General features: G+C 63.8%; 46 protein-coding genes and 1 rRNA gene (1 of these 47 running past the window's edge). 19 read left to right on the plus strand and 28 right to left on the minus strand.

The window, feature by feature from the left end; genetic code table 11:
• The 3 genes from E3T39_RS04400 to E3T39_RS04410 form a co-directional block, all read right to left on the minus strand.
• A 16S ribosomal RNA gene (locus tag E3T39_RS04400) occupies window positions 1-96 on the minus strand; the annotation flags it as partial.
• Window positions 97-938: 842 nt separating this feature from the next.
• Entirely contained in the window at window positions 939-2,426 is a 1,488-nt protein-coding gene (ahcY, locus tag E3T39_RS04405; protein ID WP_134513530.1) for an adenosylhomocysteinase, read from the minus strand.
• Between the two features lie 102 nt (window positions 2,427-2,528).
• Window positions 2,529-2,765 carry a DUF3499 family protein gene (locus E3T39_RS04410; protein WP_134513531.1) on the minus strand — a complete coding sequence of 79 codons (237 nt, stop codon included), beginning with the start codon at window positions 2,763-2,765 and terminating at the stop codon, window positions 2,529-2,531.
• 44 nt (window positions 2,766-2,809) lie between these two features.
• Between E3T39_RS04410 and E3T39_RS04415 the strand changes: the two genes are divergently transcribed.
• Window positions 2,810-3,256 carry a metallopeptidase family protein gene (locus tag E3T39_RS04415; RefSeq protein WP_134513532.1) on the plus strand — a complete coding sequence of 149 codons (447 nt, stop codon included), beginning with the start codon at window positions 2,810-2,812 and terminating at the stop codon, window positions 3,254-3,256.
• 318 nt (window positions 3,257-3,574) lie between these two features.
• Complete coding sequence (locus E3T39_RS04420; RefSeq protein ID WP_134513533.1) at window positions 3,575-4,261, plus strand: hypothetical protein; 687 nt, start codon at window positions 3,575-3,577, stop codon at window positions 4,259-4,261.
• A gap of 207 nt (window positions 4,262-4,468) precedes the next feature.
• Here E3T39_RS04420 and E3T39_RS04425 read toward each other — a convergent pair whose 3' ends face one another.
• Window positions 4,469-5,494 (minus strand): glycerophosphodiester phosphodiesterase family protein, encoded by a 1,026-nt coding sequence (locus tag E3T39_RS04425; protein WP_134513534.1) that lies wholly within the window; start codon window positions 5,492-5,494, stop codon window positions 4,469-4,471.
• Between the two features lie 198 nt (window positions 5,495-5,692).
• Here E3T39_RS04425 and E3T39_RS04430 point away from each other — a divergent pair, with 198 nt between their 5' ends.
• The 3 genes from E3T39_RS04430 (at window position 5,693) to E3T39_RS04440 (ending at window position 8,955) form a co-directional block, all read left to right on the plus strand.
• Window positions 5,693-6,676, plus strand: a complete 984-nt coding sequence (locus E3T39_RS04430; protein WP_134513535.1) for a carbohydrate ABC transporter permease — start codon at window positions 5,693-5,695, stop codon at window positions 6,674-6,676.
• The gene (locus E3T39_RS04435) at window positions 6,676-7,524 is read left to right on the plus strand and encodes a carbohydrate ABC transporter permease (protein ID WP_134513536.1); all 849 of its coding nucleotides are present in this window, start codon (window positions 6,676-6,678) and stop codon (window positions 7,522-7,524) included. Before E3T39_RS04430 ends, E3T39_RS04435 begins: the two co-directional genes overlap by 1 nt.
• Before the next feature lie 78 nt (window positions 7,525-7,602).
• Window positions 7,603-8,955 (plus strand): ABC transporter substrate-binding protein, encoded by a 1,353-nt coding sequence (locus tag E3T39_RS04440; protein WP_134513537.1) that lies wholly within the window; start codon window positions 7,603-7,605, stop codon window positions 8,953-8,955.
• Between the two features lie 321 nt (window positions 8,956-9,276).
• Here E3T39_RS04440 and E3T39_RS04445 read toward each other — a convergent pair whose 3' ends face one another.
• Together E3T39_RS04445 and E3T39_RS04450 are read right to left on the minus strand one after the other, a co-directional pair.
• On the minus strand, window positions 9,277-10,326 hold the full coding sequence (locus tag E3T39_RS04445) for a glycerophosphodiester phosphodiesterase family protein (RefSeq protein WP_134513538.1): 1,050 nt from the start codon (window positions 10,324-10,326) through the stop codon (window positions 9,277-9,279).
• Window positions 10,327-10,547: 221 nt separating this feature from the next.
• Entirely contained in the window at window positions 10,548-11,930 is a 1,383-nt protein-coding gene (locus E3T39_RS04450; RefSeq protein ID WP_134513539.1) for a glycosyltransferase family 87 protein, read from the minus strand.
• 162 nt (window positions 11,931-12,092) lie between these two features.
• Between E3T39_RS04450 and E3T39_RS04455 the strand changes: the two genes are divergently transcribed.
• Complete coding sequence (locus E3T39_RS04455; RefSeq protein WP_134513540.1) at window positions 12,093-13,346, plus strand: molybdopterin-dependent oxidoreductase; 1,254 nt, start codon at window positions 12,093-12,095, stop codon at window positions 13,344-13,346.
• Window positions 13,346-13,864: a hypothetical protein gene (locus tag E3T39_RS04460; protein WP_134513541.1), complete on the plus strand. Its 519-nt coding sequence runs from the start codon at window positions 13,346-13,348 to the stop codon at window positions 13,862-13,864. The genes E3T39_RS04455 and E3T39_RS04460 overlap by 1 nt, the downstream gene beginning before the upstream one ends.
• A gap of 136 nt (window positions 13,865-14,000) precedes the next feature.
• Here the strand turns inward: E3T39_RS04460 and E3T39_RS04465 are convergent, their stop codons facing one another.
• The 3 genes from E3T39_RS04465 to E3T39_RS04475 are packed head-to-tail and all read right to left on the minus strand — an operon-like array spanning window position 14,001 to window position 16,152.
• Window positions 14,001-14,762, minus strand: a complete 762-nt coding sequence (locus tag E3T39_RS04465) for a class I SAM-dependent methyltransferase (RefSeq protein WP_241979515.1) — start codon at window positions 14,760-14,762, stop codon at window positions 14,001-14,003.
• On the minus strand, window positions 14,759-15,433 hold the full coding sequence (locus tag E3T39_RS04470) for a TIGR04282 family arsenosugar biosynthesis glycosyltransferase (RefSeq protein WP_134513542.1): 675 nt from the start codon (window positions 15,431-15,433) through the stop codon (window positions 14,759-14,761). Before E3T39_RS04470 ends, E3T39_RS04465 begins: the two co-directional genes overlap by 4 nt.
• Complete coding sequence (locus E3T39_RS04475; RefSeq protein WP_134513543.1) at window positions 15,430-16,152, minus strand: glycosyltransferase family 2 protein; 723 nt, start codon at window positions 16,150-16,152, stop codon at window positions 15,430-15,432. The genes E3T39_RS04470 and E3T39_RS04475 overlap by 4 nt, the downstream gene beginning before the upstream one ends.
• A 234-nt stretch (window positions 16,153-16,386) precedes the next feature.
• Between E3T39_RS04475 and E3T39_RS04480 the strand changes: the two genes are divergently transcribed.
• Window positions 16,387-17,157, plus strand: a complete 771-nt coding sequence (locus tag E3T39_RS04480; protein ID WP_134513544.1) for a response regulator transcription factor — start codon at window positions 16,387-16,389, stop codon at window positions 17,155-17,157.
• Window positions 17,154-18,305, plus strand: coding sequence for a sensor histidine kinase (locus E3T39_RS04485; protein WP_134513545.1), 1,152 nt, complete (start codon window positions 17,154-17,156; stop codon window positions 18,303-18,305). Before E3T39_RS04480 ends, E3T39_RS04485 begins: the two co-directional genes overlap by 4 nt.
• A 105-nt stretch (window positions 18,306-18,410) precedes the next feature.
• On the opposite strand, the gene E3T39_RS04490 is transcribed toward E3T39_RS04485, so the two are convergent.
• From E3T39_RS04490 to E3T39_RS16535, 7 genes are all read right to left on the minus strand, one after another.
• Complete coding sequence (locus E3T39_RS04490; RefSeq protein WP_134513546.1) at window positions 18,411-19,598, minus strand: NAD-dependent epimerase/dehydratase family protein; 1,188 nt, start codon at window positions 19,596-19,598, stop codon at window positions 18,411-18,413.
• A complete protein-coding gene (locus E3T39_RS04495) occupies window positions 19,595-20,590 on the minus strand; it encodes an MTAP family purine nucleoside phosphorylase (RefSeq protein ID WP_338145260.1) in 996 nt (331 codons plus the stop codon). Before E3T39_RS04495 ends, E3T39_RS04490 begins: the two co-directional genes overlap by 4 nt.
• Window positions 20,591-20,773: 183 nt before the next feature.
• On the minus strand, window positions 20,774-22,231 hold the full coding sequence (locus E3T39_RS04500) for a DUF5719 family protein (protein ID WP_134513547.1): 1,458 nt from the start codon (window positions 22,229-22,231) through the stop codon (window positions 20,774-20,776).
• On the minus strand, window positions 22,221-25,235 hold the full coding sequence (locus tag E3T39_RS04505) for a glycosyltransferase family 2 protein (protein WP_134513548.1): 3,015 nt from the start codon (window positions 25,233-25,235) through the stop codon (window positions 22,221-22,223). Before E3T39_RS04505 ends, E3T39_RS04500 begins: the two co-directional genes overlap by 11 nt.
• A gap of 177 nt (window positions 25,236-25,412) precedes the next feature.
• Entirely contained in the window at window positions 25,413-25,730 is a 318-nt protein-coding gene (locus E3T39_RS04510) for a WhiB family transcriptional regulator (protein ID WP_134513549.1), read from the minus strand.
• 216 nt (window positions 25,731-25,946) lie between these two features.
• Window positions 25,947-26,912 (minus strand): UDP-glucose 4-epimerase GalE, encoded by a 966-nt coding sequence (gene galE, locus E3T39_RS04515; protein WP_134513550.1) that lies wholly within the window; start codon window positions 26,910-26,912, stop codon window positions 25,947-25,949.
• A 52-nt stretch (window positions 26,913-26,964) separates the two neighbouring features.
• On the minus strand, window positions 26,965-27,099 hold the full coding sequence (locus E3T39_RS16535; protein ID WP_255455915.1) for a hypothetical protein: 135 nt from the start codon (window positions 27,097-27,099) through the stop codon (window positions 26,965-26,967).
• A 92-nt stretch (window positions 27,100-27,191) separates the two neighbouring features.
• Here E3T39_RS16535 and E3T39_RS04520 point away from each other — a divergent pair, with 92 nt between their 5' ends.
• Window positions 27,192-28,148 carry a GlxA family transcriptional regulator gene (locus tag E3T39_RS04520; protein ID WP_134513551.1) on the plus strand — a complete coding sequence of 319 codons (957 nt, stop codon included), beginning with the start codon at window positions 27,192-27,194 and terminating at the stop codon, window positions 28,146-28,148.
• 295 nt (window positions 28,149-28,443) lie between these two features.
• Here E3T39_RS04520 and E3T39_RS04525 read toward each other — a convergent pair whose 3' ends face one another.
• Both E3T39_RS04525 and manA read right to left on the minus strand, forming a co-directional pair.
• The gene (locus tag E3T39_RS04525) at window positions 28,444-29,499 is read right to left on the minus strand and encodes an FUSC family protein (protein WP_241979516.1); all 1,056 of its coding nucleotides are present in this window, start codon (window positions 29,497-29,499) and stop codon (window positions 28,444-28,446) included.
• 167 nt (window positions 29,500-29,666) lie between these two features.
• On the minus strand, window positions 29,667-30,959 hold the full coding sequence (gene manA, locus E3T39_RS04530; RefSeq protein WP_134513553.1) for a mannose-6-phosphate isomerase, class I: 1,293 nt from the start codon (window positions 30,957-30,959) through the stop codon (window positions 29,667-29,669).
• Window positions 30,960-31,083: 124 nt separating this feature from the next.
• Between manA and E3T39_RS04535 the strand changes: the two genes are divergently transcribed.
• From E3T39_RS04535 to E3T39_RS04560, 6 genes are all read left to right on the plus strand, one after another.
• The gene (locus E3T39_RS04535; protein ID WP_134513554.1) at window positions 31,084-32,262 is read left to right on the plus strand and encodes an acyl-CoA dehydrogenase family protein; all 1,179 of its coding nucleotides are present in this window, start codon (window positions 31,084-31,086) and stop codon (window positions 32,260-32,262) included.
• A gap of 236 nt (window positions 32,263-32,498) precedes the next feature.
• Window positions 32,499-33,974, plus strand: a complete 1,476-nt coding sequence (locus tag E3T39_RS04540) for a phytoene desaturase family protein (RefSeq protein WP_134513555.1) — start codon at window positions 32,499-32,501, stop codon at window positions 33,972-33,974.
• Window positions 33,965-34,402, plus strand: a complete 438-nt coding sequence (locus E3T39_RS04545) for an SRPBCC family protein (RefSeq protein ID WP_134513556.1) — start codon at window positions 33,965-33,967, stop codon at window positions 34,400-34,402. The genes E3T39_RS04540 and E3T39_RS04545 overlap by 10 nt, the downstream gene beginning before the upstream one ends.
• A 40-nt stretch (window positions 34,403-34,442) precedes the next feature.
• Window positions 34,443-35,864, plus strand: coding sequence for an O-antigen ligase family protein (locus tag E3T39_RS04550; RefSeq protein ID WP_134513557.1), 1,422 nt, complete (start codon window positions 34,443-34,445; stop codon window positions 35,862-35,864).
• A gap of 22 nt (window positions 35,865-35,886) precedes the next feature.
• A complete protein-coding gene (locus E3T39_RS04555) occupies window positions 35,887-37,170 on the plus strand; it encodes an O-antigen ligase family protein (RefSeq protein WP_134513558.1) in 1,284 nt (427 codons plus the stop codon).
• Window positions 37,171-38,061: 891 nt separating this feature from the next.
• Complete coding sequence (locus E3T39_RS04560) at window positions 38,062-40,158, plus strand: acyltransferase family protein (protein WP_166784039.1); 2,097 nt, start codon at window positions 38,062-38,064, stop codon at window positions 40,156-40,158.
• Here the strand turns inward: E3T39_RS04560 and E3T39_RS04565 are convergent, their stop codons facing one another.
• The 4 genes from E3T39_RS04565 to E3T39_RS04580 all read right to left on the minus strand — a co-directional run bounded on the left by E3T39_RS04565 (window position 40,159) and on the right by E3T39_RS04580 (window position 43,297).
• Window positions 40,159-41,133 carry a glycosyltransferase family 2 protein gene (locus E3T39_RS04565; RefSeq protein WP_134513560.1) on the minus strand — a complete coding sequence of 325 codons (975 nt, stop codon included), beginning with the start codon at window positions 41,131-41,133 and terminating at the stop codon, window positions 40,159-40,161.
• Between the two features lie 6 nt (window positions 41,134-41,139).
• On the minus strand, window positions 41,140-42,111 hold the full coding sequence (galE, locus tag E3T39_RS04570) for a UDP-glucose 4-epimerase GalE (RefSeq protein WP_134513561.1): 972 nt from the start codon (window positions 42,109-42,111) through the stop codon (window positions 41,140-41,142).
• Window positions 42,112-42,173: 62 nt separating this feature from the next.
• On the minus strand, window positions 42,174-42,563 hold the full coding sequence (locus tag E3T39_RS04575) for a DUF2304 domain-containing protein (protein ID WP_134513562.1): 390 nt from the start codon (window positions 42,561-42,563) through the stop codon (window positions 42,174-42,176).
• Window positions 42,560-43,297, minus strand: coding sequence for a glycosyltransferase family 2 protein (locus E3T39_RS04580; RefSeq protein WP_134513563.1), 738 nt, complete (start codon window positions 43,295-43,297; stop codon window positions 42,560-42,562). Before E3T39_RS04580 ends, E3T39_RS04575 begins: the two co-directional genes overlap by 4 nt.
• A gap of 229 nt (window positions 43,298-43,526) precedes the next feature.
• Here E3T39_RS04580 and E3T39_RS04585 point away from each other — a divergent pair, with 229 nt between their 5' ends.
• On the plus strand, window positions 43,527-45,089 hold the full coding sequence (locus E3T39_RS04585; protein ID WP_166784040.1) for a DUF2142 domain-containing protein: 1,563 nt from the start codon (window positions 43,527-43,529) through the stop codon (window positions 45,087-45,089).
• Here E3T39_RS04585 and E3T39_RS04590 read toward each other — a convergent pair.
• Window positions 45,053-46,321 (minus strand): lipopolysaccharide biosynthesis protein, encoded by a 1,269-nt coding sequence (locus tag E3T39_RS04590; protein ID WP_166784041.1) that lies wholly within the window; start codon window positions 46,319-46,321, stop codon window positions 45,053-45,055. The two genes, E3T39_RS04585 and E3T39_RS04590, sit on opposite strands and share 37 nt — an antisense overlap.
• Window positions 46,322-46,587: 266 nt before the next feature.
• On the opposite strand from E3T39_RS04590, the gene gmd reads away from it, so the two are divergent.
• Window positions 46,588-47,619, plus strand: coding sequence for a GDP-mannose 4,6-dehydratase (gene gmd, locus E3T39_RS04595; RefSeq protein ID WP_134513566.1), 1,032 nt, complete (start codon window positions 46,588-46,590; stop codon window positions 47,617-47,619).
• An 81-nt stretch (window positions 47,620-47,700) separates the two neighbouring features.
• On the opposite strand, the gene E3T39_RS04600 is transcribed toward gmd, so the two are convergent.
• Both E3T39_RS04600 and E3T39_RS04605 read right to left on the minus strand, forming a co-directional pair.
• Window positions 47,701-48,615, minus strand: coding sequence for an alpha-1,2-fucosyltransferase (locus E3T39_RS04600; RefSeq protein WP_134513567.1), 915 nt, complete (start codon window positions 48,613-48,615; stop codon window positions 47,701-47,703).
• A gap of 42 nt (window positions 48,616-48,657) precedes the next feature.
• Entirely contained in the window at window positions 48,658-49,443 is a 786-nt protein-coding gene (locus E3T39_RS04605) for a glycosyltransferase (RefSeq protein WP_134513568.1), read from the minus strand.
• Window positions 49,444-49,622: 179 nt separating this feature from the next.
• Between E3T39_RS04605 and E3T39_RS04610 the strand changes: the two genes are divergently transcribed.
• Window positions 49,623-50,750: a glycosyltransferase family 4 protein gene (locus tag E3T39_RS04610; RefSeq protein ID WP_134513569.1), complete on the plus strand. Its 1,128-nt coding sequence runs from the start codon at window positions 49,623-49,625 to the stop codon at window positions 50,748-50,750.
• A 63-nt stretch (window positions 50,751-50,813) separates the two neighbouring features.
• Here the strand turns inward: E3T39_RS04610 and E3T39_RS04615 are convergent, their stop codons facing one another.
• From E3T39_RS04615 to E3T39_RS04625, 3 genes are all read right to left on the minus strand, one after another.
• On the minus strand, window positions 50,814-53,216 hold the full coding sequence (locus E3T39_RS04615) for a hypothetical protein (protein WP_134513570.1): 2,403 nt from the start codon (window positions 53,214-53,216) through the stop codon (window positions 50,814-50,816).
• Between the two features lie 177 nt (window positions 53,217-53,393).
• On the minus strand, window positions 53,394-54,944 hold the full coding sequence (locus E3T39_RS04620; protein ID WP_134513571.1) for a glycosyltransferase family 2 protein: 1,551 nt from the start codon (window positions 54,942-54,944) through the stop codon (window positions 53,394-53,396).
• 364 nt (window positions 54,945-55,308) lie between these two features.
• Window positions 55,309-57,671, minus strand: partial view of a glycosyltransferase gene (locus E3T39_RS04625; protein WP_134513572.1) — the 3' portion only. It continues 151 nt past the right edge of the window; only the last 2,363 of its 2,514 coding nucleotides appear in the window; its start codon lies off the right edge, out of view; it ends in the stop codon at window positions 55,309-55,311.

Genomic DNA, 57,671 nt, shown 5'->3' on the forward strand with positions numbered 1-57,671 from the left:
CTGATCCAAGGAGCAAGCTCCTCTTCACCGTTCGACTTGCATGTGTTAAGCACGCCGCCAGCGTTCGTCCTGAGCCAGGATCAAACTCTCCGTAAATGTTTGAATAGCTCCCGAATAAATCCGGTGCCCATCTAGTGCACCCACCAACCGGAATAGGCTGAGAAGATGCAAGTTTGAAACTGACAGAACAAATCATTACTGACTTGCTTTGTATAGTTGCCTAGTCCGAAGACCAGGACTTGTTCAATATTATTTCCAAAGGAATCTCTTAGCTGTACCCCGCTAGAAACGGGCCACAACCACGAGGTTTTTGGCATTTGACATTGTGCACGCTGTTGAGTTCTCAAGGATCGGACGCACCCGACTTCAGGCCCTACTGGGCTGTCGCTCCGGGGCAACTTGTCTAACTTACCCACCCAGCCAGTCGCTGTCAAATCAGCCATTCCCAGCAGATCCCGGCACGCCGAAGCGCACCAAAACACTCGAAAAAACCCGACTCAACCAGTGACACACACTTGATGGGAGGCTTACTATCCTAGCCCAACTCACACACTCTTGAAACAAGAACGACGAGTTATATTGACTAGAAGATGGTCCCACGTGAGGCCGAAAAGCACTGCGGCTTTCCGCACCTTTGGGGTACGTATAGATACATTACGGTCCGCGAGACCACCCGTCAAAACGCCCCCCACCCGGGCGTGTCGCACGGCTGGCATCCGCTCCCCCAGCACATGGACGTCCACTGGGCCCACCTTATGAACGTGGGCCCAGTCTATAAACCGGGCCCAAGGACGGGGCCCGGGCCCCGTCCCAGAACTGTGTGCTCGGCATCCGCTTGCCCGCACCTCTCCGAGTACTGGGCCCACCTTATGAACGTGGGCCCAGTTTATAAACTGGGCCCACGGACGGGGCCCGGGCCCCGTCCCAGAGAGGAGGGGCTAGTAGCGGTAGTGGTCTACTTTGTAGGGGCCTTCTACGGGGATACCGAGGTAGCTAGCCTGCTCGGGGGTCAGCACGGTCAGCTCGACACCGAGAGCGTCGAGGTGGAGGCGCGCGACCTTCTCGTCGAGCAGCTTGGGTAGCACGTACACGCCAACGGGGTACTTCTCCGGCGAAACGTACAGCTCGATCTGCGCGAGCACCTGGTTGGTGAAGGAGTTACTCATCACGAACGAGGGGTGGCCGGTGGCGTTGCCGAGGTTCATCAGGCGGCCCTCCGACAACACGAGCACACTGCGTCCGCTCGGCATGCGCCATTCGTCGACCTGCGGCTTGATCTGCACCTTGACCGCCCCCGGCAGCGACTCGAGCGCGGCCATGTCGATCTCGTTGTCGAAGTGGCCAACGTTGGCGACGATGGCGAGGTGCTTCATGCGCAGCATGTGCTCGACACCGATGACGTTGAAGTTTCCGGTTCCGCTGACGAAGATGTCAACCTGTTCGACGACGGAATCGAGGCGAGCGACCTGAAAACCGTCCATCGCGGCCTGTAGCGCGTTGATCGGGTCGATCTCGCTCACGATCACCCGGGCGCCCTGGCCGCGCAGTGCCTCGGCGGCGCCCTTGCCGACATCACCGTAGCCGGCGACGAAGACGACCTTGCCGCCGATCAGCACGTCCGTGGCGCGGTTGAGCCCGTCGGGCAGTGAGTGGCGAATGCCGTACTTGTTGTCGAACTTGCTCTTGGTGACCGAGTCATTCACGTTGATGGCCGGAAAGAGCAGTTCCTTGCTCGCGGCGAGCTCGTAGAGGCGGTGCACCCCGGTGGTGGTTTCTTCGGTGACGCCCATGAGGTCGGCGGCGACCAGGGTCCAGCGGTCGGTCGATTCGGCGAGCGAGCGGCGGAGGGCGGCGAGGATGACGCCGTACTCGTGGCTGTCACCGGCAGCATCCGCTGGTACGGCGCCGGCCAGTTCGAACTCGCGACCCTTGTGCACGAGCATCGTGGCGTCGCCACCGTCGTCGAGGATCAGGTTCGGGCCGGTCCACGCCGCTCCGGCCGCAGCCGCTTCGGCGCTCCAGTCGAAGATCTGCGAGGTGCACCACCAGTAGTCCTCGAGGGTCTCGCCCTTCCAGGCGAACACGGGAATGCCGGCCGGGGCATCCGCTGTGCCGGTAGGACCCACGGCGATCGCGGCAGCCGCGTCGTCTTGCGTGGAGAAAATGTTGCAGCTAGCCCAGCGCACTTGGGCACCGAGTGCAACGAGGGTCTCGATCAGCACGGCGGTCTGCACGGTCATGTGGAGGGAACCGGCGATGCGGGCGCCGGCGAGCGGCTTCGTCTCACCGAACTCGGTGCGCAGGGCCATGAGGCCGGGCATCTCATTCTCGGCCAGGCGCAGCTGGTGGCGCCCAGCCTCGGCCAGCGACACGTCGGCGATCTTGTAGGTAAAGGTGGATGGCACGGTGGGTGCGGCGACAGTCATGCTGCTATCTTGCCATTTCTCTCTGCACGGCCCCCACATTATTCGGCTGGTGCGCGGGCAGGGCTCCCGGCGCAGCGGATGCCGCCCTCCAGCGAGAACGGGTCACGGCAGCGTCGGGCTGTCAATGTCGGAGTCGTCGGCCAGGAGCCGGTAACGCATGAGGTTCCAGCCTTGGGGGGCGCTTGTGCGCTTCGCGTGGCGAGTGCACAGGTCGAAGCTGTGCGGTTCCGCGCGAACGGAGAGCGGGCCGAGTACGGCCAGGGACTCCCCATAGTCAAAGGTGAGCGTGGCCATCGAGGGTTCGAGGCAGGCGACACGAGAACACGGGCGGAATGTCATTGTCTGTAAGGCTAGCCGCTTCCGGGCCGCCGTAGGATGGCAGCATGTCTCGATCCCGTCGTTCAGCAGCGCCCGATCCGACCGTGCGCGGTCGCGGGCGGGACCGGCACGGCCGCGGCATCCGTAGTTCGGTGACCGGCCCATTCCTGCCGCCGCTGCGCACCCGCATCGACCTGTTCGACATGACGATCGCCAGCACAATCGAATATTTGCGCGGCGTCTGGCCCGAAGAACTGGGCAAGTCCGTATTCGAGGTCGCCTCCGGACCGCCCTCAGTCATACCCGGTGTCGGCGTGGAACGCTGGATGGTGACGCCGGAGACGAACCGCGTCGTGTTCTACCGCCTGCCGATCCAGCGCTTGTCACGTTTGCACGAAAACGATGAAATGCACCAGCGCATGATGATCGAGACGTGCGTCTTTCGCGGCGTCGCCGAACTGCTCGGCAAAGATCCCTGGGACCTCGCGCCGGATCGCTTCCGCCACTTCTAGGTATCGGCACACGGGTCGGCGATCATCGGCGCACGTGTGCGAGATGGTCGCACGTGGTCTCCCCGTGCCACTTCCCAACGCCTGCCGCGAGCGGAAATCCGGTGCGGCTCGCATCCGCTTTGCGGACCGATCCTTGCTAGGACTGGGATCGCGGCCTTTCGGTGCGGTCGGTCGGCGCGTTCGCGTGTCTGGACGTTTGCTGTATTTAGTAACAGAACGGTAACAGATCGGGGCAATTCCAAACCATTTCGGGGATGGGGCCGAACACCATGCAGACCCCAACACCACCTGCTCGAACTACAGAAAAGGATTCATCCCATGCGTACATTCACCAAGGCCACCATCGGTTTCGCCTCTGCTGGAATTCTCATCGCCGGCCTCGCCGGCTGCACGTCGGACGCCGGCACCACGACCCCGGCGCCCGCTTCGAGCTCAAGCTCGTCCAGCTCGGCCTCCGCTGACCCGACGCCCCTCGCCTCGATCCCCAGCCTCTCCGGTGTCGACACCGCAGTGCTGCTCGACGCCGACTTCGGCGCCGCGCTCACGAGCCTCGGCCTGACCGCCGGCACCGTTGGAACGGCCACCCTCGAAGAGGGCAGCCTGCACTTCCCGATCACGGGCGGCAACGTGGACTACTACGACCCGGCCGAAGACTACCGCCCCTTCGTTCAGGGCTCCATTTCGCACGAGGGATCCGGCTTCTCGCTGACCGCCGGCGACATCGTCGTCGAGCTGACCAACTTCACCATCGACCCGGGCACCTCGGAGCTCTTCGGTGATGTCTCGGTCAACGGTGAGTCCGCTGCGACCCAGGTCCTGCTGTTCGACCTCTACGGTGGAACCCTTGAGCCCCTCAAGATGGAGGGCGACAACGCCATCCTCACCGGCACCACGGTTCACATCTCCTCCGAAGCCGCCGGCCTGCTGAACTCCACGTTCAGCACCGACGCCGTCGCTGACCAGATGCTCGTTGGTATCGCGACCATCACCGCCGCGACCAAGTAGTCGGTCGGCTCTTCTAAAGAGTCAGCTTCACAGCACGAATCGGGGCCTGCCACACGGCGGGCCCCGATTTCTGCGTGCCCGGGACCGCTCGCGCCTCGCGGCACGTAGTAGGGAAGTGGGCACTCGTTCGTACGAGTGCCCACTTCCCTAACGAGTGCCGCGACGGGATTGAGCGACGGGATTGAGCGTCGGCATCCGCTCAGCGCGTCAAACGGATGCCGCCACCCCACTACGCAGGTCGTCGCGCACGCTCGCGGCAAGGTCGGGGTGGTCAACGAAGACCCCGTCGATTCCGCTGCCCATGACCGCCGCGAACTCGTCGCGCCAGTTGCCGAAACTGGCCGCCTGATCCCCCCGCCGACACGACGCGGTAAGAAAGGCATTCTCGGGCCGCAGGGTCCAGCAGAAGATGTCCAGCCCGGCCGCGTGGGCGTCGGCAACGAGAGAAGAAGTCACCAGATCGCCGGCGGTATTCGCCGGGATGATCAGGGATTTGTCTACACTGATACCGTCGACGGTGCTACCGAGGGTCTCGAGACCGGTTTCGGTGAGGTAGTCGGAGTAATACGGCGCTGCTGCGCCAAGCCGGGCGACCTGGTCGAGCGGCTGACCAATCGGGGCGATCAGGAACACGCCGCGAGCGGTCATACCGCGAGCCGCAATCTGCGCGAGCACAGTCGCTTCGAAGCTCTCGATGATGAGGCGGTCGTCGTCGGCGTTCCAGCCGGCAGCACGCACCTCGGCGACGAACAGCTCGTCAAGGGGCAGGCCGATCGAGGCGAAATAGGCGGCGTTCTTAATCTCCGCGACCATGCCGAGAGGGCGCCGCCAAATGTTAGAGGCATCGTCGATGAGGGAAAAGAGGTCACTCAGGCGCAGGATCGGGTATTGGTCGTCGTGCAGAGCGCTCTTCGGCCGCAAGTGCGCAAGACGTTCCCGGGCGCGCAGGGTGGCAAGTTCGGCCCAGGTGAAGTCTTCGGTGAACCAGCCAGTGAGGGTGTGACCGGCGAACTCCTTGGTCGTGCGGCGGCCGGTGAACTCGGCGCGAGAAGCAACATCCGTGGTGGCGGAAATGTCGTTTTCGTGGCGCAGCACCAACACTCCATCTCGGGTGGCGACGATGTCGGGCTCGACCGCATCGGCGCCGAGCTCGAACGCGAGGGCGTAGGCGGAAGCGGTGTGTTCGGGGCGGTAGCCGCTGGCTCCGCGGTGACCGATGACAAGAGGGGGCATCTGCACACCGTAACTCCGACGAGTAACGCCGACACTCGGGCCAGGTGAACACCCGCTGAAGTTTCGACGGGGTGTAGGCGAACGCCTTGCGACAACTGCGCGTATACGAGCAAATCGGCCGATCGGCGATCGGTACGTTGCCTAACCTGACAGAGTCTGCTGCTTGGCCGACAGCACTTTTCAGGGGGATTTCAGCGCATGCCCACCATCGAGGACCTGCACCGCGACACCACGTCAGCGGTAGCGGCCCCGACCCCGACGAACGTCGCGACACCCGCGCCGCCCCGCGCGTTCACCCCGCGCAAGAAAAAGAAGCCGTGGAAATCGTGGCTGCTGTTTCTGCTGTTCGCCGGGCCGAACGTGGCCCTGCTCATCGTCTTCACCTACAAGCCGCTGCTGCAGTCGCTGTACTACTCCACCCTGCAGTGGAACCTCGGCTCCGCGTCGGCGATTCCGGTGGGCCTCGGCAACTACGTGGCCTGGTTCAACGACCCCGGCACCGTTCGGGTCGTCACGGTCACCCTGATCTTCACGGTCGCGACCGTCGGCGGTGGCATGGTCATCGGTCTGCTGTTCGCGGTGCTGCTCAACCGCAAGCTGCACGGCCGCGGCGCCGCCCGCACCGTCATCGTCGCACCCTACGTGCTCTCCGGGGTCGCGGTCGGCCTCCTCTGGCTGTTCGTTTTCGACCCGAACTTCGGGATCACCGCGGCGCTGCTCGACGCCATCGGCGTGGCCTCACCGCCCTGGTACAACGATCCGCACTGGGCGTTGGTCATGGTCATTATCGTCTACCTCTGGAAAAACGTCGGCTACGTCGCACTCATCTACCTGGCGGCGCTGCAGTCGGTGCCGCGGGACCTGCTCGAGGCGGCGTCGCTCGACGGTGCAAGGCCGATGCGCGCGTTTCGCAACATCGTGCTGCCGCTGCTCGGCCCGACGACGTTCTTTCTGTCGATCACGACGCTGCTCAGCTCATTGCAGTCGTTCGACATCATCCAGGCGATGACCAAGGGCGGGCCGCTCGAAGGCACCACCACGATGATGTACCAGATTTACCAGGAAGGCTTTCAGGCCGGTCGAGCCGGGTATTCCTCCGCGGTCGCGACAATTCTGTTCGCCGTCTTGCTCGTGGTCACGCTGATCCAAATGAAGTACGTCGAGAAACGAGTGCACTACTAATGCCCACGCAGACCTCGACCGCGCGTCGCCGTAAACCGCTACAACTCGGCGGCTACCTCGGGCTGCTTCTGGCCATCGCGGTCATGATTCTGCCGCTGGTCTGGATGTTTCTGGCCGGGTTCAAGGAACGCGACGAGATCTACACCGTGCCGATCCAGTGGCTGCCCGACAGCTACGACCTGTCGAACTATGCCGCTGCCCTGGCCGCCGTGCCGTTCGCAAACTTCTTTCTCAACAGCACCATCACCACCGTGATCGGCGCCGGCCTCAAAATGCTGCTCGGCCTGACCACCGCGTACGCTGTCGTCTTTCTCGAGTTTCCGTTCAAGAAGTTCGTCTTCGGCCTGGTGGTCTTTGCCCTCCTGGTACCGCAGCAGATCGTGATGATTCCCAACTTCACCCTCGTGGCCTCGCTCGGCTGGATCAACACGTATCAGGGCATCATCGTTCCAGGACTGGCCAGCGCGTTCGGCACCTTTCTGTTTCGCCAGCACTTTCTGACCCTGCCGATCTCCATTCTCGAAGCCGCAGCACTCGACGGAGCCAGCCACTGGACCCGCCTCTGGCGTTTCATCGTGCCCATCTCGGCACCGACCATCGCCGCCGTGGCGTTGATCTCGATCGTCTCCGAGTGGAACGAATACCTCTGGCCACTGCTCGTCGTCGACCGCTCCGACATGATGACACTTCCGGTGGGGCTGACACTGCTGCAGAACAACGACGGCGTCACCAACTGGGGCGTGCTCATGGCCGGCACCGTGTTGGTCACCGTACCGGTGCTGATCGCGTTCTTTGCGCTCCAAAAACGCATCATCGCCGGGCTGACCGCCGGGGGCGTAACCGGCTGACGCGTCGGCATCCGTTTATCTCAGCGGATGCCGTCCCCTCAATTTTCCACTTGTGTCCACCCCTATTAGGAGAGTTCTATGAACACGACACCCACATTCACCATCAACCGCCGGCAGATTTTGAAGCTCGCCGCCATGTTTGGCGCCACAGCCACCCTCGCCGCGTGCAGCGGGCCCTCGCTCGGAGCAGGTGCCGGCGCCGCTGACGTCGCGGTCATGGACTGGACGGGCATCACGCCAGCCAAGGAGATCACCTGGTGGAGCAACCACCCGGGTACCTCGAAGCTGATCGAGGAAGAGATCATCAAACGCTTCCAGGCCGAGAACCCCGAGATCGTGGTGAATCTGGTCACGGCCGGCGCCAATTATGACGAGATCGCGCAGAAGTTTCAGGCGACGTCGGGTACCAACAGCGTGCCCGACCTGGTGCTGGCCAGCGACGTGTGGTGGTTTCGCTACATGATCAACGGCCAGATCCTTCCGATCGACGATCTCGCCAAGCACCTCGAGATCGACACCGCCGACTTCAACAAGACCCTCTACGACGACTACACCTTCACCGGCAACCACTGGGCCATCCCCTACGCCCGCTCGACGCCGCTGTTCTACTACAACAAGGCCGTCTGGGCCAAGGCCGGCTTGCCCGACCGCGCGCCCAAGACCTGGGCCGAATTTGATGAGTGGGCGCCGAAGATTGCGGCCGAGGGCGGCGTGACTCCGCTCGGCCTCGGCAAGGGTGCCTCCTGGGCTGCGTGGTGGTTCTGCAACATGCTCTGGGGACGGGGCGGCGCCTACTCCGACGAGTGGACGATGACGCTCGACACCCCCGAAGCGATCGCCGCAGCGGACTACCTGCAAGCACTGATTTACGACAAGAAGATCGCCACGGTAGCCGCCGTCGACCAGGTCGCCGACTTCGGCGCCGGCCTGACCGGCTGCATCATGGGCTCGACCGGGTCGCTGACCGGAATTCTCAAGGCCGCGACGTTCGAGGTCGGCACCGGGTTCCTTCCCGAAGGACCAGAAGGCCAGGCCTGCCCGACCGGCGGAACCGGCATCGCCATCGCAGCCGATCGCACCCCGGAGCAGCAGTTGGCCGCCGGCATGTTCCTGAAGTTTCTAACCAACTCCGAGAACACGGCGTACTTCTCCTCGAACACCGGCTACATGCCGGTGCGCACTTCCGCCCGCGACGGCGAAACGATGACCAAGGTCTACGCCGAGTTCCCGCAGTTTCGCACGGCCGTCGACCAGCTCGAGACCACCCGCTCGCAGGACTGGGGCCGCGTCTTCGTGCCGAACGCCGACAAAGAGCTCACGACAGCGCTCGAGAAGATCATGCTGCAGCAGACCGACCCGGCCGAGGCGTTCGCCGTCGCAACCACGGCGATCGCGACCTCGTTCGACGAGAACGTGAGCCCGTACCTGTAGTTTCGGGGTCTAGTGGGAGCGGGTCCGCCGGGTTGGCGGGCCCGCTTGTGTGCGTGGCGGTGCCTGCGGGGCCGCGGTGCGGCATCCGTTGTCGCGGGCGCCGAGCCGTGAGTGTCCACGCATTCTCGCCCGATTTCGGGTCAGGACTCACGGGTCAGCGAGTGGAAGTCACGGGTCAGCGAGAGGGACTCACGAGCCCGGGCTGGAAGCGCGCTTTCAGGTAGCTGCGTACAGCACCGAGGCACGACGGATGCGGCTGCTCGCCTTGGCCAGTGGCCGGCGGGGCCGTACGGTCCAGTGTGAGAAGTTAACGAACCACGGTCATAGCGCCGGATACGCGGTCGGCAATCTGAGGCCACGCTCGGCGAGTACGGCGCGCAACCGGGTGGGATAGTCGGTAATGATGCCGTCGACGCCCAGATCGATGAGGGTGTGCATCAGCGCGGACTCGCTGACGGTCCACGGGATCACGGGCAATCCGGCGGAGTGGGCCTCGGCCACAAGCTCGGGCGTGACCGTCTTGAAAGTCGGCGACAGAGCGTCATAGCCCTTCGCGGCAGCTGCCCGGGCGACGGAACCGTCGTAATCGTCGACATCGATCCCACCGAGGTGCACGCTCGCGCCGGGCTGGCCCACTTCGAGCCAATCGTCGTCCTGGGCGAGGGCGGCGATTCGCAGTTCAGGTGATATCCGCTGCACGAGATCGAGGGACGCCCAGTCGAAGCTCTGCACCGTGATTCGGTCGGCGTAGCCCGAGACTTCGATCGAGGCGACGACGGCCCGGGTCAATGCTGCCATCTCGTCTTCGCCCGCCCGGCCGGTGGTCTCGATCTTGGTCTCGATGTTGAACTGCACGGTGTCGGCATTGTGCGCGTCGACGAGCGCGAACACGTCGGCCAATTCGACGATCACCGTGCCGGGCACGTTCTGCTGCTCGGGATAGCCGGGCACCTGCTGGTAGCCGCAGTCCAGCGTCTGAATCTGGGCAAGGGTCAGTTCACGCACCCGACTGCCGGCGTAGGGGAAGGCCGGGTCATTGCGGAAGGCGGCATCCGTGTCGCGGCATTTGCTCTCGGTGAGCACATCGTCGTGCCAGACCACGACGACATCGTCGCGAGTGAGGTGCGTGTCGAGTTCGAGCGTGCTCACCCCGAGTTCGAGCGAGGCGGCGAAGGCGGCGAGGCTCTCCTCGGTGTGTTCGCCGCGCCCGCCGCGGTGGGACTGTAGGTCGAAGGCGGCGCTCTCGTCGAGGGGCGCAGCGGCGCTTGCCGGTTCGGCGAGCGCCGACTCTCCCTGCGCAGCCACGACGGCCCCGCCAACCAGAACCGTACTGAGGGCGGCGGCCGCCGCGATGATCAAAATCTTGCGCATGCCGGCACTCTTTCGTGGATCGCAGCACGCCGGAAGGCGCGCTGCTGTTCACGTTAAGGAGCCGGGGTGACCGGCATCCTCTGCGCAACCGTCAGACGAGTGAACTGTGTGTTAACACGAACCACACCTGGGCACCGGGCCGGCTTGCGCGGCACTCGTTAGGGAAACGGGCACTCGGTGTCAGGGGTGCCGCGAACTCCAACGAGTGCCTCGACGGCTGGTCAGGCCGCGCGGGGACGCGGGAGGCGCAGCATCCGCTTGAGGGCGCCGGGGCCGGCGCGGCGCAGCGATACGGCCACAATGACGATGACCGCGATCGCGATCGACACCCGAGTGAGCTGCGGGTTCGGCACGAGCAGCCGCAGGGTGAGCGCCATCGGAACGAGCAGCCATTCCCAGCGCCCACTCAATGCCACGAACGGCAGCAGCAACAGCGCATACCAGGGGTAGCGCGGACTGAGCACGAGCAAAGTCGCGCCAATCATGACGAGCTGGCCGACCCAGGGCCGGTTCTGGTCGGTCTTGATGATCACCAGCACGGCGACGACCGCCAGAATCAGGCCGGCGACGATCACAGCGGATTCGCCCGGCGCAACCAGGGACACCAGCGCGAACCGCGAGCCGTCCTGGTAGCCCTCCTCACTGAGGTAACCGGGCAGGTAGCCAAGTACCCCGATGCCGGTGGCCAGCACATAAGGCACATAGAGCAGAGCAAAGCTCAGAACGGATGCCGCCACCATGCGCCACCCGCCCCGTTTGAGCAGGGCGGGCGCGGCCAGCACCGGGATGAGTTTGGTGCCGATCGCGATTCCCAGCATGATGCCGCCGCGCCACACGTTCTTCGACGAGATCAGGAACACTGCCGCGACGACGAAGATGACACCGAGCATATCCACGTGCGAGTTGGTGATCGCCTCGGTCGCCACGAGCGGACACCAAGCCCAGAGCGCCGCATTTCTTTCATCGAGGCCGCGGCGGCGCATTCCAACCAGCAGCATGACGGTCGTGCCCAGGCTCAGCAGAAGCCCAGCGAGCTGCAACGGCCAGTAGGCGGGCTCAGGGCCGGTAAGAAAACGGACACCGGCGAAAAAGATCTCGCTGGCCGGAGGGTAAATCGTGGGTACCGCCGTGCGGTTGAGCGCCGAGCAGAGCAGATCGCCGTCGGTCGTGCGGGCGCGTACGATGCGTTCGCCGATGCAGACCTCCTTACCGGCGGCCGTAGTCTGGGGCGGCGGGAAGAGCCAGTCTGGTCTCAGGGAATCGAGGCGGGCATCCGCTGGCGTGAAGGCGTAGGGGCTGATGCCATTGTTTTGTACGATGCCATCCCACGCGTAGCGAGCCGAGTCGGTGCTCGTATTGGGCGGACCGACCATGGCCGCACCGCCGATCAGAGCGGAGCCGGCCAGGATGAGCGCAACCACAGCCCTGCCGTTCACGCGACGCAGCAACCACCAGGCCAGGCCGAACAGTAGCCAGAGCGCACTCGTGACCAGCACGAGTTGCATCTCGTCGCGGTCCGGTGCGAATAGGTGGAGGGTGCTGACGCTAAACGCTGTGAGGGCAGCGCTGAGCACGAGCAGTCCCGAGATCAGAATGAATCGCACCAGTCCATCCTCACCTACCCGGGCTCAATGGCGATGTTTTCGAGGACCCACGAGTGAGAAACCTGCAGACCGTAAGACCTCCCGGGTGAAGGCTGGTCGCCATGTGCACATCGTAAGAAATTTATGCCGGTTTTATCGACCGTGTAGTGGTGCAATAGAAGCATGCGGCGATTGATGTACGAAGCCCAGCGGGCGCTGGCATCGCCGGTGCGCAATCCGCGGATGGCAACGGTGATCGGGCGGCTGCTCGGCGCCGCTTTTCTGATCTGTTTCGGCACCGGTTTGTACAGTCATTTTCTGCAGGACCCCCTCGACTGGATGCGATTCGCAACTCGACCGGAGTTTCTGTACCAGGTGACGCAGGGCACGCACATGATCACTGGAATCGCCTGTTTTCCACTGCTGCTGGCCAAGCTGTACATCGTTTTTCCCGACCTGTTCGCCTATCCCCCGGTACGCGGCTTCATTCATTTTCTGGAACGGGCCTCGATCGCCCTTTTTGTGGGCGCCTCGCTCGTGCAGATCACGATTGGGCTGCTCAACACGTACCAGTGGTATCCGTGGCCGTTTCCGTTTCGGCAGGTGCACTTTGCGCTCGGTTGGGTGCTGATCGGGTTGCTGGTCATTCATATCGGGGTGAAGCTCCCGGTGATCACGCGGTACTGGAGCAAGGGCTCCCCGGTCAGTGACCATCTGGAAGACGCGGTCTCGAACGACCGCGCTTCCAACGCGGAGGCCGTGCGATTGTGGGGCAGCACCCGGCCCGGCGGTGTGACCGGGCGCGTGCTCGATTACATCGATGCGACTCCGCGCGCTCGGACCCGCGTCAGTCGGCGCGGATTCCTCACGACGGTCGGCGTGGCCACCACTGCCGTCGTGGGCCTGACCGCCGGCCAGACCTTCACGCCGCTGAACGCGGTCAACTTGTTCGGGCCACGCAAGAAGGGCGTCGGCCAGCAGGGCGTTCCGGTGAACCGCACGAGCGAGCAGGCCAAGGTAGCGGATGCCGCCATGGCCGCTGGGTGGACCCTCACCGTGGCGGTGGCTGGCACCGAACGCTCCTTCACCCGTTCTCAGTTGCTGGCGCTGCCGCAGACCGAGGTTCAGCTTCCGATCGCCTGCGTCGAGGGTTGGAGCCAGATGGCCCACTGGCGCGGCGTGCGCTTGAGCGATCTGGCCGACCTGATGAGCGCCGACCCGGACACCTCGTTTCGCCTGATCAGCCTCGAAGAACGCGGCAGCTTCAGTAAGACCGAGATGGGCCGAGAGTATGTGCGGGATCCGCTTACCCTCGTGGCGCTCGAACTTAACGGTGAGACCCTCGACCTCGAGCACGGGTATCCGGCGCGCATGATCGCGCCGGGCCGCCCCGGCGTGCTTCAGACCAAATGGCTCAGCCGAATCGAGGCGATCTGATGACGACGAGTACGACGGGGCTCAATCCTCCGCCGGCCGGAATCCCGGCGTCGACCAGCCGACGGATGCGCAGCATCCGCTTGGCGCTGGTGGGTGTCGGTGTGCTGCTGCTCGCCTGGGGCGCGTTCGTGATGTTCGATTCGGTGCGGCTAACCCGCATACCGGGGGTGGCGCTCTGGATTGCCGCGGCGATCGTGCTGCATGACGCGATTCTGGCGCCGATCGTGTTCGCGTTCGGAATCGCCCTGCGGCGGGTGGGTCGCCGGGCGACCGGTACGGTGATTGCGATCGTGCAGGGCGGCATTGTCGTCGGGTCGATCGTGTCGCTGATCGCGGTGCCGACGATCGTGGCGAAGAACTTCGCACCTGCGAATCCGACCGTTCTGCCGCTGAATTACGGGCTGAACCTTGCGATCTTCTGGCTCGTACTGGCCCTGATCACCGTGGGGCTGTCAGTGTGGGCGTTCCTGCGCTGGCGGAGCCCGGTCGCGACCTTCCCGGACGAATCCGGGCGGTGAAGTGTCGCGCTCCGGGCGTGAAGTGTCGCACTCCGCGCGGTAAGTGTCGCACTCCCGGCCCACCTTGTGGCCGTGGGCCAAGTTTATAAACTGGGCCCACGGACGGGGCCCGGGCCCCGTCCGTGGGTGCCGGCGGCTAGGAGCGGGCCAGGCGGGCGAACGAGCGGTCGCCTCTGGTCCATTCGGCGACCTGTACCAGTCCGACCTTCGCGGCCCGCCGGCATAGGGCACTGACGCCGAGTTCGGCCCACGGGAACGCGTCGCTCGTGCGTCCGGCGGCGTCGTGCAGGGTGCCTTCATAAGCGAGGTCGTGCTCGGGGTCGCGGTGCACCTCGACGACGAGCACACCATCGACAGCGAGCAGTGACGCGCACCGGTCGAGCAGGGCGTCGGGATCGCCCCCGATGCCGATGTTGCCGTCGACGAGGAGCAGGGTCGCCCAGGTTCCCTCCAGCGGAATGTCGTCGAAGACGGAGCGCTGAAGAACGGCGAGCCCGGCCGCGAGGGCTATCCGCACGGCGGTCGGCGAAACGTCGACTCCGAGGGCGTCGAGTCCCGCGTCGAGAGCAGCTTGGATCATGCGACCCGGTCCGCAGCCAATGTCGAGCACCGGTCCGACTGCCCCGGCGAGCAGGGAACGGTCGATCGGATCGGCTCCGGCGCTCCAGCGCCCGGCGTGCATGGTCGACACGCGCATCGGCGTGCCCGAATCGGCACCGGTCCGATTGCCGTAGAGGTAGAGCACGTTGTCGTCGCTCTGCAGCGCCTGAGCATAAGGTTCGGAGCCGCCGGCTCCGAACGTGGTCTGCCGGCGAAAGCGGTCGGCGGTGGTGCCGTCCACGTCGTCGACCGCCCCGTCCGTCCACTGCTCCCACAGTCGCGGCGACACGAGTGTCACGAGCGTGCCCCGCTCAGGGCCGCAGGGAGTAAGTCGGCATTCTGCAGGCGAGCGGATGCCCGCACCCTCGCGAAAGCACGCGCGAAGCGCGTGTGGGGGGCGACCGAGGCAACGGTGTGGGCATCCGTTATGGTGTCGATATCGGTGAGCGCCGGCAGCAGACGCACACTGAGTCCGGCCTCGTCGAGACGTTGCAGCTGGTGGGCGCCGGTGTCGGAGCGGCTCATCGGGATGCCGCGGAGCAGCGCTCCACTCGGGCTTCTCAGGGCGAGCGCCCAGAAGCCGCCGTCATCGGCTGGCCCGAACCAGGCATCCGTTTCGTCGCCCCAGTCCGTGAATACGGGGGCGAGCAGTTCGGCACTGACCTGGGGGGTGTCCATTCCGAGCAGCAGGGTGGGCTCGGTGAGGGTGTCGAAGATGGCAGCCAGGCGTTCGTCAAGGCCGCCGGCGGTCTGCGGCAAAATCTCCCACGCGGATGCCTCCATGGGCGCAGTCACGCCATCAAACGCCAGAATGTGGCGCGTTGCCGGCAGTTGTGACGCGACGGCGAGAGTGTCAGCGAGGCTGGCGGCGGCGAGTTCGGCGGCCTGCTCGAGCGAGAGCGGCGGGTGCAGCCGGGTCTTGACCTTGCCGGGCAAACATTCCTTGGCGATGACAACGATAGCGGTCATGAGCGGGCCTCGTTTCGGATGCTGCGGTTGATGTTGATGGCGGCGGCGGGGTTTCTGCGGTCGGTGCTCAGCAGCGCGGACATGTCCTTGATGGCGGTGAGGGTGCCGCGCACGGTCCCGGTCACTTTGCTGCGGCCGACGCGCGGCGCGTACCGCGTATCGACTTCACGGATGCGCCAGTTGGCCGCTGCGGCGCCGAGAAACATCTCCAGCGGGTACCCGCTGCGGCGATCAGTGAGGTCGAGGGCGAGAAGATGCTCGCGGCGCGCCGCTCGCATAGGGCCAAGGTCATGAATGTTCACGCCTGTTATTCGGCGCAGTCGCCAGGAAAGATAGGTATTTGCTAGACGGGCGTGCGGAGGCCAGGCATTGCGGGTAGTTGGGCGGCGGCGTCCGAGCACGAGATCAGCCTCGTCAGCGCTGATCGGGTCGACCACGAGCGGCAGGTCGCGGGGGTCCATCGAGGCGTCGGCGTCGCAGAACGCCACGATCGGAGCGGTGGCGGCCAGAAGACCGGCGTGGGCTGCTGCGCCGAATCCGCGGCGACTTTCGTGTACAACCTGCGCGCCAAGGCTACGGGCGAGTTCGGCAGATCCGTCGGTCGAGCCGTTGTCGACAACGATCGCGCTATAGCCGACGGGCATGCGCTCGAGAATCCACGGCAGTGCCTGCACCTCGTTCAGGCAGGGCAACACCACGTTTACCCGAATGTTGATCATTCTTCGACCCTAGGCGGGGTGTCTGGGCCTACGGGGTGAAAGAGGTTACGAATCACGGAAAAAACCGGGGAGCCGGAAGTGACGGGTGTTTCCGGTCGAAGTCGTGCAGCCAGGCCTCGGCGACCGGGGCCACGTTCCGGGCTCGCGCCGGCGCATCACGGGAAGGGCGCACATCGGGTGCGTTGGTGCGCGCGCCCCCGCGCGCCGCGGCGGCCGCGCACCTAGTCTGAGGGGGTGTCTCCCTCCCAATATTTTGCGCCGCCACGAGCGGATGCCCCGGCCGGCCGTCGCGTGCTCGTCATCGAAGACGACCCGACGGTGTCCGAGGTGGTCGGGCGGTACCTACGCGCCGCCGGATTCGTCGTGGATGCAGCCGTCGACGGGCTCGCCGGCCTGCGCCAGGCCGAAATCGCCCAGCCCGATCTGGTGGTACTGGACCGCATGCTCCCGCTGCTGGATGGAATCGAGGTCTGCCGGCGTATCCGCGTGAACTGGGGCGCGTTACCGGTGATCATGCTGACCGCCCTCGGCGAAGAGGAACACCGCATCGAGGGCCTCGAAGCTGGCGCCGACGACTATCTGGTGAAGCCGTTCTCACCTCGGGAGCTCGTGCTGAGGGTGCAGTCGGTGCTGCGGCGAAGCGGCACCGAGTCCATTCCGGAGGGGATTCTCGATGCCGGCGAATTCTCGCTCAACCTCGCCGCGCACGAGATTCGACTGCGCGGCCAGCCGCTCGTGCTCACCGCCCGCGAGTTCGACCTGCTCGCGTATCTGATCTGGCGGCCGTCGAAGGTGCTGACCCGCGAGGAGTTGCTCCGCACGGTCTGGGGCTGGGAATTCGGCGACCTGTCCACGGTGACCGTGCACGTGCGGCGGTTGCGGGAGAAGATCGAGGCCGACCCGGCGCATCCGCTTCTCGTTAATACGGTGTGGGGGGTCGGTTACCGGTTCGATCCGGTGCCGCTCGGCGCCAGCGAAGGCACCGTTAACGAAGCGTTGCGATGAGCGCTGAGGTATTTGCGACCGTCGCCGGCATCGCGCTCGGCTGCGCGCTCGTCGTGGGGGCGCTCGCCCTGCTGACCCTGCGCCTGTTATCGCGGTGGTCGCTCGTGATGCAAGTGGTCGTCATCGCGTTCGCGACCATTGCGTCGGTGGTCAGCGGAACGTCCGCCGTGGCGTCGCTCATGTATCTATCGGCGCACGACCTGAACGTGTTCTACTCGGTGGCCGTCGTCGCCGGGATCGTGTCGCTCGTGATGGCCTCGGTGCTGGGGCGCTCGCTCGCTCGCGACAACCAGTATTTTCGGGCCGCGGCGGCAAGCATCGGTCGCGGCGAATCTGTTACATCCCCGGATCGGCATACGAGTACGGAGTTCGCCTCGCTCGCCGGGGAACTGGCCGCGACGGCCGATCGGCTGGCCGAATCCCGCAAGCGCGAGGAACGTATCGAGGCGTCACGCCGCGAGATTGTGGCGTGGATCTCGCACGACCTTCGCACGCCCCTCGCCGGCATTCGGGCCATGGCCGAGGCCCTCGAGGACGGCATGGCGCCGGACCCCGAGCGCTACTACGTGCAGATTCGTGGGCAGGTCGACCGGCTCAGCGGCATGGTCGATGACCTGTTCGAGCTGTCCAAGATCCACGCCGGCGCCCTCCAGCTCAACCTCGAACGGGTCGCCCTGTATGACCTGATCAGCGACACGATCGCCGATCTCGCGCCGGTCGCCCTTGCCAAATCCCTCGACCTGCGGTTCGAGGGCGAACGCGGTCTCACCCTGCAGGCGGATGCCCGCGAACTCGCCCGCGCGGTCGGCAATTTGGTCATGAACGCCATTCAGCATTCCCCGGCCGGGAGCGCCATCGTTGTTTCGGTGACCCCTCACGTCGACGGGCGGGCGGTGATTTCGGTCGTCGATGCGGCCGGAGGTATTCCCGAGCGGGACCTTGGCCGGGTGTTCGAGGCGGGCTGGCGAGCGAGCGAGCCGCGCACTACGTCCGCTTGGGGAACCGGCGCCGGTCAGAGCGGCGGCGCCGGCTTGGGCCTTGCGATCGTCGAGGGAATCGTGCGGGCTCATGCTGGGCAGGTGACCGTGACCAATGTTGAGAACGGATGCCGGTTTGAGCTGCTGTTGCCGCAGCATCCGCTGGGGTGAGCGGATGCTGCGCCATGGGGCCGAAGACGGCACCTCACGCGAAGAAGACCCTGCTCATGGGGCCAAAGTTGGCGCCTCAGGTCGAGGCACGGGGCTGGATATTGCTCAGGGCCGCACGGCGGCGCGCAGCGGAGCCGTCGCGAACTCGCGCATGCCGTCTTCGAAGGAGACCTGAGCCGACCAGCCGAGTTCGGTGCGCAAGCGCTCTGAGGATGCGGTGATGTGCCGCACGTCGCCGAGCCGGTACTGGCCGGTCACGATCGGGGCCAGGCCACCGGACGCCGCGGCGAGGGTGCTCGCCATATCGCCGATGGTGTGCACGATTCCGCTTCCGACATTGAAGGGGCGAAATATTCCCGAATCGGAATGCACGGCCTGCGGGGAAGCTGCGGGAGCGCTGGCATCCGTTTTGGTCGTGGTCGATTGCGAGGTCCAGTCGAACGCGGTGAAGTCCAGTGCCGCGATGTTGGCCGAGGCCACATCGCGTACGTGCACAAAGTCGCGGCGCTGACGTCCGTCTTCGTAGACCCGCGGGGCCTCACCGCGCTCGATCGCCGAGCGAAACAGCGAGGCGACTCCCGCATAGGGAGTGTTCTGCGGCATGCCAGGACCATAGACATTGTGGTACCGCAGGGCGGCGACGCGCCCGCCCGTCGAACGGGCCCACGCCGTGGCGAGGTATTCCTGGCCGAGTTTGCTGCTCGCGTAGACGTTGCGCGGGTCGAGTGGATCAGTTTCACTTACCAAAACGGGCTCGAGCGCCTGACCTGTCTCCGGATCGAGGGGGTCGAAGCGTCCGGCGTCGAGGTCGCCCGCCAGGCGAGGGCCGGGCCGGGTGAATCCGTTCGCACCGCGGTAGCTGCCCTCGCCGTAGACCACCATGGAGGAGGCCAAAACCAGGCGACGGATGCCCCGCTCGGCCATGGCGACCAGCAACACCGCGGTTCCCATCTCGTTGCTGTGCACGTAGTCGGGAGCGTCGGCAAAGTCGACGCCGAGGCCCACCTTGGCGGCTTGGTGGCACACCACGTCGATGCCGTCGAGGGCCCGGGCGACCGTTGCCGCGTCGGTGACATCGCCGTGTACGAACTCGACGCGCGGATCGGGTCCTGCCGGGATAGCGTTCCCGGCCCCGCGTTCCGGGCCCCGAACGGTGGGAAGGTCCGGGGCGGGACCGTGCACGTCGGCGCGCAGCGAGTCGAGCACTCGCACCGTGTAGCCGCGGGCGAGAGCGGCATCGACGATCGCGGACCCGATGAAGCCTGCGCCGCCGGTGATGAGCACGACGGTCATGCGATCTCCGATGCCACGGCACGTGCCAGCACGGCGTCGACCTGGGCCGGGTCGATGAGTTCACGCGGGACGAAGTCCGTCGGCAGGGCACGCAAGATCCCGTCGATCGCGGCCAGGATGCGTGGCTGGGCGTCGTGGAGGCGACGGAATACGGCGGACGCGGTGACGGCATCCGTCTCGCTGGCGGTTGTGACGACGGACGGCGCGGGGCTGCCGGAATCGTCGGCGTCAGCGGCATCAGCGGCATCAGCGGCGTCAGCGGCGTCAGCGGCGTCAGCGGCGTCAGCTACCGGCGCGAGCCCGGCGTCGGCGTCGGTCACGAACGACAGGTTGACCGTTCCCATGTTGAGTTCGCCGGCCAGCACGATCTCGGGGTAGGCGGTCATGTTGACGATGTGCGCACCGATCGACCGGAACCAGACCGACTCGGCCCGGGTCGAGAACCGCGGGCCCTGAATGACGACGACGGTTCCGGTGGGCGCGAAGTTCTCGCCGAGGTCCTCGAGCGCGCGCACCGCATAGCCGCGCAGCGACGGGTCGAACGGGTCGGCGGCGGACAGGTGCTGCACCGATTCCCGGTCGTAGAAAGTGTCGGGGCGGCCGCTCGTGCGGTCGATGAACTGGTCGGTGACCACGAGCAGCCCCGGCGCATACTCCGGCGTGACACCGCCGACAGCCGACGAGGAGATGATCGCGCGCACGCCGATCGAGGCGAGAGCCCAGATATTGGCGCGGTAGTTGATCAGGTGCGGGGCGACGCTGTGGCCGCTGCCGTGCCGCGGCAGGAACGCCACGCGGCGACCGGCGCGCAGGCCGATCGTGACCGGAGCGGTTCCGTAGGGCGTCTGCACCTGGTGCGTCACCGCGCCGGACGGGTCGATGAGTTCGTAGAGTCCGGAGCCGCCAATCACGGCGATCTCCGCCCGCGCGGTCGGGTCGGCCAGAGGATCGACCAATGGGTCAACAATCGAGGCAGTCGGGTCAAGCGTCACAAGCGGCTCCCAGCGGGTTACAAGTCGAGTGTTCAGTGTGCCATCCAAACCTGCCAAACGGATGCTCCCGCCCCCGCCCCACAGACCCCTCACGCGGACGGGGCCCGGGCCCCGTCCCTGGGCCCAGGTTATAAACTGGGCCCCTGGACGGGGCCCAGGCCCCGTCCAAAAGGAGACGAGGAGCTAGTGCGTGTAGACGCGGATCGACGAGGCCAGCGGCCCGGACGGGTTCAGAGCGAAGGACGACAGTGCCCCATCACCGGAGTAGTCCACGAGCGCCCAAAGTTCCGAACCGCCGCTCACGACGTAGGTCACTCCGCCAGACACCGGCACCGTGGCGCTGGCCCCGGCACCGACCTGGAGGTTGACCGGGGTGCCCTCGGCGGGCGTGAGGGTGAGTGCGGCATCCGCTGCCCCGCCGTTGACCAGGTGCATGGTCGGTGACGGCCCGGCGGCCACGGCTATGGCGAAGGGACCGACCAGCGGCGCCGAGGCCGAGAACCAGCCAAAGTCCTTACCTCCGGCGCTGTCGGTGGCGGTGCGCGCGGCCGCGACGATCGGCTCGTCAGAGCGCAGGTGTACCGAGAAGCTGCCCACGGCCAGAGGCGCGAGCGGAATCTCGGTGGCAATACCGGGTTCGACGTCCACCTGGGTCGACGTTCCTTCTGTGGTTCCGTCGGCACTCGTCACGCCGATCTGCACCGTCGCCGCGCTGGAGCCCGGCACGAATACCCGAATCGACGGGGTGTCGGCGTTAAAACCCTCGCCCGTTGTGACTGTCTCGGCGCTGACGGCCGCCATCACGCGCACCCCCGCAATGGTCTGGTTGAAGGCGGGCATCGCGGTGGTGCCGATGATCTCGACTCCGCCCGGTTCGATGCCCCGAATGCTGCTCTGCTCCAGTGACGCAGCCACCTGTCCGCCGCGCGATGACACCTGAAGCACCGGCGATTTTACGTTCGGCGCGAGGCCGGCCAGCGAGATGACCCGCTGCTCACCCGGCTGCACCAGAATGCCCGTCGCTCCGGGTGCGTCGATGAGTCCGCTCTCGCCGTAGACGGTCACGTCGACGGTCGCGAGCACGGGGGTCGGGTTGCTCAGCAGCAGCAGGCTGGTGCGTCCAATATCGGTCGACCCACCGACGATCCAGCTGTCGCTGACCGCTTCGGCGCAGGCAGCGACGGCGAGTCCGCCAATGGTGTCGGTGGCGGCAACCTGCGACTGGCTGCCGGTCACCAGCGGCGGCACGGTGGCGCCATTCTGCACGGGAACGGTCAGCAGCAACGGCGGCTGTCGACTGTTCATATCGTCGACCGCGGTGATTTCGGTGACCTGCGGCCGAATCTGCTCCAGTGACACTGCGTCAACGGCGCCATACACAGCGGATGCCGCCCCAACACTCGACGCGGACTGCGCCTGCGTCGAGTCCTCGGCGAGGGTCAGCAGCGGCCCGGGGCAGACCCGCTGCTGCTCGCTCGGCAGCGGCGCGATCTCGCTCGATTGCGGCTCGCGTTCGATGGTAGGCAGGGTCACGAGGGTGGCCGCTCCGAGCGTCGCGACGACGACGGCGATGCCGACGAGGCCGAGCACACCGCGTCCGGCCCGGCCGCCGATGCGGGCAAGTTGGCTCTTATCGGGCATTGTCGTCCTCCACGGGATCGGCGGTGCCATCATCGGGCGATTCCAGCCCGGTGCCGACGCCGGTCTCCCGGTCCATCGCGAGGTCGGCTTCGAGGTCGGTGCCGAGCGGCACTTCCAGGTCGGCCTCCAGGTCGGACGCAACCGAGCCCTTCCCCCGCCGCACCCGTTTGGGCTTCTGTTTGGCGTTGGCGCGGGCCGCCCGGCGAATGGCGTCACGGTTAGCCTGGCGCACGGCTTCACGGCCGGCGCCGATCGGCAGCGCCAACAGCACCGCGCTGCCCACCACGGCGAGGGCAATGAGCAGGGTTACGAGTCCGAAGACGCCGCCGGCGCGAGCCGGTATGGGCGTCGACGCTGCGGCATCCGTTTCGCCGAACTGCCACAGCCGGCCAAACTCGGTGTCGCCGACCGGTGCCAGCGCCGAGTTGCCGTCGAGGGCGGTTTCGGTGCGCAACGCGGTGTCGGCAGCGTCGATGCCCGAACCGGGCGGCTGCAAGACGATAAAGCGGATGCCCAACTCGGCCAGGTCTGCGCTGGCGTCGAGTCCGCTGCGCGAGGCCAGGTTGCCGGCGAGCCCCGCGAGCGTTTTCTCACGGTCGCTGAGGGTCTGGTCTGTGCTGTCCAGGGTGGATTGTTGGTTCAGGGTGGCGCCAACGCCGCGCTCGATGGACGCGAGCAGGCCCCCGTCGGCCTGCGGGGTGAGCTTGAGCGTGCCGACCCGATTGTCGATCTGGGCTTCGGCGGCGACGAAGGCCGGTTGGGTCTGCCCGGTTCCCTCGCGCACAGCTGCGGTGCCGACGTGCAGTGAGCCGATAAGTGGAAGGGCAACAGCGGCCAGAGCGAGGGCTGCGACAACGCCGGGCGTCGACGCGAACCGGTGCAGCGAGCGCAGTCCGATAATGAGGGCTCCGACCAGACCGAGCCAGTACAGGCTGAGGCCGGTGCCCGACCAGACGCGCACCGGTTCAGCCCCGATCGCGGCGAGCACGAGCTGGTTGGCGACGAGGGCCGTGCCGAAACCGAGCAGCGCGACCAGCCAGGCACCGCTGGCCAGACGCGCGCCGGGCAGCAGCAGCGCCAACACGGCAAGCACGGCCAGCGGCGCGAGCAGGATGGGCACGAACAGTTGCGGGTCGAAGCCGACGATCCCGAAGCGGTCGAGCGCCGCCGCCCAGCCGTCGGAGCCGGGCAGCCCGAGCAGCAGTTGCAGGGTGGGCGCCTGCCCGCTCGGCACGGGCAGACCCGGGTCGGCGACGAGGGCCAGCCAGTCACCGCGCAGGCCCTGATGAACAATGAGCGGCAGTGCCAGCGCGAGCGCCGGCAGCGGAATACCGATAAAGCGCATCACCCGGCGTCCGGCCAGGGCCACGCTGAGCAGCCAGACCACGAACAGTGCCGGGGCCAGCGACGGCGCGCAGGCCGCGACGGCAGCGAACAGCAGGGCAGCGGATGCCGACGCCGACCAGGTGCGCGCGGCGGCGAACCAGGCGAAGAACAGCCAGGGCAGCAGCAGGTGTACGAGAATCGCGGCGGGGCGTCCGTCGGCAAGGGCGATCAGAAACGTCGGCGCCAGCACCCAGAGGGCTGCGGCCAGGGCGCGGAGGCTGCCGCGGTCGGTCAGGCGGGTTGCGGCCATCCACGCGCCGATTGCTGCGAGCGGAAAGGCGAGGGCGTAGACCAGCACGAGCGCGAACGAGGGCGACCAGAACGCGATCGAGCCGATCACGGCCACGACCGCGGCGAATGGGTCGGCCGCTCCGACGAAGCCGAGTCCCAAGTCGCGCCAGCCGTAGCCGACGCTCGCCCACAGTTCGGGCACTGTCGGTGAGAGCGGCAATAGTCCGCCGCCGGTGAGGGTTTCGGCGCCGAGCAGGGGCACCATCATAATGATTCCCACGACGGCCGCGGCGAGCATGGTCCAGGCGCCGCCGCCGGAGAAGAATCGAATTTCGGGCCGTTCGCCGTGCAGGCCGAACAGGCTCGCTTCACGCTTAAGCGAGTGCCGTCTGCGCACTTCGGCTGAGGGAACCCGCAGGATCGAAATGGCATCCCAGCCGAGAGTTCGGGTCTTGGCGAAGGAGCGGCGGGCATTGCCGACGCGCATTCCGTTGAAGGCGGCGCCGAAGGCCGCAGCGAATTCACCGACGATCGCGCCCGGTTCCTTGCGCAGCAGTTGCCCGATCGAACGCAGAAAGGCCAGCGGCAGCAGAGACAGCCAGTGAAATACCAGGGTCCAGGCCGGAGCGTAGACCAGACGGCGATGCAGTTGGGCAGAGCGTTCGGCCCGCACCCGGCGGCGACGGAGCCGACCCCGGGAGGACTGGTTTGGTCCGGCAATACCGTCACCGGCCGACGCCACACGAGCGGCCGGTACCACCGATACCCGGTATCCGGCCAGGCGCACGCGCACGCAGAAGTCGAGCGAGTCGTCCACGACCGACAGGGCCGGGTCGAATCCGCCGAGCTGTTCCCAGACCGTGTGGCGCACGAGCAGGCCGCCGGCGCTGACGGCGAGCACGTCGCTCAGGCCGTCATGCTGGCCCTGGTCGAGCTCGCTTTCGACCAGGGTGACGGTGGCACCGGTCGGCGTCATCGACTCGCCGAAGTTGTGGATGTATTCGCCGGCGATCCACTCCATCACCTTGGGTCCAGCTACGGCCACCGAGGGGGCGATCTCGAGTGCATCGACGAGAATCTCGAGCGCATTCGGGTCGGGCGCGCTGTCCTGGGCGAGCAGCCAGAGCATCTCGCGATCGTGTGTGGGCGGCGTTGTCACGCGCACGGCGGCATCGATCGCCTGCCCAAAGTTCAGATCGGCGTCGGCGGCAATGAACTGCGTCGGCCCGAAGTCGGCGAGCAGTTTCGCGGTCGAATCGCTCGAGCCGCAGTCAACGGTGATGACAATGTCGGGTTTACGGGTCTGTAGCGACAGCGCCTTGAGAGTTCGCTCAAGGTGTTTCGCGCCGTTTCGGGCGACAAGGATGGCGGTGACTCTCGGTTGCATAACAGAACCAGCCTAGGTCGGGATCGGCGAGCGGCCCTGAACCGAGAGGGCGCGCCTCAAATATTGGCTGGGCGATAGCGAAGCGGATGCCGCAGCATCCGTTCAGAAACAGCGACGCGAAAACGGGCCGGTCAAGCCTTACTGAAGGGACGCCGAGCGTCACTCACGGAGCGAACGCTACGCGCGCTTACGCAGTTTACGACGCTCACGCTCGGACAGGCCGCCCCAGATGCCGAACCGCTCGTCGTTACTGAGCGCGTACTCGAGGCACTGGCTGCGGACCTCGCAACCGGAGCAGATCTTTTTAGCGTCGCGTGTGGACCCGCCCTTTTCGGGGAAGAACGCCTCGGGGTCGGTCTGCGCGCAGAGCGAGTCGGCCTGCCAGGCCAGAAGGTTCTCGTCGCCGAGATCTTGTCGTATTCCCGGAACCCCGAGGGTGACAGGGTCAACGAACCAGTCCTCTGGTACTCCGGAACGATAGTCAGGTATAGCCATATCGTCTCCCAGCGCTCGCTACGCACCGTTTAGTGCTGTACCTAATTACACCGGTGTAATTCGATAACGTCAAGTCGCAGATCGTAAACCCTCAATACGGGCTGGAGGGTTGCGACGCGCCGACGGCGACGAATTCGAGCGTTCGGGGGTGCGGCAGGCTCGAAACAACGTTGCGAATGTAACACGATCAGGCTTGGAGTCGGCGTGTCGCAGCCCTCAGTGCGCGGCGGCGCGCGAGGAATCCCAGGCGCTCTGCACCATCTGCTCGAGGGTGTGGCCCATGCTCCAGCGCAGATCGCGGGCCGCGAGCGCGCCAGAGGCCACGATGCGATCCGGGTCACCGACGCGGCGTGCGCCGATCTCTGGCACGAAGTCGATACCGGTCACTCGGCGCACGCTCGCCATGATTTCACCGACTGAGACGCCGTCGCCACTGCCGAGATTGTAGACCGGCTCGATCGCGTCGCCGGCGTCGAGGCGGCGGGCGGCGGCGACGTGTGAGAGCGCGAGGTCGGCCACGTGAATGTAGTCGCGCACGCAGGTTCCGTCGGGCGTGGCATAGTCGTCGCCGTTGATGCGCGGGGTGCGCCCATCGAGCAGCGCGGCAAAGATGAGAGGAAAGAGGTTGTGCGGGCTGGTGTCGCGAAGGGCGAGGTCGCCGGAGCCGACGACGTTGAAGTAGCGCAGCGAGGTGTGGCGCAGCCCGGTTGCGACGGCCTGATCGCGCAGCAGCCACTCGCCGATCAGCTTGGATTCGCCGTACGGCGACTCCGGGTTCTTCGGTGTCTCTTCGGTGACGAGGTCCGTGCGCGGGGTGCCGTAGACGGCAGCGCTCGATGAGAACACGATGCGGTCAATCTTGGCCGAGTTCATGGCGGCGAGCAGCGTGGCGGTGGCCGTTACATTCTGTTCGTAGGTGTGCAACGGGCGCTGCACCGAGACGCCGGCGTACTTGAATCCGGCAACATGCACGACGCCGGTCACGTGGTGCTCATGAAAGGCGTGCAACAGGCTGTCACCGTCGAGCACGTTCGCCCGGATGAATGGGACCCCGGCCGGCACAAATGACTCGTGGCCGCTCGAGAGGTCATCGAACACGACCACGTCGAGGCCTTCAGCCTGGAATGCACGCACCACGTGAGAGCCGATGTAGCCCGCTCCGCCGGTAACCAACCACGCCATGACGCCCCGTTCGCTCGTGCGACACTCGGTGCGCCACCGCTACAGGCTAGCGTCAGCGAACCAAAGCATCGTATTCGTTGGCTATTCGGGGGGCTCGTCGGCCGTAGCCGTCGCGCCGAACGGAGCGAATCGTGGCCACAATAGCGGCGACCCCGAGGGCTGTGAGGAGCAGAAATAGAATGAACATGGCAGAAATTCTATGAATTGTGCTTTTCTGCCGCGAGTGGCAGAGTCGACACCGTTCGGCACATTCCTGCCAAGGTTGACCAGAGGATGCTCATGCTCCAGAAGATCGTCTGCGTCACCCTCCCTGGCCTGGCTCCGTTTGAATTCGGCGTGATCTGCGAGGTGTTCGGTATCGACCGCAGCATTCAGGGCGGGCCAACGTTCGACTTTCACGTCGTGGCCGCCGAACCCGGACCGATCCGCACCAAGATCGGCTTCGACATTGTCGTGCACGATGACCTGTCGGCCGCGGCCGATGCCGACCTTATCGCCATTCCCGGCTACGAGGCCGGCGAGGCCGTCGACCCGCGCGTGCTGCAGGTTGTGCGTGACGCCGAGGCCCGCGGCGCCTGGGTGCTCAGCGTCTGCAGCGGCGCATTCGTGCTCGCCCAGTCCGGCATCCTCAATGGCCGCCGCAGCACCACCCACTGGATGTACACCGACGCCCTCGCCCGCTCGTTTCCGAAGACGATCGTCGACCCCGATGTTTTGTTCGTCGACGATAACCACGTCGTCACCGGGGCAGGCACCGCCGCCGGCATCGACGCCGCGCTGCACATCGTGCGCACCGAACTCGGCGCTACGGCCGCCAACGTCATCGCCCGCCGCATGGTCGTGCCACCTCAGCGCGACGGCGGCCAGTCGCAGTACATCGAAGCGCCGGTGGTCGACTGCCAGGACGAATCCTTCGCCGCTGTCACCGAGTGGATGCTGCGCCACCTCGACCAGGAATTGCCGGTCGATCTGCTCGCCCGTAAATCGCTCATGTCGCCGCGCACCTTCGCCCGCCGGTTTCGGGCCGAGCTCGGCACGACGCCCACCCGCTGGCTCAACCGGCAGCGGCTGCTGCGGGCGCAGGAACTGCTCGAAGACTCCTCGCGCAGCCTCGAGGCGATCGCCGTCGACACCGGTTTCGGCGGGGCCGCCGTGATGCGCCACCACTTTCTGCAGGTGCTGCAGACCACCCCCACCGCCTACCGCCGGGCCTTCGGCCCCCGGAGGGTCGGTTAGCGGGCGCATCCGCTCGGCTGCGATGCGTCGCGCTGGACTTTCGCCAGTGCGCGGGGGTTCCGGCACCTGGGCCGCAGGCATCCGTTCGACTGCATCGCGCTGCGCGGGACCTGCGCCGATACGCGGGAGTTCGGGCCTGGCCAGAACTCCCGCGCAGCGCGTCGCGCTGGACCTGCGCCAGTGCGCGGGAGTTGCGCCTCCCGCGCACTGGCGCAAGTCCAGCGGTTCGTGCGACGGCTCGGGCGACGGCTCGGGCGGCAGCATCGTGCGACGGCTCGGGATCGCACGCCAGACGCTAGCCGATCGGAGCCGACACGGCTTCGCGGTCGGTTTTCGGTCGCAGGGCCATGAGAATTCGTTTGAGATCGATCACGATGGCGGCCGTGGGGCTCAACGACGCGGCCCCGGCACCTATTTCCTGCTGCATTTTGCGCAGGATCGCCTCGATCGCCACGCCGGCCTGATCCAGGAGGTGAGGTTGGCGCGCGTCGTCGTCTCCGGCGCTGATCGCCGCCGCAACGGCGTGCAGCGCTTCGCTGAGCACTGGACGCAGTTCCGGCGGAAGCTCAAGCGCGATCGGCTTGCCCCACACCATGCCGGCCAGAACTTCGGTGAGGTTTCGTATGTGGAACGTGACGTTTTCCAGCGCAAGGAGGGCGTCGTAGTCGGTATCCAGGTTTGCGCGAGTGAACCAGGCGCGCGGGTTGCCCTTGCGGCTCTCGTCGGCTGTCTGCACGGCCGTGCGCACCTGCCGCGCCGCCACATTGAGCGTCTCCCCCTGCGTGGCCCAGTCGTCGCGGCCCGGCGGCCAACTCTCCACCAGGGCGTCGCCGACTTCGGTGAGGTGCGTCGCCAGCGTTTTGCGAAATCCCGACAGGCGTTCCCGCGCCGGGCCGATGGCGAGGGGCGGCAGAATCAGCAAATTGACCGCCAGGCCCACGACTATTCCCAGACAGATCTGTGTCGCGTAGCCGATCGAGTAACCGTCGGCGTCCGGACCGCCGATGATGAGCACGAACAGAGCGGTGATGGGCACGTACTCGCCGCCCGCTCCCATCCATTTCATGCCGCCAATCAGAGTGCCAAGTCCAACAGCGAGTGAGAGAGTCAAGACGGTGGGCTCACTCACGATGAGCACGATCCCGGCCAGGCCAATACCGATAAGCACCCCGGCCAGGGTCTGGACTGAGCTGTGGATCGATCGCGCGAGCGTGGGGTGCATGCTGAGCAGCGCGCCCAACGGCGCGTAGTACGGAAACTCTTTGGCGGTCCCCGGCATGAGCGGAGCGAGCGACCAGGCGATCGCCACCGCGATAGTGATCTTGACAACCTGAAGCGCTCGTGGGCGCATCAGGTTGCGCCTGACCCAGTTCCAAAAGCGCGTGGCTGCAAGAGTACGCGGCATCCTTTTGGTTCCCATCGATTGCGGATGCCCTCCAGCGTTCATCCCCGGATGGAGGCTAGGCGAGGCGGCTGATGAGACTCTGGGAAACTCGCTGGTGCTCGTCGAAGACCGGGCTAGGCACCGGGCATCGCCAGAAAGACCTCTCCGGTGCCGGCAAACGTCAGCGTGCCCTCATCCGGCGTGACATACACGGCCTGCCCGCGCTTCAGCGGCCGCGACGACGAACTGCCCGCCACGAGAAAGCCGCCGGCCGTGCAGATCGCGATGGCCGGGCCGGTGAGGGTGATCTGGCGCATCGTGACGGGCGTCGGTGACGCGGCGGCGGCATCCGCGTGAATGTGCACGAGCTCGAAGTCGGTAATCCCGGGCCGATACCGCGCGACGCCATCTGCGACAACGATCGGAGCGAGGCGCGGCGAAGCCTCCGGAGTGAAGTCGAGCACCGCGAGCAGCTCCTCGATGTCGATGTGTTTGGGGGTGAGCCCGCCGCGCAACACGTTGTCGGAGGCGGCCATCACCTCCACGCCGAGACCGGACAGGTACGCGTGGATGTTGCCGGCCGGCAGGTACAGCACCTCACCACGCTTCAGGGAGACCCGGTTCAGCAGCAGACCTATCACGATTCCGGGGTCGCCGGGGTATTCGGCGGCGAGCACGCGCACCGCTTCCAGCTCGCTCGCGTAGCCGATGTTTGCTCCCCCGTCGGCTAGAAACGCGGCGTGTTCGGCGAGCGCGACCACCCGTTCGACCAGCCATTTCACCTCGCCGGAGTCGCCTCCGCGGCCGTCACGCAACAGCCAGTCGACGGTGTCGCGCAGTCCCTCGGCCAGGTGCTGCTCGAGCAGGTCGATGGCGGCGGCCTGCGGGTACTCGGTTGCGAGGTCGAGCAGGCGCAGCTCGGCGATGATGCCGTGCACCTCGGCGAGCGGGCGGAACCCGCAGAGCGCTTCGAAGGTGTCGCTGAGCGCAAAGATGAGTTCGGGCTTGTGAAAGGGGTCGCGGTAGTTGCGGTTGCCGGCGTCGACGGCGATTCCGGCGTCGTTTTCAAGCGCGAACCCGGCACGGGCCTGTTCGGTCGTCGGGTGCGCCTGCAGCGACAGCGGGCGTCCCGCGGCCAAAATCTTCAGGAGGAACGGCAGGCGCGGTGCTGCGCCGGCAGCATCCGCTTGCCGCGTGGCCCAGCCCGCTCCGAGTGCAGTTTCGGGCGAAGCCGCGATCCATCCAGCGAGGTCGGGGAAACCGCCGACCTCTGCCGCATCCTCGATCACCGACGGGGAGCCGGCGTGGGCCCCCAACCAGAGTTCGGCTTCCGGACCACCCGACGGCGTGCGACCGAGCAGGTCGGCGATGGCGTGCCTGGAGCCCCAGGCATAATCGCGCGGGGTATTGGTGATGCCCACAAACATTTTCGGCTCCTTCGTACGCTGTTTAGACCAAACTACCAACCGACTTCGATCATCCAGCCAACGACCCTAGGCTGGCGGGCAGTCCCGGTCGTGTGTCGACCGCCCTTCTTGCAACGGAGCATCCATGACCTTTGAGCTACTCGGCAGCGACTTGTTCGGCTACGAAAACCTTCTCACCGCGCCCGAGCAGGAGGCCATCCTCAAGCTGCGCGCCTACCTCGACCGGGAGGTTCGCCCCATCGCGAACGGATGCTGGGACCGCGCCGAATTCCCCACCCAGGTCATCAAGCCGCTCGCCGAGCTCGGTATGTACTCCTTCGGCTGGGACGAGACAAAACCGTTTACGAATTCGGCCGTGTTCCGCGGATTCGTGGCGCTGGAACTGGCGCGAGTGGACGCATCCGTTGCCACCTTCGTCGGAGTGCAGAACGGCCTGTCGGCCGGGTCGATTGCGGCCTGCGGCTCCGCCGAGCAGCGCGCCGAGTGGATTCCGCGTCTCGCCTCTGGCGAGATCGTGGGAGCGTTCGGGCTGACCGAGCCGCTCTCCGGCTCCGATGCGGCGCAGGGCCTCCGCACCACCGCCACCCGCACGGGCGACACCTGGACCCTGAACGGCGCCAAGCGCTGGATCGGCAACGCCACCTTCAGCGACGTGACCATCATCTGGGCCAAGGACACCGCCGACAACAAGGTCAAGGGCTTCATCGTTCCCACTGACAGCACTGGCTATTCGGCCACCAAGATCGAGGGCAAGATCAGCCTGCGCACGGTACAGAACGCCGACATCACCCTGACCGACGTGGTCGTGCCCGAGAGCCTGCGCCTGCAGAACGCCAACTCGTTCAAGGACACCGCCAAGGTGCTGCGGGCCACGCGTGCCGAGGTGTCGTGGGCGGCTGTCGGCAACGCCATCGGCGCCTACGATGCGGCCGTGGCCTACTCCAAGGAGCGCGAGCAGTTCGGTAAGGCGATCGGCGGGCACCAGCTCGTGCAGGATCTGCTGGTCAAAAGCCTCGGCAACATCACCGCGAGCCTCGGCATGGTCGTGCGGGTGTCGCAGCTGCAAGACGAAGGCGTGCAGCGCGACGAGCACTCCGCGCTGACCAAGGCCTACACGACCAGCCGCATGCGGGAGAGCGTGGCCTGGTGCCGCGAGCTGTTCGGCGGCAACGGCGTGACCCTCGAGTACAACGTGGCCCGGCACTTCGCCGACGCCGAGGCCATCTACTCCTACGAGGGCACGCAGGAGATGAACACCCTCATCGTGGGCCGCACCATCACCGGCCAGGCGGCCTTCGTCTGACCCGCAGCGCCGGCCGGTGTGCGGCCGGCCGCACGTTATGCCGGCAGAATTTGCGACACGCCGGGTGGGGCATCCGCTTGGCGCGGCGTGTCGCATATTTACCGGCGTTAGCTACGCCAGCGGATGCCCGCGCCCCCAAATATCGCCGCTCGCGTCCCGAATCGCGTCCGCGGACTGTTCGCCCACCTCACCCCGGGCTACGGTATCGGAATGAGACCACACGAGCGCGGCCCGGAGTGACTACCGACCAGGGCCTCGACGCGATCGTCGTCGGATCCGGCCCGAATGGCCTGGCCGCCGCAGTCACGCTCGCCCGCGCCGGTCTCAGGGTGCGCGTCTACGAGCGCAACCCGCAGATCGGCGGCGGCGCGGCGACCGCCGAACTGACCCTCCCCGGGTTCCACCACGACGTTGGTAGCGCCGTGCATCCGCTGGCGCTGGCTTCGGAGTTCTTTCAGAAGTTCGGCCTCAAGGACCGCATCGAGCTCCGGGTGCCCGAGATCTCCTACGGGCATCCGCTGCCCGGCGGCCGCGCCGGCGTGGCCTGGCGCGATATCGAACGCACCGCCGCCGACCTCGGGCGCGACGGCCCGGCCTGGCTGCGGTTGCTCGGGCCGCTCGTGCAGAACATCAACGCCATCGCTGAGCTCACCGGGGATGCGTTGCTGCGCGTGCCGCGGCATCCGCTCACGCTGGCGCGCTTCGGCCTGCGCACGCTCGAGCAGGGCGGCCCGGCTTGGAATTGGCGCTTCACCGGCGAAAAAGCCCCGGCGCTGCTCACCGGAACCTTCGCCCACTCGATCGGGCGGCTGCCAAGCCCCTCGACCGCCGGCGCCGGTCTCACCCTCGCCGCGCACGCACACGCCGCGGGCTGGCCGATACCGATCGGCGGAAGCGGCGCCATCGTGCGAGCGCTCGCCGACGACCTGCTCGCGCACGGCGGCGAGATCCAAACGGATTCCGACATCACCAGTCTCGACGAGCTGCCGCCAGCACGCGTGACGCTGCTCGACGTGACGCCCCGCGCCCTCGTCGACCTCGCCGCCGGGGCACTGCCCGATCGCTACACGACCACCCTCAGCCGGTTTCGCTACGGCAACGCCGTCGCCAAGGTGGATTTCGCCCTCTCCGAACCTGTGCCGTGGGCGGCAAAAGACCTGCGGCGAGCGCCGACCCTGCACGTGGGAGGCACCCGCGCCGACCAGGCTCGTGCCGAGAACGAGGTGGCTCGCGGGCGTCATGCCGGCTCCCCGTATGTGCTCGCCGCGCAGCCGAGCATCCTCGATGACACCCGCGCTCCCGCCGGCAAGCACACCCTCTGGGCCTACACACACGTACCGGCCGGCTCCACCCACGACCAGACCGAGCAGATCACCCGGCAGATCGAACGCTTCGCGCCCGGCTTTCGCGACACGATTCTCGCCTCCGCCAGCCAGACCGCCGCGCAGATGCACAACCACAATCCCAATCACATCGGCGGCGACATCGCGGCCGGAGCGATCAGCCTGACCCAGCTCGTGCGCCGACCGGTACTCTCCGGCGATCCGTGGCGCACCCCACTGGCCGGTGTCTACCTGTGCTCATCGTCGACTTCTCCCGGCCCGGGAGTGCACGGCATGTGCGGCTACCGCGCCGCCCTGAGCGCCCTGGCCCACGAATACAACATCGTTGAGCCGCCCGACCTATCCCCGAAGGAGCCCTCATGGCCGTGAACTACCGAGCATTCGACTGCACCGCCGAACAGGTCTTCGCTGTGCTTTCAAATGGATGGCTCTACCCCACCTGGGTCGTCGGCGCGAGCCGCATGCGCAACGTGGATGCGAGCTGGCCCGCCGTCGGCAGCCAGGTTCACCACTCGGTCGGAGTCTGGCCCGCTCTGCTCGACGACACCACCTCCGTGCTCGAATGGCACTCTCCCCGCCATGCCATGCTCAAGGCGCGCGGCTGGCCGATCGGTGAGGCGCACGTGTCGATCGACATTCAAGACACCGAAAACGGATGCCTCGTGCGCCTGACCGAAGACGTCGTCGCCGGCCCAGCCCGCCTCATTCCCACTCCCCTGAGCGATCTGGCCATCGCCTACCGCAACACCGAGACCCTGCATCGCCTCGCCTACCTGGCCGAGGGCCACGCCGACTAGCCCGCAGAACCCCGTGCACCAACACCGGTAATCTGAAGCTATGTCCGCCGTGCAGAGCCGCCTCGTCATTCGACTCTTCGCAACCTTCGTCTGGTTCACCGTTCTGGCCGGCCAGTTCTGGCGCAACCTCGGCGGCTGGTGGGGCTTCGGCGCCATCGCCGTGATCGTGGTCGTCGGCAGTGTGATCGGCCTCACGACCCAGCGCACCAACGCGCGTAATCGAACCGCCGCTCGGATACTCGTCAACGCAGGCAGCACCACAGACGACACCCCCACCGACCGTGACATCGCGCGGGGCCACACCTACCAGGCGGCCCTGGCCCCGCCCCTGAACTGGCGCAAGTTTCCCAAGACCATCACCGCGTTTGTGCTGCTGGCCACCCTGTCGATCGCGTGGTCGTATTACCCTGGGGCATCCGCCCTCGGAATCACCCTGCAGCTCATCACCACCCTCGCCGCCCTGTTTCTGGCCGTCACCCTCACCTGGCCGGAGCTGCTGCGCACCCTGGCTGGCGCGCTGCGCTGGGTGCTCGCACTGAGCCTCGCGTTCGAGCTGTTCGTGGCCCTTGTCATACAACACGAAGTGCTGCCGTTCTTCGTCGACTACGGCACCGACGACGTGCCGAACGCCTTCTACTGGAGCCGAGGGCTGCTACTGAATGGCGGCCCCATCGAGGGCATCGTCGCCAACCGCAACCTGCTCGGATTCATCGCGCTAACGGCCATCATCGTCTTCGCTGTGCAGCTGCGAGCCCGCACGGTCCGGCGCAACGCCGGCCTGGTCTGGCTCGCGCTGGCCGTGGGGATGCTGCTGCTCACCCGCTCCGCCACGGTCACCGTGTCGCTCGTCGCCGTCCTCGCCGCGCTGGTCTTCGCGCTCTGGGCCAGACGGGTGCACGATCAGCACCGGCGGCCGCTGTATGTCGTGGCGGCGGCATCCGTTCTGGCGGTGGGAGCAGCGCTCGCCCTGTTCTCCTCGCAACTGTTCGGAATGCTCGGTCGCAGCGACGACCTCACCGGCCGCTTCGACATTTGGGCCAGCGTCACCCAGCTCGCCCTGGAACGCCCGGTGTTCGGCTGGGGCTGGGTGAGCTACTGGGTGCCGTGGGTGGAACCGTTCAACGACCTCGCTGTGCGCAAGGGCGTCACCTACCTGCAGGCGCACAACGCCTGGCTCGATGTGTGGCTGCAGCTGGGAATCGTCGGCGTGATTCTGTTCGCCGCCCTGGTCGGATCGACCCTGTGGCGGGCTTGGTTTCTGGCGGTAGATCGCCCCCGTCTCGGCGTGAAAGACACCGAACCGTTCGCCGTGTCCGCTCTGCTTCCGCTACTGCTGCTCGCCGCACTGATCGCGCAAAGCATCGCCGAAAGCCGACTGCTGATTGAGAGTGGCTGGGTGATTGTCATCGTGCTGGCCGTGGTCACCAAGCGGCAGCAGCACGCGCCACGGCCGATGCCGTGACGCCAGCGCGGTAAATTAGAGGATGACCACCCTGCCCGATGCCCTGCGGCGCGTGCTGGCGTCGCCGAAATTCGCGGCCGCGCTCACACTCGCCATTCTGGTCACCGCGTTTAGCACCCACCCGCTGCGAAGCGTCATGGGCTGGCCCGGCCTCATCGGTATTCTCGGCGGCCTCGTCGTGCTGGCCGTGCTCTCGCTACTCGCCCGCCGCCCCATCGTGGAGTGGCACGGTCTGCTGCCCATCTCGATCATCGTGTTCGTGGCCTGGTGCGCGCTCTCCGCCGTGTGGAGCGGCTACGTCTCCGAGACCATCATCGGCGTCAGCTACCAGATCACCGTGGGATTCCTCGCCATCTACGTGGCCCTCGTGCGCGACACGTTCCAGGTGGTGCGTGCCACCGGTGACGTGCTGCGGGTACTGCTCGCGCTCTCCATCGGGCTCGAAGTGCTCTCGGGTCTGCTGCTCGACCTGCCCATCGCCTTTCTCGGCATCGTCGGCAACATCGACCAGCTCGGCCCGATTCAGGGCGTGTTCGGATCCCGAAACGTGTTCGGGCTCATCGCCCTACTCGCGGTCGTCACCTTCTACGTGGAGCTGCGCGCCCGGTCCATTCCGCGCGGCCTCGGCATCGGCTCCATGTGGCTGGCCGGCATCTGCCTGGTGCTCACCCGCTCACCCGTCATCGTCGTCGTCGCCATCTGCGTCGCCGTCGCTGCGCTCGCTCTCTATCGCCTGCGTCGCACCCCCGTCGACGGCCGATGGATGCTGCAGCTCGGCCTCCTGAGCGCGGCCCTCGTCGCCGCCGGCGCGGCCTGGCTCGCACGCAGCACCATCGTAGATGCCCTCAACGCCGGCAGTGAGTTCGAGGCGCGATACTCGCTCTGGAGCGAAATGTGGCGGCTGGTGGAGCTGCATCCGCTTGAGGGCTGGGGCTGGGCCGGATTCTGGCCCCAGGACGTCACCCCGTACGGCTGGCTTGAATTCACTACCGGCCGCCTGCACGCCACCGGCCTCAACGCCTACCTCGACGTGTACTTTCAGCTGGGTCTGATCGGCTTTCTCGCCTTTCTCGCCCTCGTGCTGCTGGCCTTCGTGCGCTCCTGGCTGCTGGCCTCAAACAAGCGCTCGCTGGTCTACGTCTGGGCACCGCTCATTCTCGTGACCCTGCTGGTTACGAGCGCCGCGGAAAGCACCATTCTGTTCGAGTTCGGCTGGCTGCTGCTCGTGATCTGCTCGGTCAAGGCCGCGCAGGGTCTGAGCTGGCGCAGCACCCTGCCGCACAAGCCCCACCCCGACGCGCCGTAGGCCAAGCTCGCTGGTTGAGCCCGTAAAACCATCGCGCCTTAGCCCTCCGGTTCTCACCGAGTGCGAGCAGCCCGCAAGCCGATGTCGAGGCCAGCTGCGCGGGGGCTTCGCAGTGCGCGTGACCTGTGCCATTTCGCGGGAATTGCCGCTGTCGACGTGCGCCAGATCAGGCCTCGATACGCGGGGGGTTGCGCCGGTACTCGGGAGCTGCGCCCCTACAGCGGTGCCCACCGATCGCCTGCGCGGGGGAGCTGCGCCAGTACTCGGGAGTGCCGCCCTGGCCAGAGCTCCCACTCCACCCGCCACGCGCGACCTGCAGGAGCGCGCTCGAGTTCCGCCTCCCGCGCACTGGCGTAACTCGCGCGCCTCGCGAATGTGATCTCCGCCGCCCGCCGGGTCAGGCCGCCCGTACATCTGGCAAAATACTTCATCGGAACCGTCAACGGCAGCTCATCAACGAGTAACCGAAAAGCGCTCCACGTGGTGCTCATAGAATTCCCGAGCGGCATCGTCGCGGGATGGATCCCCACGACCACCGCAGCAACACTGGGCCTGACCGCAAGCGAGCGCTACAGAGCATCATGAGAAAGACTGCGCCCACGCCGCGTCCCGACAATAGGGAATCCACCGCAAGGCGCGCAAGGAGAATGCAGTCGCCGGCATGCCAACCAAGCACAACCGGCACAACGCACACCGGGCCACAAGCAGCGCGCTCCGCCGAGTGTCATGCGCCACCATCGCATGAATCGATGCCAACACCAACGCGGCTCGAACCCCGACGCCCGTTACTGCAGCACTGCGGCACGACCTGGAACACTTAGAGTTACGGAGTTGCCCCCGTCGAATTTGACGAAACCGCAAGCCAGGAAAACCGTAGGAGACCTCGGGATTATGCACAGAGACCACCCGCCGATTACACGGTCGGGCACCCGGCCGGAAATTCAGGCGCTTCGAGCCCTCGCGGTAGGTGCAGTGGTTCTCTACCACCTCTGGCCGAACAGGCTCACCGGGGGCTACATCGGGGTCGACGTCTTCTTCGCCATCTCCGGATTCCTTATTATTGGGCACCTTCTGCGTGAAGTCGACCGTACCGGCCGCGTGTCACTCCTCGCATTCTGGGCCAAGCGGGCTCGCCGACTCCTTCCCGCCAGCTTGGTCGTGCTCGTCGCCACCGGCATAGGAATCTTGGCCTTCGTCCCAACCGTTCAATGGCAGCAGTGGTTCCGCGAAATTGCCGCCTCCGCCCTCTATGTGCAGAATTGGCAGCTCGCCCACGACGCCGTCGACTATCTCGGCGCCGAGAATGCACCGTCACCCGTGCAGCATTTCTGGTCACTTTCCGTCGAAGAACAGCTCTACATCGGCTGGCCGCTGATCGTGATCGCACTCGTGATTCTCTTCGGCCGGCGCCGCAGTCCGGGCATGCGTATCGTGACCGGTGCGGTGCTCGCCATTCTCACCCTGAGCTCGTTCGTGTGGTCGGTTGCCGGGGTGGGTTCTGGTGACCCAGCCAGCTACTTCGTGACGACCTCGCGCGCTTGGGAGTTCGGTGCAGGTGGCCTGCTCGCCTATTTCGCCCAGCATTCTCTGACCACGCATGTACGACTGCGGAGTGCAGTCAGTTGGTTGGGGTTGCTGGGGATCATTCTTGCTGTCGTGAGTTACACCCCGGCAACACCGTTTCCCGGTATCGCCGCGCTCCTCCCCGTCCTATCCACACTCGCAGTCATCTGGGCGGGAATGCCCAGCGCGCGATGGTCACCCGCGCAGCTCCTTCAGCTTCGCCCCATTCAGTGGCTAGGCGATATCTCCTATTCCGTCTATTTGTGGCACTGGCCCTTGATCGTGCTACTTCCGCACGGACTCGGGCGTCCGATCGGACTCCGGTCGCTCGCCGCCGCACTGGCTCTGACAGTTTTGCTCGCATGGCTCACCAAGGTGCTCGTGGAGGATCCTGTCCGACAAGGCCGGTTCCTGGTCTCCCGACCGGCCTGGGTTTCAATCGTCAGTACCCTCACCGCAAGTGCGGTCGTTGTCGGTGCGTGCGGATTCGTTTACGTGCGCACCGCTCACGAGATCGCTGACTCGGCCAGTGCCGTGACGACCGCAGTTGCCGAGAAGGCGAAGTGCGTCGGAGCTCCCGCCGCAATCAATGGCTGTGCGACCCCGTTTGCCATCACCGCGCTCACCGAACCCACTTTCGCCGCGACCGACATTGGCAAGGGAGTGCAAGTTGCAGACGCGTGCAAGCAGACGCTGGAGGACCCCGCTGTCATTGCTTGTGAATTCGGTGATCTCACGTCGCCGCAAACGACAGTGGCGCTCGTAGGGGACTCGCACGCTGGGCATTTCCTGGAGGCCATGGACCTCTACGGCGCGAGCCATAACACTCGTGTGATTTCGTACCTCAAAACCTGGTGCGCGGGAACTGGTGCAGAAGGTGTGGAGACCGCGGACTCCGCCACAGCCGCAGGCACTGCCAGTTGCGGCGAATGGGGTGCCCGCGTCCGTCAGGACATCCTGGCCAAGCCCGAGATTTCCACCGTCGTTTTCTCGAGCTTCACGAGCGCCTACGCGACCTCCTCGGATTCCGGTCTCGGGCGTACCATCGAGGCCGCCGATTATTCGTCCGCGTGGACTCCTCTGATCGAAGCCGGCCGGGAGGTCGTTTCGATGGTCGACGTGCCAACTGCTCCGCAGGACATCCCGGCATGCATCGCTGCACACTTCGGTGACTACGACCCGTGCGCGTTCCCTGAGTCGGCATCCGCCCTGCCCGACAGTCTCAACCCAATGCTCGCCGCTGCGAATGCCACCCGCGTTCGCGTCATTGATCTCCGTGACATTTTTTGCACGGAAGGTACCTGTCACGCCGTGATCGGCGGCCTCGTTGTTTACTTCGGCAACCATCACCTCACAGCAACATTCTCACGGACCCTCGCCGATATCCTGGGCGATCGCGTGGCGACGCTGCCCGAGAACGGCTGATCAAACTGGCTGCACCAGGTCACGCAGCATATCCTGCAGGCCCAGCCCGAAACGAGAGTAGTCCCCCGCGCGCCAGCCGCGCACAACCGGCCCGACACGCAATAGGCGCGCCGCCGGCAGCGCGCTCCGCCTCGCTTCGTGCGCCAACTTTGCATCGATCATCGCCAACACCGAAGCGGATGCCGACGGCTCGAATGCCGACGCCCGTTGCTGCAGCGCTGCGGCTCGCGCCAACAGCCGCGCGTTCCGTGCCGTGCGCGGCACCCGCAGCCGGCCGAGCTTACCAGAGGCATCGAGGTTGGTCACGCCGATCTGGTTGCCGCCGTGCTGCCGATAGTCGGTGAGTGGTTCGTCGAGCAGGTCGACCAGTCCGGTCGAGGCGGCGACCATGGCCATCCACTCATCGTGAACCCACGCGGCCGGGAACGGTCGTGATCGCTCGACCAGCTCGCGACGCAACATCATCGTTGCCCCAGTCACGATATTGCGGCGCAGATAGGCGTCGATGGCGTGGCCCGCGTGCACGGCCGCCCGGTCCGCCGCAGACACGCCCAGCGTCTGCAAGAGCGTGAACCCCAAGGGCACCCCCGCCGCGCCCACGAGGCGGGCGTCGGCGTGCAGCATCTCCAGCGAGGGCCTGCGGATGAACTCAGACACCATGCGATCCACCCGCTCGGGCCACCAGATGTCGTCCTGGTCACAGAGCGCGATGAGCTCCCCCGAGCAGGCCGCGAGCGCCTGCTCAAAGTTTGCTGTCACTCCGCGCGCGGTGGCGTTCCGCAGCACCACAACCTCGATGCCGACTAACCCAGCAGTCACGCGCTCGACGACGGCCAGCGTATCGTCCGTGGACCCATCGTCCGATACCACAATCTCACATACAGGCAGCGATTGACCCAGGATGCTGAGCAACTGCTCCTCGAGATAGGCGGCACCGTTGTAGGTACACAACGCGACGGACACACGAACAGGCACGTGCACCTACGTCTTCAGTATGAGGTGAGAGTCCCAAGCGGACTGCACGATTTGGGGCAAACCGAGCTTGGCGGTCCAACCTATTGCCTCAGCTATGGCCGTCGGATCGGCCACGACAACAGCCGGGTCTCCTACTCGCCGATTCCGCACCTCTGGGACAGCCGTGGCCCCAGACACCTCCACGATTTTATCAACCATGGCCCGAACCGACGACCCAATACCGGTACCAACGTTGTAGATAGTGTGCCGCGCCTGCCCTTTCGACAAGCTGTCGAGTGCCGCGAGGTGAGCTTCGGCCAAGTCCAGAACATGAATGTAGTCGCGCACACACGTGCCATCCTCGGTCAGGTAGTCGTCCCCAAAAATAAGAGGTGCTAACCCTTGATCGAGTCGTTCCAGGACCATGGGCACGAGGTTTAGCACAGCCGTGTCGCCCAATTCCGGCCAGCCAGCGCCCGCGACATTGAAATATCTCAAACTGGAGGCACGCAGCCCCTGGGCACTCACGGCGTCGGCGAGCAGCCATTCTCCGATAAGTTTGCTCTCACCGTATGGATTGATCGGTTGCGTGACAGTGTCCTCGCGGAGCGCGCTACCTTCAGAGGTTCCGTAAACAGCCGCTGACGAGGAAAAAACCAGCTGGGATACTTTCGATTGCTCCATGGCGAGCAGCAAATTGGCTAGGGAACCAACATTCTGTTGGTAATACCAGGCCGGACGAAGAACTGATTCACCGACCTGCTTGCGCCCTGCAAAATGAATCACCTTGACTACGTCGTACTCGCGCATGACTGCTTCAAGCAGTTTTGGCGCGGTGGACAGCGCCAGGTCCATTTCGACCAATGGGACTCCAGCGATGCGGTCTCGGAGTCCTGTCACGAGGTCGTCAACGACAACCACCGTGTCGCCGCGGTCGCACAGGAGCCTAACAACGTGGGATCCGATATATCCGGCACCGCCGGTCACAAGCACAGTCACAATGTCAGTTTGTCATTGATTGGCATGCGCGTTTCCACCCTCGAAGCGCCCACGGCCAGTATTCATCGGCCGGAATCATTATCCCGAGACGCGGAGCGGCTGGCGATGGCTTCCAACTCGCGAAGACGCAGTTCCAGGAGCCCTGATTGCTCGGCAAGATCCCGTGTCTTACTCTCCAGTTCTGTCAATTCCGAGCTGTGCTGGAGGCAAACCAGGAACAGCACTGCGATGCTAATGAAGAAAATCAGATTGGTCGGCACAGCGATGCCGAACAGGTCCGCAGCCCACTCGAGAGTGGTCGGAAAAATACCTGCAATAAGCGCCAGCAGTCCGGCCGCAAACCACCAGATGGCGTGGCGCTCACGCAGATGCCTGCGCCGTAGAAGTTCGACCACAACGAGCAGGGTCATCCCCGCCGCCACGATTCCAAGAATTTGGCTGGTTGAATTCATGCTGAATGTGCCTCGGGTCGGGATGGGAATGCTGGCCGGACAATGGCAAAAACGAGGGCCAACACCGCGCGCGCGAGGTACGCTCCGGCCTTGAACGGGTTATGCGATGGCGTGCCACCGGCCCGCGGGCGCATGGCCACCGGGACCTGCCGCACGGTGCATCCGGCTCGAGCAGCAATAACAAGTGTCTCAATAGTGTCGCCCAAGTATTCGGCCGGATAATGCTTGGCGAAGATTGCCACAGCTTTGGGTCCGCTGGCCCGAAAGCCAGATGTCGTGTCGGTCAAGGGGCTCCTCACCAACCGGCTCAGGATACCGGCCAGAAAAGACATCGCCCAGCGACGGGGCCCTCGGACAGAATAAGAACCCGTTCCGGCAAATCGCGCTCCGAGAACAAGATCGGCCGACGCCAGTTGTTCCAACAAGAGCGGAACCTCTGCTGGGTTGTGCTGACCGTCAGAATCGATTTGCACAACATTCTGGTAGCCAGCATCGATCGCATACCGAAAACCGACCCGCATTGCGGCCCCGACCCCGAGGTTAAACGGGAGAGTGACAACCACGGCACCAGCTGCCTCTGCGCGTGCTGCAGTCTGATCATCTGACCCATCATTTACGACCAAACACCTCACGCCCGGGAGTTCTTTCAAGACCTCAGCGACCACATCCGCAACGCATTCCTCCTCATTGAAGGCGGGCATGACGATGAGAGTCTGCTCGAACGGGGGTTTCATGATCTCTATTCTATTCACCGAACCCCGTGCAAATTGCCGGTCCCGCCCGTCACTATCAATGGCGTCGGCTAAAGAATTTGGATCCCCGCTCGCCTCGACCCCATTCAGTCAGCTATTCGGCGACGGGTAGAATTTCTATGTGAACGGGAAGAATAAGCTACGGCGATTTGTGTCCAGACTCCGGCCCATCGGAAACAAGAAGACTGCTGCGGCAGTACTTGCACCCATTTTGGCGATCCTCGCCCTCTCGGCTTGGGCGCTGGCCTCGCCAGTCGGCGCCAGCCCCGACGACGACTATCACTTGGCCAGTGCATGGTGCGCGACAAATGTCGATACTGAACAATGCGGCCTGGTGCCCGAAAAATCAGAACGCTCAGTTCCAAACTCCCTGCTCGCGTCGCCGTGCTATGCATTCAAATCCACGGAAAGCGCGTCGTGTCAGGGCGCGATGTTCGAGGACACCAACAACTTCGTCACGTCCGATCGCGGTAACTTTTCCGGCGCCTACCCGCCCGTCTATTACTCCGTAATGCATCTCCTGGCCGGATCGAATATTGAGGTTTCCGCCATGCTCATGCGGGTCCTGAACATCTTGATCTTTGTTGGCCTCACCGGGGTCCTCTACGCTATCCTTCCGGTTTCACGCCGACCGACGCTGGTATGGGCCTGGGCAATCTCGCTCGTTCCCTTGGGGATGTTCCTGATCGCATCGAACAATCCAAGTTCATGGGCGATCATTTCTGCAGGAACGATCTGGATCTCACTTCTGGGATTCTTAGAGACCACTGGCGCCAGAAAAATTGGTCTCGGATTGGTCGCAACGATCGCCACGATTGTGGGTGCCGGTGCACGAGCTGATGCTGCGGCCTATGCTGTCGTCGCCGTCGTTGTCGTGCTCTTGCTGACGGCGCGCTGGGACCGAAAATGGATTCTTTCCACGCTGCTTCCGCTGGGATTGGCCGCACTAGCTGCCGCCTTCTACCTCTCGACCTCCCAATCAACGCTCGTGTCATCAGGCTTGCACTCAGCCTCGGATGCTGCCGCCGGCCCAGGGCTAAAAAGTTTGCTTATCAATAATCTGCTGAACGTGCCAAGCCTGTGGGCTGGCGTTTTCGGCACGTGGGGACTGGGCTGGCTGGATACGACCCTGCCCGCCGTTGTCTGGGTGGCCGGTCTGGGTTGTTTCGGCGCTTTGGCCTTCTCTGGCTTGATCTCCGAATCCGTGCGGAAGCTCCTCGCCGTGACCGTGGTCCTTGCGGCCGTCTGGATTATCCCGACATACATCTTGCTCAAATCTGAAACGTTCGTCGGCAGCGAAGTCCAACCGCGTTACATACTTCCGCTCATCGTGATGCTCGGCGGTATCGCGATATTGCACGTCGGCGGCACTCAACTCGCCCTATCCAGAGGCCAGATTATCGCCCTCGTCTCCGCCCTGAGCGTGTCAAACGCGCTGTCCTTGCATTTCAACATGCGTCGGTATCTCACGGGAACAGACGCCCTGGGGCTGAATCTCGACACGAACCGTGAGTGGTGGTGGGACATTCCTATACTGCCGATGACAGTCTGGATAGTCGGGTCCGTTGCTTTTGTAGCTCTACTACTGATTCTGGCCCCCAGCATCACGCGTCCTCGTACCGTGCAGTCGAAGCGAAAGGAGCCGGGAGTCCGCAGTGACGGCGATGTTGATTCGGCTCAGCCGAGGGTGGAGTGCGAAGGAGCCGCCCACGGAGCGCCTCCCGTTCCCGTACGCCCTCAGGCCGAAGTCGTTGCGGGCCGCGCTCTCGGATAAAGAATGGCAATTGCGACAACTCCGCGCCCTCCGTATGCCAGCGCGACCGCCCACAATGCGCCTGCTGCGCCAAACGGCGGCACCAGGACTAGGCAAGTCATCAGCGAAACGCCGGCGGCGGCAATCCCCAGGGTCAGACCGTGCACATAGAAGTTCTGGACCGCCACAGCTGTGCTCCCAAAGTACGTTGCTGGCAGGACCAGAATACCGACGGCCAGCGGAACCGCCTCGGCGAATGACAACGAGTAGCCCGAACCGAACACCACCGGGAGCAGAAGGGACATCAGCAGCAAACCGAAGATTGCGACCGGCACCAACACCAGGGTCCACCATCCTGTCGCCTTCAGCACAGATTGGAGAAAAAAGAGGGGTCGACTCTCAGTTGTGCGTCTCAGGGACTCCCGTGCTCGCGGGATCCACGCCTGAGTGAGTGTTCCTGAAAAAATGTCGGCGATGGCGAATATATAGAGGAGTACGACGAACGATCCGACCGCCGATTCTCCATGATCTCGTGCCAGAAAGTACTGCGGCATGGATGAAACCAGCGCCAGAATTGCTCCAGCCACTCCCGTGGGGAAACCCGCGCGAATGATCGTTTTTCGGTCTTCGCGAACGCGGCTCAGGGCTGGGAATGCAGCATCCTCACGGTGATGGGCGAGGCGCTGGGCCGGTACCCACATGAGTGCCAGCGCCACGAAAAGTGACGTACCGGCCAACCCAGCCAAAGCAATGTCGAGGTCACGGGTGTACACCAATGCCAAGCCGGTTACCGCACTCCCAAGAATGGCACTGATCAGGTAAGCCCAAAAGATTCGGGGTGCCGAATGGTATTTCTGCAACGGTGCAGAGAAGAACTCAGACAGGGTGTCAGCGACTTTGATCACACTCACCAGTGCGACGGTCAGGGTCAGGTCGCGGTTGAAGACGAGCGCCACGCCAACGCTGACGAGGAAAGCCAAGGCAATCATTACAAACTGAATCGCCACATAGGACCCGAACCGAAAGTTCTGGTGCATTGTGAGATACACATTCTTGAGACCGAATTGGCCCATGATGAAGATCGGAGTGGTAATGGCCAGCGCAATGGCATACCGCCCGACAACCTCCGTTGATGTCAGTCGGGCTAGCAACACCAAAATAACGATGAGCCCCACATTGCGGAGAACGGTTGCAGAAAGAAGCCAGGTTGTGGTCTTCGCCCAGGAGAAGTCAACCCTGTCTGATTTAGTCATTGCTGACTCGCTCCTCTGTGCGGCACAGGTGCTCATTGCCCCACCGGGGTCTCGCCCACGAGACATCGAACGTATTCCATTTCCGCACGACACGTCTCCTTGGCTTTCTGCGATCCAGTCGCAAGGATACTCGACTTCAGATTTACATACTCCGAGAGCACACACGAGCGGGTAGACACGAAACGATAGACTGATTTAAATCGTGCCTTGTTCGGCCCGAAGGCCACACTAATGGCCGCAACCTGTGCGATGATTTGGAAACTCTTATGGCGAAACGCGCTCTGATCACCGGAATTACCGGGCAGGACGGCTCCTATCTGGCGGAACTCCTCCTCTCCAAGGGATACGAGGTACACGGCCTCATCCGTAGGGCGTCGACCTTTAACACGGCCCGAATCGATCATCTTTTCGTGGACCCACATGACCCCTCGGCCAAGCTGTTCCTTCACTACGGCGACTTGAGCGATGGCACTCGCCTGGTAACACTTCTTGCCGAGATCAAGCCCGACGAGGTCTATAATCTCGCAGCACAGTCTCACGTCCGCGTATCCTTTGACGAACCTGAACACACTGGGGACACCACTGGCTTGGGCACGATTCGCCTGTTGGAAGCCGTCCGAATGTCCGGCATCACGACTCGCTTTTACCAAGCGTCCAGCTCGGAGATGTTCGGCGCCACTCCTCCACCACAGAACGAGGAGACCCCTTTCTATCCGCGCTCACCCTACGGTGCAGCTAAGGTTTACAGCTACTGGATCACCAAGAACTACCGCGAGGCCTATGGAATGTTCGCGGTGAACGGGATTCTTTTCAACCATGAGTCGCCCCGCCGCGGCGAAACCTTTGTCACCCGCAAGATAACCCGCGCGGTAGCCGCGATCAAGGCAGGCTCGCAGAGCGAGGTTTTCCTCGGCAATCTGGATTCCATTCGCGACTGGGGCTATGCCGCAGAATACGTCGAAGGCATGTGGCGGATGCTGCAGGTCGATGAGCCCGAGGATTTCGTCCTCGCGACCGGCGGAAATTTCACGGTTCGTGACTTCGTTGAAACCTCGTTCAGTCATGCAGGACTTAATTGGGAAGACCATGTGCGATTCGATGAACGATATCTTCGCCCAACAGAGGTCGACGCGCTTGTAGGGGACCCGTCCAAGGCGGAAACGAAACTCGGCTGGAAGGCGACTGTGGATACCGCTGAACTAGCTCGGATCATGGTTGATGCGGACATCACTGCGCTGGGACACTCTGGTGGGCGATGGATCGACGAAGTGAAACTCGCCAGTTGGGGAACAAGGTAGCAGGACCTTCACTTCGCAAGCGATCGAGTGATCCCTGCTTCTCGTTGACCGACCTGTGGTCGGCCCGATCGGGCGGAAGGACTACCGTGCGTCCAGGGTCAACCAACCGGGAAGCAACAGGTCGCTGGCACTTTCGCCGGAGACCTTCCACGGCCGGGGCGCAATAACGGGTCGTTCCCCGGCTGCCATCATAAGCCAGGCCGCCCACCAGCTGAACGAGGAGTTACTCATGACGAATCCGGTGCCCATCGCCATAGCCTTCAGCGTGGCGACAGTGCCGAGAGTGTCGGCATCGAGGAAAAGTTCAACGCCGGTGCGATTACCAATCTCCTCCCGTGCGACCTCCGGACTATCCGAGAAAATTCGCGACCCCGTGGCCGGCACGAGCTTCGCGCACAAGTCCAAAGCACGCACGAAATATTCCGCCGAAGCGATTCCGTGGTGTGCTCGTGCTGCGGTACTCAGATAGTCACCGCGGCGCATATGCACCGAAATACGAGGATCATCTTCAACTCTCTGAAGAGCTAAACTCTCAGTCTCCGACGTCTGAGACTTCCAAATAATGTCATGAACCTGCTCGGCTACATTCTCAAAGAACTTGGGTGATTGGAAATATCCCAGGATGGTTGTTCCGCGCGAAATATCATTGATCTTTTCGTCGTAGCCGAAAGCCGGCTGACGATAAACGGAGAGCCCAAACGATCGTCTTCCGGGCTGGCGAATTGCGCGCGGCCTCCGAGGCGAATTCTTATACCAAGGTGATTGTGTCCCGATGATGGTCCCTGGGAGGTTCAGGGAATCCATCGCGTATGGCCAAGGCGTTTCACGCGCGAATTCGAGCGGGTCACGCCCCAGGAAACGCGACGCATCGATGTAAAGGGGACAACCCAGACGATTGGCTTGTTCTAGCCCCGCAGCGAGGATAAAGAGCTGGTTGCCTAACCCGCCCTGCAGATACGCACAAATACCGTCCCGAATGTCCACCACAGTTGCCATTCACCGATTCTCTCACGTGGAACAACGCAGATTTGTCAATTTCTACCGTTCGTATCCGGGACGAATAATCCCGTAGTACCGCAAGAATTGAACGCCGCGCCAAACGATATCCTTGGCAATCGACGGGAACACGGGGGCCTTCAGATGCCGGCGCAGATTCGCTCGACCGGTCATGACTCGAGCAATGTGAATACCGAAAGGCTTCGCACCCCGGCTCATCTGTCCGGCATGAACGCGGTAGTAGGTGAGAACTTCGTCGAGGTTCGCGATCGGTCCCAAGCAAGCCATGCGCAACCACAAATCGTAATCTTCCATCTGTGGAAGTGATGTGTCGAACCCGCCAACAGCCAGACAGTCGCTCTTTCGAAACATGACGGACGAATGCACAATGGCATTGGACAATAATAGGTTGCTGCGAATATCGTCACCAACGGGTATCCGGAATTCGTTGAGTTCGTGGCCGTCACCGTCGATATTCATAGTTCGCGTTCCGACCGCGACCGTGTCTGAGTGACTTGTCAGATAGTCCGCCTGCCGACCCAGCCGCCGACGATCGGCCAAATCGTCGGCGTCCAAACGCCCAATGAGTTCAAAACGCGCATGCTCGAGTCCGCTCATCAGCCCCGCGGGCAGGCCTCTCCGTACCTGGTGGTGGACGGCCTGCACTCTGGGGTCTTTCATCCACGGAAGCAAAGGATCCGGCTCAACTCCGTCGTGGACGACAATGAGGTCAATTTCCACGTCGCTGCTATCCAGGATCGACTGAACCGCGTCATCGAGCCAGTCATCAATTCGAACGGTCGGGAGAATTACACTTACCCCACGCACTGCATCACGTCCTGTCTGCTACGAACTACCACCAATGTTCAAGGCTAGTCGAACTTGGAAGTCTGGCTTTGCGCGCACGTAGACTTAGGCGAGGGGTATTCCCCGGCTGTTCGCACTTTGCGGGCGTAGAGACGGCGTCGAAGCACTGCGCCATAGAGTCAGAGGTACAGCACATCGTTATGTTCACTCCCGCGCAAGAACACGTCCTATTCATCGTCAACAGTTTCCCCCCGCGAGTCGGCGGTCTCGAGCGACACGTCGCGGACCTCGCCGATGAGCTTGTACAGCAAGGGCATCGGGTCACGGTCGTAACGCTCGCGGACGTACCCAGCGCGTCTGTTGAAGGTGGTATCGCCGTGTACCGCATTCGCCGGCACTTTCCCATTGCCTCAGTCATGTCTTTTCCCTCCTTTGGCACTGCATGGCGTCTTGGGCGCCGATTTTCTGACAAGGGCGTGACGGCCGTGTCGACGCACACGCGCTTTTTCCCGATGTCCTGGGTCGGTCTGGCTGTCGGCCGCCGGCTGGGTGTCCCCGTCCTGCACACGGAGCATGGCTCTGATTTTGTTCGAGGCGTCTCGCCCCTCATCGCGCTCGCCAGCCGAGCAGTCGACGTCACGTTTGGGCGTCACGCCTTACGCCGCGCGTCAAGCGTGTTGGGAGTCTCTGAAGAGGTCGTCGGTTTCGTTGGCCGGCTGGCCGGTGTACACGCGAACTTGTTCTATAACGCGATCAAATTCACAGTCTCGTCACAACCGCAGCCTTGCGCCGCTGCTCGTCGTCACTTTGTATTCGTCGGTCGCCTCGTTCCCGGCAAGGGCTGGGATCGCTTTCTGGAAGCGGGGGCCCTTCTGGCTCAAGACCCACATTTTGCACCGTTCACACTCGATGTCTTGGGCGACGGACCCGACCGTGCGGCCCTCCTGAACCAGATCGGGGCCTTGGGACTGGAGTCACTTGCGACCGCCCACGGATATGTCGACGGCGAAACCGTACGATCGCATTTGAGTAATTCAGTTTTGGTCAATCCGACTACTTTGGCCGAGGGATTTCAGACGACCCTGCTTGAGGCTCTAGCGGGTCAGGGTCAGATCGTGACCTACAAAGTTCCCGGGGCGGCAAAGCTGAAGGAGGAGGGAGCTCCAGTTCGGATCGTAAGTGGACAAACGGCAGCCGACTTGGCGAACGCCATGCGCCTAACCCTGGACACCCCCCAGCCGCCTTATCCGCTCAACAAGCTTGAACAGTGGTCTTGGCCGCACCGGGCTCAGCAATACCTGACACTCATTGAAAACGCCCGCGGGTAGTACTCAACGAGTTCTGGTCTCGTCGCCGCATAGCGCCGAATACGGTTGCCGCCAGGCTTTCTGCTAGGAAACGGTCACTGTAGAGCAGCCGAGCGACGCATGCGCACCTGCACCTGAATTGATCGCGTAGACGCACACTTGGTGTGATCCCTGAGCAACCGAAACAGTCTCGCCGAATCCATGGTTCTCGCCGTAGCCGGGGAAGGCCGCCGCAATATCTGTTCGTGACTTATTCGCGCTATAGGGCACGCCGACGCCGTCGACGTAAATGTGAACGGTAATTGCCGCAGCCGTGTCCGGATCAAGGGCCCACCCTCCGACACTGACTCCTCCGGAAACCGCGTGGACAGCTTCCAGCACTCCGATGGGAGTTCGACCCTGCTCAGTGATTCCGACGGACCCGGGAACGGTGACCGTATGGCAGCCGAGCAAGGAGTTCACCCCCGATCCGGTGTTGATCGCGTACACGCACGTCTCGTGTGCACCGGGAGGGGCGCTGACTGTTTCTGAGAAACCATGACTCGCGCCGTAGCCGGGGAAAGCCGAAGCGATATCCGTGCGGGCTTTGTTCGCTGTGTAAGAAGATCCAGCCCCATCCACGTAGACGTGAACCTCGATCGATGCGGCCGTATCGGGATCGAGTGCCCAACCGCTAACGTTCACCCCTCCAGAGCCCCCTTGTGCCGCTTCAATTACGCCCACCGGCGCCCGTCCACGCTCGGTGATCCCCACTGCACCCGGAACGGTAACAGCCGAACAACCCAGCATCGCATGGGTACCGGGGCCGGTGTTGATCGCATAGACGCAGACCTGATGATTGCCGGGGGTCACCGCAATCGTCTCGCCGAAACCGTGGTTGTTTCCATATGGAGGAAAAGCAGCGCCGACATCAGTGCGGAGCTTGTTCGCCTGATAGGGAACTCCAGTGCCATCGACGTAGATGTGCACCGCAATCGACGAAGCCGTGTCCGGATCCAGCGCCCACCCGCCGACGTTAATCCCGCCGGTCACGCCCTGGGCCGCTTCGAAGGCACCAATCGGCGTGCGTCCTTGCTCTGTAATACTGGAATTGCCCGGAACGGTGACGCTCGTGCAGCCAAAGAGTGCATTCGCGCCAGAACTTGTATTGATGGCATACACGCAAACGTCGTGAACTCCAGGTGTCGCCGTGATCTTCTCGGAGAACCCGTGGTTGTTGCCGTACTCAGGGTATGCCCTACCGACATCCGTTCGAATCTTGTTGGCCCGATAACCAACAGCAGCCCCGCTGACATAGACGTGAACGTCAATGGGCTGAGCCGTGTCCGGGTCTATCGCCCAACCGCTAACAGCAACTCCCCCATCCACGCCAGAGACAGCCTCAACGCCTCCAATTGGAGAGCCGCCGGGAGTTACGACGGTGGAACAGGCGTACTGCGTGTTGGTCCCGCCCAGAGTGTTTATTCCATACACACACACGGAGTGAATGCCGGGGAACGTCACCGGAATAGTTACGTTGTATCCGTGTGCCCCCACGTCTGACCGCGACAGGTTCGCCTGGATACTTCTACCAGCTCCATCAACATAGACGTGGACGTCGATGGGCGAGGTCGTGTCAGGGTCTAAGGCCCAGCCGGCCACCTGAACGCCGCCGATTCTGCCAGAGATCAATTCGACATTTCCGACCGGGCTTTTACCGGCGGTCGGCGATCCGAACCAATCACTGTACTGTATCCAAAAATTGCGGTTGCCGTACGAAGAGCAGGCATCCCCCGTGCCCCCGAGATTTGCCAGAGCGGCTTGATTCGGCTGATAGGGCGTGTAGTAATACAGGGCTGCGGTGGCACGATTCTGAATAACTACATTGCTGGATCCGCATGCGGTGTTCGGATGAAATCTAACTGCGTTGGTCTGCCCAACCTTGATCGAAGTGTGCGATCCGGCCGGGTTGCCATACCAAGCGAACTGGCGCGCCGCAGAATAAACCTGCAGGAAAAATCCGTAGAACGCGGGGTCGCAAGAGCTGCCATCCGGGCATCCTTGACCCAGCGCTTTGCGAAGGATTGCTTCGGTAGGCCCCTTGCTCGTGACCAGTCCTTGTTCCTTCTGAAGTGTGACCAAGAGTATTTTAGCACTGACCGAGCAGGCTTGTTGAACCTTATAAATTATGCGGGCAGCAGACTCATTCGCCTCACCGACGTACGTGGCACAAGTGCCGAAGGCAAGTGTGGTTGTTGCGGTATTCATACTGTAAACATTTAGGCACAAGGTGTTACTACACGTACCGACCTGTGCGTTGAGAAATGCCTGAATCTCATTTTGAGACATCGCATCCGTCGTGAAGAAGTTTTGATCAGAAATGATGTTGCCCGGATTGAAATCCGAGCCGGACAGTGCCTCTGCCCGCTGCGGCGCGGCAACTATGAAGGCTCCAAGGGAGCCCAGAACGAGACCAAGCGCCAACACGCGCATCCATTTAATCTTCATAACCGTATTTCTCGTTCGGGTGCGGGTGCGGGTGCGGGTGCGGGTGCGGGTGCGGGTGCGGGTGCGGGTGCGGGTGCGGCGATGTTGGTATGAACCAGACACTAGTTCGCACCACGATCTCCACACTATGGCAAAAGCCGCACCGAGTGCGGGTGATTCTCCGTGCGATCGGTCGGACTAGGCCAGGTAGGGGTCCCGCTGCGGCCCGCCCCAACGGTCAATGATCATCTTGTGCTCGAATGAATGCACGAGCGGGTTACGAGAACGTGATTCGAAGTGGTAAAGCTCGACATCGCTCAGCCAGACCATTCGGAAGCCTGCCTGTCCGACCTTTTTGCACAGGTCGACATCATTGAAGTTGCCGGGGAAGAGCTCGGAAAATCCACCAACACTGATGAAAACGTCCCGGGGCATCGCAATGCATGCAGCCGTCAAACCTGACGCCTCCCGATTTATCAGCAGCGACGAAAATGCCCCGTAGTCTCCGCGTTTGGTTCCCAGATAGGCATGGCTGAACTGACCCATGTGATGAGCGTGACCAGCATGTTGGACAGCGCCATCCTCGAAAAACAAATGAGCACCGGTCATGCCCACGTCGGTTTCACTGAGCGGTGCGATCATCCGTCCCACGATTTCGTCGCTGATCGCTTCCACGTCATCGTTCAGGAAGAATAGGACATCACCGCGGGCCGCGAGGAAGCCCTCGTTGCATTTGCGACTGAAATTGAACGTTCCGGTGAACGGCACGAGAGTCAATCGGTCGCCTGCAATCTCGGCAAGTTCCGTCAGGACGTTTTCCGGCGTCGACGCATCGTAGACGACGACAATTTCGAGATCCCGATGGCTGGACGTGGCCAGGAGCGAGCGGACCGCCTCTACGACGAAGATGCGATTTTGTCCCCAGACCTCTCCGGCGGTGCCGCGGGTCGGAATGATCACACTGACGGACCGGTCCAGTTCGTGGGCTCGCTCGATGCGATAGGTACCAGGGACGGGACCCGCGACGGCGTGCCCCCGAATTCCAACGCGCTCGAGATGAGCGGTCACGGCCCGAACGCCGGCATCCCAAGCGTAGGGCTTGTTGTCGATGTTTTCGGCCGTCGAACCGGGAACGACCCTCCAGTGATACAACACCTCGGGAACGTGAACGATGTGCCGAGCTTGTTCAGTGACGCGCAGTACGAGGTCGTGATCCTGCGATCCTTCAAATTCCTGTCGAAACCCACCGACCTCCCTCACGAGGGCCGTTCGCAATACGGAGAGGTGCCCCGTGTACATTTGCCCGCGCAACCGCTCCGGCGACCAGTCCGGCTTGTCGAATCTGTCGAAGTGTTTTCTATCGGGTCCGACCTTGTCCTCGTCGGAGTACAGGTAGTCGACCAGTGAATCGTCGAGGATCTCCTTCGCCATTCGTTCCAGCGCCCGCGCCGAGAGAATGTCGTCATGGTCAAGCAGCGCGATGAATTCGCCAGTCGCAGCAGCAATGGCGTCAGTGGAAGCTTGCACAATTCCACCATTGAAGCTCCGCTCAACAACTCGAATTCTCGAGTCCTTGGCGGCCGCACGGTGAAGGACGTCTCGCACGCCTCCTTGGGGGGAGAAATCATCGACGAGGACTAGTTCCCAGTCTTCGAAGGTCTGAGTCAAAACTGAATCTATGGTGTCCTGCAGCACGTCCAGTGGAGTGTTGTAAACCGGTGTGACGACAGAAATGAGTGGGGGTTTCATGGACTTCACTTCTTGATGAGTCTGAATACTCGTTTACCCACGGAAACGGGGCGTAGGACAAGTCGTCCGACCCGCCAAGTCACGGATCGACGTGTCGCTGCGAGATCATGATTGCCACGAGCGCGCGCCTCTTCGATATCGATCTGAGTCTGCATGAGTTCTGCGCGTAGCCCCAACTCGATGTCTCGACCGATGAGCTGGGAATGCGTGAGATCTCTGATGCTCGCGAGAAGGGCGTCACGTTCCAGTCGGATTTGTCCGCACCCTGTCTTGTCGCAGTACTGTTGCTCGTCCGCATGCATGTTCTCTACCTTGTCACTCATAGTTTTACAATTCATTCGTTTCACAGCTTGTTCAGACACGTTCAGTTGGCCGCATCGCTCTTGCGCTCCCGCCGAGCGCGCACGCGCTCGACAACAGCGCTCGGCCCACCTTGCTGAAAGTAGTAAGCGGCACGTTCAAGATCACGGCGGATGCCCGTGCTTCGCGACGACCGCGCGGGGGGCAGGCCGTTTGGCACCTTCGACGATCGTCGTTGCTTTCGACCCTTTTTGGCGACTGCCTTGTCAGCGGCCGACTGCGGGTTGCGACAGAACTCTACGAGCGGTGCCAACGCCCTGTCCCAGGTAAAGGATTGCCGCACCCGCGCGACATTCTCCCGAGCGGCCAGAATCGCGGCGTCGTCAAAAAGGTAACGCTCGAGTGCTGAGGCCAAACTCGCAAGGTCTCGCTCGGGGACGGCTGCGCCCAGAGACTCCCGGCCGACGAGACTGCCGAAGGAATCGCCGTCTGTTGTCACAATCGGAAGCCCCGCCCACAAGTAGTCAAGGATTCGCGTGCGAAAGGAGAACGTTGTCTCGACGTGCTGAAAATGGGTGGATACGCCGAGGTCCGCCTCAAGCAAGTAATTCTGTCTGTCGTCATATGGCACCCAGGACTCGTTGAAGAAGACGTGCTTGCCGGTGAGGCCCAACTGCTCAGACAGAACGCGGGCAGAAGCCACCGCTTCCATTTCGGGCACAGCGGGATTCGGATGTTTAATGCCCATGAAGAACAACCGAATATTGGGGTGGGTGAGGCTGAGCTGTGACACTGCGCGGATCAAGATTTCCGGGTCGAACCAATTGTAGATTCCCCCTGCCCAGATGATGACTTTGTCGTCGGGCCCAATGCCTGGAACCACACCGCGCAGGGCCGGCCGATTGTGGACCGGGTCGGCAGACGGGATGCCGAATGGCGCTTCTGCGATCAGAGAGTCGAGATCGGAATCGCGAGAGTACGTGTAGGGGTTAACCCGCCCCAACGCTGAGAGCTGCCCCAGCCAGAAGTGGCGTTGACGTTCGCTCGCGCACAGAAAGAAATCACCGAGCAGCAGCTGGTGGTTGAGTGCATCCGTAGCCTCAGAGACCTGCTTGCTCCAGACTTTGAGCGACAGTCCTTTACCCTGCTCCAACTGCTCGAGATGCAACGGATCGTACACATCGACGACGAGTATTTTGCTGGATGTTTCCAGGCTGGGGAACAGGGCCAAAGCATGACCCTGAACGATGATGATGTCGGCCCACTGCTCGTGTTCGACAACCGAATTTGGTTTGTGATGCGAAATAGTTGCGACTTCGACGATGTCATCGAGGGCAACGGCTTTGCTCATGCTGACCAGTCGAACGTCGTGATCAGCGGACAAAGTCCTTGCGATGTTCCATGCGCGAATTGCTGGCCCGGCCATTTGCAGCCCGACCGGGTCGCCCGTGATTACTAGTACATGTCGGCGGCCCTCGATGTTCAACTGCCCGAGATTATCGATGATCTTCTCGTAGCCGCGCAGATAGTTTTCGATCGGATAGGCCGGCTCGTCGGTGCTGCCGAACAGGCTCTTCAGCTGTCGATCCGTTCGCGTCCTGCTGGCCTGTACCGCGGAGCGGGCTTGTGTCATCTCGGGGAGGAGTTCCACAAACTGATCTACGGCGTAGATCCCGGCCATGGTCAGCTTGGAGACGGGTACGGTCAGCTCAGAGTCATCGCCTGGAACGCGAAGGTCCAGGGAACCAGAATCCAGTTCTCCGCGGGCGACCGCCCGTCGGGTTGCCAGCAGAAGGGCACCGGGAAATATTTGCGCGAGAGATTCATCATCGAGATTTTTGTAAAGGGTATAGAGCGCGTTGCGTTCCAGAAGGTAAGTCTCGCGAAAATTCCCGAATTTGTTCATGGAGGCGTGATGTTTGTGAAACGCGAGTGACTTCGGCTGAAACCTAAACCGGTAGCCCAGTAGATTCAAGCGCCATCCCAAGTCCACGTCGTCGTAGAACATGAAGAAGCTGTCGTCAAAACCGTCCAGCTCCTCAAAAACTGACGCGCGAATAAACATCGCGGCCCCGGTTCCGAAAAGGACATCCTTCTCGACGTCCCAGGCGCCTCTGTCCTTTTCACCAGCGTGAGGTTTGTATCCCATTCCGTACCACGTGATGGAGGCATCCACGTAGTCAACGTTGTCGCCATCCCAGTCCAGCACCTTGCTGGCCACTGCACCAATGTTCAGCCCGGCGTTGAAAGTGGCAATTGCTTCCTTTATCCAGCTTTTTTCAGGTTTTGCATCGTTATTGAGGAAAGCGATGAATTCACCAGAAGATTTGGAGACGCCGAGGTTGCATCCACCAGTGAAACCAAGGTTCGTTTCCGACTCGACCAGCACGACCTGGTCGCCAATTTCCTGGAGTCGATCCAGGCTGT

This window comes from Cryobacterium suzukii (assembly GCF_004403185.1).
Taxonomy (GTDB): domain Bacteria; phylum Actinomycetota; class Actinomycetes; order Actinomycetales; family Microbacteriaceae; genus Cryobacterium; species Cryobacterium suzukii.

Coding starts and splice junctions, on each gene's coding strand:
- ahcY (WP_134513530.1), bottom strand. CDS start 2,426: ATGACTGTCGCCGCACCCACCGTGCCATCCACCTTTACCTACAAGATC.
- E3T39_RS04475 (WP_134513543.1), bottom strand. CDS start 16,152: ATGATCAACATTCGGGTAAACGTGGTGTTGCCCTGCCTGAACGAGGTG.
- E3T39_RS04435 (WP_134513536.1), top strand. CDS start 6,676: ATGCCCACGCAGACCTCGACCGCGCGTCGCCGTAAACCGCTACAACTC.
- E3T39_RS04555 (WP_134513558.1), top strand. CDS start 35,887: ATGACCACCCTGCCCGATGCCCTGCGGCGCGTGCTGGCGTCGCCGAAA.
- E3T39_RS04455 (WP_134513540.1), top strand. CDS start 12,093: ATGCGGCGATTGATGTACGAAGCCCAGCGGGCGCTGGCATCGCCGGTG.
- E3T39_RS04560 (WP_166784039.1), top strand. CDS start 38,062: ATGCACAGAGACCACCCGCCGATTACACGGTCGGGCACCCGGCCGGAA.
- E3T39_RS04580 (WP_134513563.1), bottom strand. CDS start 43,297: ATGAAACCCCCGTTCGAGCAGACTCTCATCGTCATGCCCGCCTTCAAT.
- E3T39_RS04425 (WP_134513534.1), bottom strand. CDS start 5,494: ATGCCCCCTCTTGTCATCGGTCACCGCGGAGCCAGCGGCTACCGCCCC.
- E3T39_RS04615 (WP_134513570.1), bottom strand. CDS start 53,216: ATGAAGATTAAATGGATGCGCGTGTTGGCGCTTGGTCTCGTTCTGGGC.
- E3T39_RS04545 (WP_134513556.1), top strand. CDS start 33,965: ATGGCCGTGAACTACCGAGCATTCGACTGCACCGCCGAACAGGTCTTC.
- E3T39_RS04440 (WP_134513537.1), top strand. CDS start 7,603: ATGAACACGACACCCACATTCACCATCAACCGCCGGCAGATTTTGAAG.
- E3T39_RS04510 (WP_134513549.1), bottom strand. CDS start 25,730: ATGGCTATACCTGACTATCGTTCCGGAGTACCAGAGGACTGGTTCGTT.
- gmd (WP_134513566.1), top strand. CDS start 46,588: ATGGCGAAACGCGCTCTGATCACCGGAATTACCGGGCAGGACGGCTCC.
- manA (WP_134513553.1), bottom strand. CDS start 30,959: ATGTTTGTGGGCATCACCAATACCCCGCGCGATTATGCCTGGGGCTCC.
- E3T39_RS04525 (WP_241979516.1), bottom strand. CDS start 29,499: ATGCGCCCACGAGCGCTTCAGGTTGTCAAGATCACTATCGCGGTGGCG.
- E3T39_RS04490 (WP_134513546.1), bottom strand. CDS start 19,598: ATGACCGTCGTGCTCATCACCGGCGGCGCAGGCTTCATCGGGTCCGCG.
- E3T39_RS04485 (WP_134513545.1), top strand. CDS start 17,154: ATGAGCGCTGAGGTATTTGCGACCGTCGCCGGCATCGCGCTCGGCTGC.
- E3T39_RS16535 (WP_255455915.1), bottom strand. CDS start 27,099: ATGTTCATTCTATTTCTGCTCCTCACAGCCCTCGGGGTCGCCGCTATT.
- galE (WP_134513550.1), bottom strand. CDS start 26,912: ATGGCGTGGTTGGTTACCGGCGGAGCGGGCTACATCGGCTCTCACGTG.
- E3T39_RS04500 (WP_134513547.1), bottom strand. CDS start 22,231: ATGCCCGATAAGAGCCAACTTGCCCGCATCGGCGGCCGGGCCGGACGC.
- E3T39_RS04470 (WP_134513542.1), bottom strand. CDS start 15,433: ATGACCGCTATCGTTGTCATCGCCAAGGAATGTTTGCCCGGCAAGGTC.
- E3T39_RS04430 (WP_134513535.1), top strand. CDS start 5,693: ATGCCCACCATCGAGGACCTGCACCGCGACACCACGTCAGCGGTAGCG.
- E3T39_RS04620 (WP_134513571.1), bottom strand. CDS start 54,944: ATGAAACCCCCACTCATTTCTGTCGTCACACCGGTTTACAACACTCCA.
- E3T39_RS04535 (WP_134513554.1), top strand. CDS start 31,084: ATGACCTTTGAGCTACTCGGCAGCGACTTGTTCGGCTACGAAAACCTT.
- E3T39_RS04410 (WP_134513531.1), bottom strand. CDS start 2,765: ATGACATTCCGCCCGTGTTCTCGTGTCGCCTGCCTCGAACCCTCGATG.
- E3T39_RS04415 (WP_134513532.1), top strand. CDS start 2,810: ATGTCTCGATCCCGTCGTTCAGCAGCGCCCGATCCGACCGTGCGCGGT.
- E3T39_RS04445 (WP_134513538.1), bottom strand. CDS start 10,326: ATGCGCAAGATTTTGATCATCGCGGCGGCCGCCGCCCTCAGTACGGTT.
- E3T39_RS04590 (WP_166784041.1), bottom strand. CDS start 46,321: ATGACTAAATCAGACAGGGTTGACTTCTCCTGGGCGAAGACCACAACC.
- E3T39_RS04420 (WP_134513533.1), top strand. CDS start 3,575: ATGCGTACATTCACCAAGGCCACCATCGGTTTCGCCTCTGCTGGAATT.
- E3T39_RS04460 (WP_134513541.1), top strand. CDS start 13,346: ATGACGACGAGTACGACGGGGCTCAATCCTCCGCCGGCCGGAATCCCG.
- E3T39_RS04610 (WP_134513569.1), top strand. CDS start 49,623: ATGTTCACTCCCGCGCAAGAACACGTCCTATTCATCGTCAACAGTTTC.
- E3T39_RS04600 (WP_134513567.1), bottom strand. CDS start 48,615: ATGGCAACTGTGGTGGACATTCGGGACGGTATTTGTGCGTATCTGCAG.
- E3T39_RS04520 (WP_134513551.1), top strand. CDS start 27,192: ATGCTCCAGAAGATCGTCTGCGTCACCCTCCCTGGCCTGGCTCCGTTT.
- E3T39_RS04505 (WP_134513548.1), bottom strand. CDS start 25,235: ATGCAACCGAGAGTCACCGCCATCCTTGTCGCCCGAAACGGCGCGAAA.
- E3T39_RS04550 (WP_134513557.1), top strand. CDS start 34,443: ATGTCCGCCGTGCAGAGCCGCCTCGTCATTCGACTCTTCGCAACCTTC.
- E3T39_RS04575 (WP_134513562.1), bottom strand. CDS start 42,563: ATGAATTCAACCAGCCAAATTCTTGGAATCGTGGCGGCGGGGATGACC.